Source organism: Duganella margarita, assembly GCF_009857535.1.
Lineage (GTDB): Bacteria > Pseudomonadota > Gammaproteobacteria > Burkholderiales > Burkholderiaceae_D > Rugamonas > Rugamonas margarita.
Window position 1 is genome coordinate 169,746 of sequence record NZ_WWCS01000012.1, and the last position, 40,862, is coordinate 210,607.

At 64.4% G+C, this 40,862-nt stretch carries 36 protein-coding genes (1 of these 36 only partly in view); 27 read left to right on the forward strand and 9 right to left on the reverse strand.

Translation table 11 applies throughout. From position 1 onward, the window contains the following. Positions 1-536, forward strand: partial view of a tyrosine-type recombinase/integrase gene (locus tag GTP55_RS18995; protein ID WP_161046411.1) — the 3' end only. 640 nt of this gene lie to the left of the window's left edge; 536 of the gene's 1,176 nt are visible here — the last part of the coding sequence; its start codon lies off the left edge, out of view; its stop codon occupies positions 534-536. An 87-nt stretch (positions 537-623) separates the two neighbouring features. On the opposite strand, the gene GTP55_RS30085 is transcribed toward GTP55_RS18995, so the two are convergent. From GTP55_RS30085 to GTP55_RS19005, 3 genes are all read right to left on the reverse strand, one after another. Continuing rightward, positions 624-758 carry a response regulator gene (locus GTP55_RS30085; RefSeq protein ID WP_267876862.1) on the reverse strand — a complete coding sequence of 45 codons (135 nt, stop codon included), beginning with the start codon at positions 756-758 and terminating at the stop codon, positions 624-626. Positions 759-773: 15 nt separating this feature from the next. Continuing rightward, positions 774-1,121, reverse strand: coding sequence for a histidine kinase dimerization/phospho-acceptor domain-containing protein (locus tag GTP55_RS19000; RefSeq protein ID WP_161046412.1), 348 nt, complete (start codon positions 1,119-1,121; stop codon positions 774-776). Between the two features lie 83 nt (positions 1,122-1,204). After that, positions 1,205-2,038, reverse strand: coding sequence for an HpcH/HpaI aldolase/citrate lyase family protein (locus tag GTP55_RS19005; protein WP_161046413.1), 834 nt, complete (start codon positions 2,036-2,038; stop codon positions 1,205-1,207). 119 nt (positions 2,039-2,157) lie between these two features. Between GTP55_RS19005 and GTP55_RS19010 the strand changes: the two genes are divergently transcribed. After that, on the forward strand, positions 2,158-2,436 hold the full coding sequence (locus GTP55_RS19010; RefSeq protein WP_161046414.1) for a hypothetical protein: 279 nt from the start codon (positions 2,158-2,160) through the stop codon (positions 2,434-2,436). An 8-nt stretch (positions 2,437-2,444) separates the two neighbouring features. Here GTP55_RS19010 and GTP55_RS19015 read toward each other — a convergent pair whose 3' ends face one another. Next, positions 2,445-3,551 (reverse strand): S-(hydroxymethyl)glutathione dehydrogenase/class III alcohol dehydrogenase, encoded by a 1,107-nt coding sequence (locus GTP55_RS19015; protein WP_161046415.1) that lies wholly within the window; start codon positions 3,549-3,551, stop codon positions 2,445-2,447. A 116-nt stretch (positions 3,552-3,667) separates the two neighbouring features. Here GTP55_RS19015 and GTP55_RS19020 point away from each other — a divergent pair, with 116 nt between their 5' ends. The 3 genes from GTP55_RS19020 (at position 3,668) to GTP55_RS19030 (ending at position 10,169) form a co-directional block, all read left to right on the forward strand. Further along, positions 3,668-4,696, forward strand: a complete 1,029-nt coding sequence (locus tag GTP55_RS19020) for a GlxA family transcriptional regulator (protein WP_161046416.1) — start codon at positions 3,668-3,670, stop codon at positions 4,694-4,696. A 63-nt stretch (positions 4,697-4,759) separates the two neighbouring features. Next, complete coding sequence (locus tag GTP55_RS19025) at positions 4,760-7,126, forward strand: acyl-CoA dehydrogenase (RefSeq protein WP_161046417.1); 2,367 nt, start codon at positions 4,760-4,762, stop codon at positions 7,124-7,126. Between the two features lie 61 nt (positions 7,127-7,187). Further along, the gene (locus GTP55_RS19030) at positions 7,188-10,169 is read left to right on the forward strand and encodes a sensor histidine kinase (protein WP_161046418.1); all 2,982 of its coding nucleotides are present in this window, start codon (positions 7,188-7,190) and stop codon (positions 10,167-10,169) included. On the opposite strand, the gene GTP55_RS19035 is transcribed toward GTP55_RS19030, so the two are convergent. Further along, positions 10,102-10,935: a ferritin-like domain-containing protein gene (locus tag GTP55_RS19035; RefSeq protein WP_161046419.1), complete on the reverse strand. Its 834-nt coding sequence runs from the start codon at positions 10,933-10,935 to the stop codon at positions 10,102-10,104. The two genes, GTP55_RS19030 and GTP55_RS19035, sit on opposite strands and share 68 nt — an antisense overlap. Before the next feature lie 174 nt (positions 10,936-11,109). Here GTP55_RS19035 and GTP55_RS19040 point away from each other — a divergent pair, with 174 nt between their 5' ends. The 11 genes from GTP55_RS19040 to GTP55_RS19090 all read left to right on the forward strand — a co-directional run bounded on the left by GTP55_RS19040 (position 11,110) and on the right by GTP55_RS19090 (position 22,589). Beyond that, entirely contained in the window at positions 11,110-11,643 is a 534-nt protein-coding gene (locus GTP55_RS19040; RefSeq protein WP_161046420.1) for a PRC-barrel domain-containing protein, read from the forward strand. Between the two features lie 104 nt (positions 11,644-11,747). After that, positions 11,748-13,178: a circularly permuted type 2 ATP-grasp protein gene (locus GTP55_RS19045; protein ID WP_161046421.1), complete on the forward strand. Its 1,431-nt coding sequence runs from the start codon at positions 11,748-11,750 to the stop codon at positions 13,176-13,178. A gap of 2 nt (positions 13,179-13,180) precedes the next feature. Then, a complete protein-coding gene (locus GTP55_RS19050) occupies positions 13,181-14,128 on the forward strand; it encodes an alpha-E domain-containing protein (protein ID WP_161046422.1) in 948 nt (315 codons plus the stop codon). Between the two features lie 15 nt (positions 14,129-14,143). Next, the gene (locus tag GTP55_RS19055) at positions 14,144-14,944 is read left to right on the forward strand and encodes a transglutaminase family protein (protein WP_161046423.1); all 801 of its coding nucleotides are present in this window, start codon (positions 14,144-14,146) and stop codon (positions 14,942-14,944) included. A gap of 60 nt (positions 14,945-15,004) precedes the next feature. After that, complete coding sequence (locus GTP55_RS19060; RefSeq protein WP_229258044.1) at positions 15,005-15,862, forward strand: proteasome-type protease; 858 nt, start codon at positions 15,005-15,007, stop codon at positions 15,860-15,862. Between the two features lie 60 nt (positions 15,863-15,922). After that, entirely contained in the window at positions 15,923-16,318 is a 396-nt protein-coding gene (locus GTP55_RS19065) for an Hpt domain-containing protein (RefSeq protein ID WP_161046425.1), read from the forward strand. A gap of 334 nt (positions 16,319-16,652) precedes the next feature. Continuing rightward, positions 16,653-17,078, forward strand: coding sequence for a hypothetical protein (locus GTP55_RS19070; RefSeq protein WP_161046426.1), 426 nt, complete (start codon positions 16,653-16,655; stop codon positions 17,076-17,078). A 70-nt stretch (positions 17,079-17,148) separates the two neighbouring features. Next, the gene (locus tag GTP55_RS19075) at positions 17,149-18,060 is read left to right on the forward strand and encodes a LysR family transcriptional regulator (protein ID WP_161046427.1); all 912 of its coding nucleotides are present in this window, start codon (positions 17,149-17,151) and stop codon (positions 18,058-18,060) included. Positions 18,061-18,143: 83 nt separating this feature from the next. Then, a complete protein-coding gene (locus GTP55_RS19080; protein WP_161046428.1) occupies positions 18,144-20,078 on the forward strand; it encodes a serine protein kinase in 1,935 nt (644 codons plus the stop codon). A gap of 1 nt (position 20,079) precedes the next feature. Continuing rightward, entirely contained in the window at positions 20,080-21,201 is a 1,122-nt protein-coding gene (locus GTP55_RS19085) for a DUF444 family protein (RefSeq protein WP_161046429.1), read from the forward strand. Then, positions 21,198-22,589: a SpoVR family protein gene (locus GTP55_RS19090; protein WP_371868384.1), complete on the forward strand. Its 1,392-nt coding sequence runs from the start codon at positions 21,198-21,200 to the stop codon at positions 22,587-22,589. Before GTP55_RS19085 ends, GTP55_RS19090 begins: the two co-directional genes overlap by 4 nt. Here GTP55_RS19090 and GTP55_RS19095 read toward each other — a convergent pair. Both GTP55_RS19095 and GTP55_RS19100 read right to left on the reverse strand, forming a co-directional pair. After that, positions 22,546-23,607 carry an SDR family oxidoreductase gene (locus GTP55_RS19095; protein ID WP_161046430.1) on the reverse strand — a complete coding sequence of 354 codons (1,062 nt, stop codon included), beginning with the start codon at positions 23,605-23,607 and terminating at the stop codon, positions 22,546-22,548. The two genes, GTP55_RS19090 and GTP55_RS19095, sit on opposite strands and share 44 nt — an antisense overlap. Then, positions 23,607-24,887 (reverse strand): nucleotide sugar dehydrogenase, encoded by a 1,281-nt coding sequence (locus tag GTP55_RS19100; protein WP_161046431.1) that lies wholly within the window; start codon positions 24,885-24,887, stop codon positions 23,607-23,609. Before GTP55_RS19100 ends, GTP55_RS19095 begins: the two co-directional genes overlap by 1 nt. 133 nt (positions 24,888-25,020) lie before the next feature. On the opposite strand from GTP55_RS19100, the gene prsT reads away from it, so the two are divergent. The 3 genes from prsT to GTP55_RS19115 are packed head-to-tail and all read left to right on the forward strand — an operon-like array spanning position 25,021 to position 30,295. Further along, positions 25,021-27,570, forward strand: coding sequence for an XrtA/PEP-CTERM system TPR-repeat protein PrsT (gene prsT / locus GTP55_RS19105; protein WP_161046432.1), 2,550 nt, complete (start codon positions 25,021-25,023; stop codon positions 27,568-27,570). A gap of 5 nt (positions 27,571-27,575) precedes the next feature. Beyond that, on the forward strand, positions 27,576-29,531 hold the full coding sequence (locus GTP55_RS19110) for a hypothetical protein (protein WP_161046433.1): 1,956 nt from the start codon (positions 27,576-27,578) through the stop codon (positions 29,529-29,531). Next, on the forward strand, positions 29,528-30,295 hold the full coding sequence (locus GTP55_RS19115; protein ID WP_161046434.1) for a S1 family peptidase: 768 nt from the start codon (positions 29,528-29,530) through the stop codon (positions 30,293-30,295). The genes GTP55_RS19110 and GTP55_RS19115 overlap by 4 nt, the downstream gene beginning before the upstream one ends. On the opposite strand, the gene GTP55_RS19120 is transcribed toward GTP55_RS19115, so the two are convergent. Beyond that, positions 30,264-30,962, reverse strand: a complete 699-nt coding sequence (locus GTP55_RS19120) for an N-acyl amino acid synthase FeeM domain-containing protein (RefSeq protein ID WP_161046435.1) — start codon at positions 30,960-30,962, stop codon at positions 30,264-30,266. The two genes, GTP55_RS19115 and GTP55_RS19120, sit on opposite strands and share 32 nt — an antisense overlap. Before the next feature lie 135 nt (positions 30,963-31,097). After that, on the reverse strand, positions 31,098-31,724 hold the full coding sequence (locus GTP55_RS19125; RefSeq protein ID WP_161046436.1) for an XrtA/PEP-CTERM system exopolysaccharide export protein: 627 nt from the start codon (positions 31,722-31,724) through the stop codon (positions 31,098-31,100). A gap of 124 nt (positions 31,725-31,848) precedes the next feature. On the opposite strand from GTP55_RS19125, the gene GTP55_RS19130 reads away from it, so the two are divergent. From GTP55_RS19130 to xrtA, 8 genes are all read left to right on the forward strand, one after another. Beyond that, positions 31,849-33,372, forward strand: coding sequence for an XrtA system polysaccharide chain length determinant (locus tag GTP55_RS19130; protein WP_161046437.1), 1,524 nt, complete (start codon positions 31,849-31,851; stop codon positions 33,370-33,372). 10 nt (positions 33,373-33,382) lie between these two features. Further along, positions 33,383-34,117 carry an XrtA-associated tyrosine autokinase gene (locus GTP55_RS19135; protein WP_229258045.1) on the forward strand — a complete coding sequence of 245 codons (735 nt, stop codon included), beginning with the start codon at positions 33,383-33,385 and terminating at the stop codon, positions 34,115-34,117. Continuing rightward, positions 34,101-35,627, forward strand: coding sequence for a TIGR03016 family PEP-CTERM system-associated outer membrane protein (locus tag GTP55_RS19140; RefSeq protein ID WP_161046438.1), 1,527 nt, complete (start codon positions 34,101-34,103; stop codon positions 35,625-35,627). Before GTP55_RS19135 ends, GTP55_RS19140 begins: the two co-directional genes overlap by 17 nt. A 12-nt stretch (positions 35,628-35,639) precedes the next feature. Beyond that, on the forward strand, positions 35,640-36,785 hold the full coding sequence (gene wecB / locus GTP55_RS19145; protein WP_161046439.1) for a non-hydrolyzing UDP-N-acetylglucosamine 2-epimerase: 1,146 nt from the start codon (positions 35,640-35,642) through the stop codon (positions 36,783-36,785). Then, positions 36,782-37,612, forward strand: coding sequence for an XrtA system polysaccharide deacetylase (locus GTP55_RS19150; protein ID WP_161046440.1), 831 nt, complete (start codon positions 36,782-36,784; stop codon positions 37,610-37,612). The genes wecB and GTP55_RS19150 overlap by 4 nt, the downstream gene beginning before the upstream one ends. Then, positions 37,609-38,646 (forward strand): FemAB family XrtA/PEP-CTERM system-associated protein, encoded by a 1,038-nt coding sequence (locus GTP55_RS19155; protein WP_202423785.1) that lies wholly within the window; start codon positions 37,609-37,611, stop codon positions 38,644-38,646. Before GTP55_RS19150 ends, GTP55_RS19155 begins: the two co-directional genes overlap by 4 nt. 5 nt (positions 38,647-38,651) lie before the next feature. Further along, positions 38,652-39,893, forward strand: a complete 1,242-nt coding sequence (locus tag GTP55_RS19160; protein ID WP_161046441.1) for a TIGR03087 family PEP-CTERM/XrtA system glycosyltransferase — start codon at positions 38,652-38,654, stop codon at positions 39,891-39,893. After that, a partial coding sequence (xrtA, locus tag GTP55_RS19165) for an exosortase A (RefSeq protein ID WP_161046442.1) occupies positions 39,890-40,862 on the forward strand: 973 nt, incomplete at its 3' end. The genes GTP55_RS19160 and xrtA, both read left to right, overlap by 4 nt.

The following is a 40,862-nucleotide window of genomic DNA, read 5'->3' on the forward strand; positions in this document are numbered from 1 at the left end:
ACACCGGCGCGCGGCTGAGCGAAATCGTTGGCGCCAACATGGGCGCGTTCTACACCGAAGGCAACGGCCGCTGGTGGCTGGACGTGCTCGGCAAAGGCAACAAACCGCGCCGCTTGCCGGTACCGCCGGAAATGTTGGCCGCATTCCGCCAATACCGCGCCGCATTCGACTTGCTGCCGCAAACTGCGCGCAGCGACGCCACGCCGCTGGTATTGTCGAGCCGTGGACAATTACTGGTGCGCATCACGGACGAAGCCGCATCCGATGCGTTGAAGTCCATCTTTGCCGCCTCAGCGGCTGCAGCCGATCGATTGGGCGACGCCGACATGGCCGCGACATTTCGGCAAGCAACCGCGCACTGGCTGCGGCACAGCATGCTAACCAACCACGCCAATAACGGCGTGCAGCTGAAAACGTTGCAGGAGACTGCCGGCCACGCCAGCATCGCCACCACGGCAGCGTATCTTCACAAGACCGACAACGAGCGGCATGATGAGATTCTTGCTTCCGCCGGCATTGGTAAGGAATCCGCATAACTTCGCATAATTTATATTATGTAAAATTATCTATTGAAAACAGCCGGTGGACCAGTGCCGCCAGCGCACTGGCTGGCGGACGGCGACCTACCCGGCCAACTCCTTTTGCAGAGCCTTGGCGATATCGGTGATCGAAACCGGCTTGGTCAAGTGATAATCGAAGCCAGCCTCTTTGGATAGCGACCGGTCCGCCGCCGTTCCACAGCCGGTGATCGCGACCATCACGGTGTTCATCGGTCAGGCGATGCGCATCAAATCCAGCGCGGTCCGGATCGTGGCCAGCGGATTTCTGAGTTCATGCGCCAACGTCGCCAGGAACTCGCTTTGACGGCGGCGCGCGGCCTGCAGGTCTTTGGCCAGCCGGGCACGCTCGTCCTCATTTTTTCGAGGCTCGGCGATGTCGACGGCCAACCCGGCAAAGCGTTTGGCGCCGCCTTCCTCGTCGTCGAATAATCGCCCCTTGGCGTGACCTAGATGTCTCCCCGAAAGCTGCGGTATCCGATAGTCCGCCTCGTACAGCTCGCCCGCGGCGATGGAGGTGCTAATGGCTTCGAGCACGCGCGCGCGGTCATCCGAGGGGATCATATGTCTCCGGGTACCACGACCAGGTGCCGATATTGCCCGAGGCATCGAGCAACAGCTGCAACCGGTCTTCGCTCTGGCGCAGTTCAGCGCGCAATCCTGCGCCGGGCGTCCTCGATGATACGTTGCGCTGTGAGCACCATGGGCCGGTCGATCAGGCGACCATCCAGCGCTACTGCCCCGCCCCGCGCGCGCTCGGCGGCTTCCAGCACCCGGTTCGCCCAGCGTAGTTCGTTTTCGGAGGGCACGAAGGTGCGATTGACGATCGGCACCTGGTTGGGGTGAATACAGAGTTTGCCGCCGAAGCCGAGGCGCTTGGTGTAGGCCGCATCGCGCGCAATCTTGTCCAGGTCGTCAATCTCGGTGGTGACGCCATCCACCGGACTCAGCAATCCAGCGATCCGGGAGGCCAGCACGACTTGCGAGCGGAAAAACAGCAGCTCATCCTCATCGCCGTCGATGCCCATGTCGTGCTTGAAGTCGATCGCGCCAAATAGCAGCCGTTGCACCCTGGGCGCCCTGGCCAGTTCGGCGATGCGTGAGAAACCAAGTGCCGTCTCGACCAGCGGATACACCGGCGCGCCAGCCGAGGCGCTGGCGATATCGTCGGCGCGCTCGGCCTTCGGCAGCACGATGCCGGCGATGTCGGGGCGGCGGCACACCCGCAAGTCCTCGCCAAAACAGCCCGAATTAACGCAGTTGACCTTGACCAGGATGGGCACCTGGTTGGCGTGCGCCTCGGCGCTGTCGAGCCAGTTGGTCAGGCTGTTGCGGCCGGCGGTCTTGTCGCCGGCTCCTACTGCATCTTCGAGGTCGATGATGACAGCGTTGGCGCCGGAGGCCACTGCCTTGGAAAATCGCTCCGGGCGATTGGCGGGAACAAACAGGTAGGAATGAACGAACGGCGAGGCGGTAGTCATGGAACGCTCCCAGGGTGGAATGTATCCATACCTTACCTCAAAGTTAAAAACGATGCGTTCAAGCAGTAAGAGGGTTAGAATTCCCGTTACGCGTTACTTTATTTGACCGATCAACTCAGATGACAGAAAACAAAAAACGTGGCCGCCCGGTGACCGGCCATGCGATGAGCAGCGCCGAGCGGCAGAAGGCCTACCGCGACCGCAAGCGCGCAGAAAAAACCGCCATCGCCAATTCCCGTAACGCGTTACAGGAATCGCCAGACGACGGCTCGCCGCGCCGCCTGCTGGCGGAACTGGACCGGGCCCGGCGCACCGTCGAACGGCTCACCGGGGAAAACCAGGATTTGCAGGAGCAGCTCAGGCTGGCCCAAGCCCGGACCAAAAAACGTAACGCGTAACGAAAATGCTAGTACAGCACCACGGAACGGATCGACTCGCCGCTTTTCATCAGATCGAAGCCTTCGTTGATGCGGTCCAGCGGCAGGCGGTGGGTGATCAGGTCGTCGATGTTGAGCTTGCCTTCCATATACCAGTCGACAATCTTCGGCACGTCGGTACGACCACGGGCGCCGCCGAAGGCTGAGCCTTTCCATTCGCGACCGGTAACCAGCTGGAACGGACGGGTTGATATCTCCTGCCCCGCCGCCGCCACGCCGATGATGAACGACTGGCCCCAGCCCTTGTGCGTGCACTCCAGCGCCTGGCGCATCAGCGTGGTGTTGCCGACGCACTCGAAGCTGTAGTCGGCGCCGCCGTCGGTCAGCTGAACGATCTGGTCGACCACGTTCTCGGCCTCGTTCGGATTGATGAAATGGGTCATGCCGAACTTGCGCGCCATTTCCTGGCGGGCCGGATTGATATCGACGCCGATGATCTTGTCCGCGCCCACCATCTTGGCCGCCTGGATCACGTTCAACCCAATGCCGCCCAGGCCGAACACCACCACATTGGCGCCCGCCTCGACCTTGGCCGAGAACAGCACGGCGCCCACGCCGGTGGTGACGCCGCAACCGATGTAGCAGACTTTATCGAACGGCGCATCCGAGCGGATCTTGGCCAGCGCAATCTCCGGCACCACGATGTAGTTGGAAAAGGTGGACGTGCCCATGTAGTGGAACAGCGGCTTGCCGTCCAGCGAGAAGCGGCTGGTGGCGTCAGGCATCAGGCCGCGGCCCTGGGTCGAGCGGATCGCCTGGCACAGGTTGGTCTTGCGCGACAGGCAGAATTTGCACTGGCGGCATTCCGGCGTGTACAGCGGAATGACGTGGTCGTCTTTCTTCAGCGTGGTCACGCCGGCACCGACGTCAACTACCACACCGGCGCCTTCGTGCCCGAGGATGGCCGGGAACAGGCCTTCCGGATCGGCGCCGGACAGGGTGTAGTAATCGGTATGGCAAATGCCGGTGGCTTTCAGCTCGACCAGCACCTCGCCCGCGCGCGGGCCAGCCAGGTCAACTTCTTCGATGGTCAGCGGCGCGCCGGCGCGCCATGCAACTGCTGCTTTGGTTTTCATGCGGGCTCCCGTTAAAAGATGGCAGCATTGTGCAGGCGGTCACGCCGCCCGTGGTCGCCCACGCATCAGAATGGCAGGAATTGGTACAATAATGACCGGATTTTTCTCACTGCCCTATGAATTCATCTTCATCCCAGCCGCCGATCACGGTCGATATCGTGGTCTACCCGGGCTTTAAAGCGATGGAGGCCATCGGCCCGATGTCGGTCTTTGAATACGCCAACCTGCATTTGCAACGGCGCGGCAAAGCGCCCGGCTATGATGTCCGCATTGCCTCCGCCAAAACCGGCATGGTGCGCTCCGATACCCTGATGGCGCTGGAAGCAACCAAGGCATTGAGTCCGCTGGCGCTGCCGGACAACGCCATCATCGTCGGCGCGCGCCATATTCAACAGGCGCTGGTCGACAGCGCCGCCATCACCGAATGGGTGGCAGCGGTCGCGGCGCGCATTCCGCGCCTGGCTTCCTTGTGCTCGGGCGCCTTCTTCCTGGCGGCGGCCGGCGTGTTGGACGGCAAGCGCGCCACCACCCACTGGAGCGTGGCCGAGCGCCTGAAGGCGGCTTATCCGGCGATTGAGGTCGACGCCGACGCCATTTTCATTCGCGCGGACAATGTGTGGACCTCGGCCGGCGTCACCGCCGGCATCGATCTCGCGCTGGCGCTGGTGGAAGAAGACTACGGCCGCGACCTGGCGCTGGAAGTGGCGACCGAAATGGTGGTCTACCTGAAGCGGCCGGGTGGCCAGTCACAATTCAGCTCCCATCTGCTGAGCGAGCGCACCACCCGCCCCAACATCCGCGCATTGCAAAACTGGATACTGGACAACCTGCACGAACGCCTGTCGGTCGCGCAGCTGGCGCAAAAAGCCATGATGAGCGAGCGCCACTTTGCCCGTGTGTTCCAGCAGGAGGTCGGCCTGAGCACGCAGGAGTTCATCGAGATGTGCCGTTTCGAACGCGCCACCCAGCTGCTGGCCGACCTCGATCTGGCCTTGAAAGCCGTGGCGGCGCGCGCCTGCTTCAGCGACGAGGCGCATATGCGCCGGGTTTTCATCAAAAAGCTGGGCATTACGCCGAAAGTCTATCGCGAACGGTTCGCCACCACCGGCATCGGGCGGGCGTCCGCCGCCCCCGACGAATTATGAGCGCAACCGTACAGTAAGGCGCTGGTCGCTGGGTTATCTTCCGCCTAACTAGAGGAGATCACCATGATGCTATGGATACTTGCGGCCGTCGTCGTCGCCATTACTGTACTGCTTGCTTACGCCCCGCTGCGGCGCAGCCTGATCACGCCGCGGATCTATGCGCTGTTCAAGCGTATCCTGCCGCCGATGTCCGATACCGAGCGCGACGCGCTGGAAGCCGGCACCACCTGGTGGGACGCCGACCTGTTCTCCGGCCGGCCGGACTGGAACAAGTTCATGGCGCTCAAGCGCCCCACCCTCACCGCCGAGGAACAGGCGTTCCTGGACAATGAAGTGCGCCAGCTGTGCGAGATGGTGGATGACTGGGAAGCCACCCAGGTCTGGCAAGGCCTGCCGGCGCCGGCCTGGCAATTTGCCCGCGACAAGGGCTTCCTCGGCATGATCATTCCCAAGCACTACGGCGGCAAGGCCTTCTCGGCCTATATGCATTCGCAAGTGGTGATGATGCTGTCGACGCGCTGCTCGGCGCTGGCGGTGCAGGTGATGGTGCCCAATTCGCTGGGGCCGGCCGAACTGTTGCTGCATTACGGCACCGACCAGCAAAAGGATTACTACCTGCCGCGCCTGGCCAAAGGCGAGGAAATCCCCTGCTTCGCGCTGACCAGCCCGTACGCCGGCTCGGACGCCGCCGCCATTCCGGACACCGGCGTGGTCTGCATGGGCGAGCATGAAGGCCGCGAGGTGCTGGGCTTGCGCATCACGTGGAACAAGCGCTACATCACGCTGGGACCGATTGCCACGCTGCTCGGCCTGGCCTTCCGGGTTACCGATCCGGACCAGCTGTTGCCGGCCGACGCCAAACCCGGCATCACCTGCGCGCTGATCCCGACCACCCATCCGGGCGTCGTGATCGGCCGCCGCCACTGGCCGCTGAACGCCGTGTTCCAGAACGGTCCGACCAGCGGCAAGGATGTCTTCATTCCGATGGAGTGGATCATCGGCGGTCCGCAGCAAATCGGCAAAGGCTGGCGCATGCTGATGGAATGCCTGGCCGCCGGCCGCGCCATTTCGCTGCCCTCGGCCAGCGTCGGCACGGCCAAGCTGGCGGTGCGCGGCACCAGCGCGTATTGCGCGATCCGCCGTCAGTTCAACACCGCGATCGGTAAATTTGAAGGCGTGCAGGAAGCGCTGGCGCGCATGGGCGCCAATCTGTACATGATGGATGCGGCGCGCAAGCTGTCGGCGCTGGCCGTTGATCTCGGGGAAAAGCCGGCTGTCATCTCGGCCATCGCCAAATACCATGTGACCGAGCGCGGCCGCGCGGTGGTCAACGACGGTATGGATATCCTGGGCGGCAAAGGCATCTGCATGGGGCCGTCCAACTTCCTGGCGCGCGCGTATCAGCAGATTCCGATCGCCATCACGGTGGAAGGCGCCAATATTCTCACGCGTTGCCTGATCATCTTCGGCCAGGGCGCGATTCGCTCCCATCCTTACGTGCTGAAGGAAATGCGCTCCACCGCCGACGCCGATCAACGCCAGGGCCTGATCGATTTCGACGCCGCCTTCTTCGGCCACATGCGCTTCACGTTTGGCAATGCCTTCCGTTCGCTGTGGTACAGCCTGACCGGCGCCATGACCGCACCGGTGCCGCAACGCGCGTCGCGCGAGATGGCCAGCTATTACCGTGCGGTGGGCCGTCTGTCGACCGCCTTCGCGCTGATGACTGATTTGTCGATGTTCACGCTGGGTGGCGACCTGAAACGGCGCGAACGCATCTCGTCGCGCCTGGGCGACGTGCTGTCGATGCTGTACCTGATCAGCGCCACGCTGAAACGCTATGAGGATGACGGCCATCAGGAAGCCGATGCGCCGTATGCCCACTGGTCGATCCAGGATGCGCTCGACAAGGCGCAGATCGCGCTGGTCGGCGTGCTGGACAACTTCCCCAGCCGCCCGGCGGCCTGGCTGGCGCGGCTGCTGGTGTTCCCGTTCGGCCTGCCGTATGCGGCGCCGTCCGACCGCATCGGCGCGCAAGTGGCGACGGCGATGCAAACCCACGGCGATTCCCGCGAACGGCTGCTGGCCGACACCTTCCTGGCCGACGACCTGCGCGATCCGGTCGCCTGCGGCGAACTGGCGTTCGGTTTGCTGAGCATGGTGGATGGCATCGAGCACCGTCTGAAACCCGCCATCAAATCCGGCCAGCTGCCGCCGATACCGCAAAGCCTGCCGGAGATGGAACACTGGATCACCAACGCCGCCTCCCAAGGACTGATGACGCCGGAAGAACGGCGCGCGATGTCGGACTTTGCCCGCTACACCGACCTGTCGGTGCATGTGGACGACTTCCCGCCCGACCTCAACGCGGCGGCCGACGCCGAACAGCGCCGCCGCATGGCGCCGCAAGCGCAAGCAGAGACGGCCTGAGTTGCTTTAGAATAAGCCCCTTTGCGGCAGCATTGCTGCGACTGCTTACGCATAGGGCCTTATGTTTTTCCGATCCGCGCTGTTTGGTTTCCTCGTTTTCCTGTTCTCTACTGTCGCCGCCGCGCCCCAGCGGCCGTATTGGCATACCAGCATGGTGCATGCCGCCTGGACCAAGCGCGACGGCGCACCCGCGGCCGTGTTCGACATGGCGCAGGACCAGCGCGGCATGCTGTGGTTCACCGCCACCGACGGCATCTACCGTTTTGACGGCGTGCGCTTCGAGCGCACCACGGCGATTGACGGTAACCCGCTGCGCTCGTCCAATACCAGCGGCATGCTGGCGGTCGGCACGGCGCTGTGGATCGGCTATAACTTCGGCGGTGTCAGCGTCTTCGACCAGGGCAAGGTGCGCCACTATGGGGCGGCGGAAGGGCTGCCGGAACGCAGCGTGTATCGCATCGAGCGCAACGGCAATGGCGTGATGTGGATCGCCAGCAGCGCCGGCCTGTATTGGCTGGACGGCGCGCGCTGGCGCCATGTGGAACCGGAGGATGGCCTGCCATCCGGCGATTTCCATTACTTCACGGCGCTGCCGGACGGCAGCATCCTGGCCTACCACCCGCAAGGCCTGTATCGCAGCAGTGCCAATGGCCATCAATTCCATCTGGTGTCGAAGGACAAGCAGATCGAAATCGGCCACCTGCTGCCGAACGGCGATGTGCTGGCGGTCAGTGTCGATCATCGGCTGTACCGCTACACGCCGCGCGACGACAAGTTCCAGGCCGTGAATTTGCCGGGTGGCGAGCAGCCGTTCGGGGTGTTTGTCGACCATCGCGGCGGCATCTGGATCAATACCGATGACGGCGTCAAGCTGCTGGGCCGGGATTTGCGCGTCCAACGCACCTTCCTGGCGCCGCAAAACCTCAGTGGCAAGCTGATCTACAGCATGCTGGAAGACCGTGAAGGCAATGTCTGGCTGACCACCGAAAACGGCGTCGACCGTATCCGCGAGTCGCGCCTGACCGCCATTTCCCTGCCGCCGCGCATGTTCAGCGGTTTGAGCGTGCGCGCCGACCGCAACGGCACCGTCTGGATCGGCAATTACCAGACCACCGGCAATTACGAATTGCACAGCTTTGGCCTGCATGCCGACGGTAGCCGCGAGGCCACGCCGCTGACCAACATCACCGCCACGGCGCGCGCGCCGGATGGCAGCGTCTGGTTCGGCAACGCCGAGCAGATCTGGCACCGGGAAGACGGCCGCTGGCGTAGTTGGCCCTTGCCGCCTGGGTTGCGCGGTCATGAGGTGCAGGCGTTGGCGATGGACCGCGCCGGCCGCCTGTGGGTATCGGTGCTGCGCAAGGGCGTGCATGTGCTGCATGAAGGCCAGTGGCAGGCCGGCGGCGGACATGCCGAGCTGGCGCCGCGCACCGCCGTGTCACTGTATGCGGATCCGCAAGGCGCGGTCTGGATCGGCTATCCCGGCAATCACCTGGCGCTGGTGCAAGGCGATGCGGTGCGCCAGTTTGGTCCCGAGGATGGGCTGGCGGTGGGCAACGTCACGGTCATGGACAGTGGCGCCGGCCATCTATGGGTCGGCGGCGACCAGGGCGTGGCCGTGCTCGCCGGTGGCCGTTTCACCGCCCTGTCGGACGCTGCCGGCGCGCGCATGAACGGCGTCTCCGGGCTGGTCGCGTCCAGCGACGGCGGCCTGTGGCTGCATGGCGCCGACGGCCTGATCCGTATCACCGCGCCGGCGCTGAAGGCTGCGCTGGCCGGGGGCGGCCAGCGGCTGCGGGCCGAGCACTTTGATTACCTGGATGGCCACGAAGGCAAACCGGCGCAGTTGCGGCCGCTGTCGGCGTTGACGGAGGCGCCCGACGGCCGGCTGTGGTACGCCACCACCGGCAGCGTCGGCTGGATCGATCCGGCCCGCATCGACAGCAATCCGCTGCCGCCGGCGCCGCAGATTACCGCCTTGCGCACCGACCTCCAGGGCTATTTCCCGCAATCGGGCCTGGTGCTGCCACAGCGCACCACCAACCTGGAACTGGATTTTACGGCGGCGGCACTGTCGATCCCGGAGCGGGTGCGGTTCCGCTACCGTCTGGTGGGACTGGAATCGGGGTGGCGTGACGCCGGCGCCCGCCGCACCGCGTTCTACACCAATCTGAGCCCGGGCCAGTACCGGTTTGAAGTCAGCGCCATGAATGAAGATGGGGTCTGGAGTACCACGCCGGGCGTCCTCGCCTTCAGCATCACGCCGGCATTCACGCAAACCCTGTGGTTCAAGGCGATGTGCGGGCTGGTGGTGTTGGGGGCGCTGTATCTGCTGTACTGCTGGCGGTTGGCGCTGGCGACGCGGCGGATGGCGGAACGCATGGGGGAACGCCGCCGCGAGCGCGAACGCATCGCCCGCACCCTGCACGATAATTTCCTGCAAAGCGTGCAGACCTTGATGATCTTCTTCTCGCAGGTGAAGAAGGGCTTGTCGCCCACCGATCCGGCGCAAAAGCGCATCGACGCCGCGCTGGACGCGGCCGATCTGGTGCTCAACGAAGGCCGCTCGCAAGTCCACGAACTGCGCAGCAATACCCTGCAGGAAGAACTCGATAGCGCATTGGCCGGCGTCGGCCAGGCGCTGGCTGAGCAGCACGGGGTGCGCTTCGCGCTGGAGGTGACCGGCGCGCCGGCGCCGTTACGCGAGGAAATTGCGGCAGAAGCCTATGCGATTGCCCGCGAGGCCATGCTCAACGCCTTCCGGCATGCCAACAGCGACGACGTCAGGGTCACGCTGGCCTACACGCGCAAGCATCTTGTGCTGACGGTCGCCGACCGGGGCCAGGGGCTGAGCGCCGAGGTGCTGGCCGCCGGCGAACGTCCCGGCCACTGGGGCTTGCCGGGCATGCGCGAGCGTGCCGAGAGCGTTGGCGGCACGCTGGCCGTGCACAGTGCGGCCGGCGCCGGCACCCGGATTATTTTGCGTCTGCCGGGGCGGCGCGCGTACCGGCGCGGACCAGCATCTGCAATTCCGCCTCAGTGAAGCCGGCCTGGCGGCGCGCTTCCAGATTGAACGGGCCGCGTGGCGTCGGCGCCTTGTATTGGGCCGCCAGCGCGGTGTAGGCCGGGATCAGCTCCAGCCCGCGCAGGCGGCACAGGTAGCCGTACCAGCGATTGCCGATCTCGACATGGCCGATCTCGTCGCGCAGGATGATGTCGAGGATGGCGGCGGCTTGCTGGTCCCCTGCCTGGGCCAGCTTGGCGCGCAGCGGCGGGTTGGCGTCGAGCCCGCGCGCTTCGAGCGTGCGCGGCACCAGCGCCATGCGCGCCAGCACGTCGTCGCTGGTCTTGGCCACCATCTCCCACAGGCTGTCGTGGGCCAGGAACTGGCCGTAGCCATAGCCCAGCCGCTGCAAATGTTCTTCCAGCAGCGAAAAATGGTAAGCCTCTTCCCTGGCGACCTGCAGCCAGTCGGTGTAGTAAGCGGCCGGCATGCCGGCAAAGCGCCAGATCGCATCCAGGGCCAGATTGATGGCGTTGAATTCGATGTGCGCCAGTGCGTGGATCAGCATGGCGCGGCCTTCCGGCGTATTCATGGCGCGCCGTCCCACTTGCAGCGGCGGCACCAGCTCAGGCCGCACGGGCCGGCCGGGTATTTCCGACGTTGAGGTCAGCTGCGCCGCCGGATCCGGCAGGCAAACGCCCTGTTCCGATGCGGTCGACAACGCAGACACCGCCGCCACCTTGGCCGCCGGATCGGACTCGGTCAGGCATTGCAGCGCGTGGGCGCGGAGTTCGGCAGCAGTCATACGGATCTTCCAAATTGCGAGGGCGGTAGTGTAGCACTTTGGTTCTTCAAGAACTAATCCCTGTCCTACACCCACACTGCACGCGCACCGATACCTCAACCGTCTGGCAAGCAGCATGATGATGCCTGTCACCGCATTGTTCAGGCGGGACCTTACCAACCTTTGGAGACCATCATGAGCTATCTAGACCGCGACACCTACGGCATTTATCGCAGCGACGACGCAACCGGCCCCGGCCCACGCCTGATGGGCGCCGACACGCTCATCGGTGAGGACGTGTACAACCGCCAGGACGAAGACCTGGGCGACATCAAGGAAATCATGCTGGACATCCGCAGCGGCGACGTGGCGTACGCCGTGCTGTCCTTCGGCGGCTGGCTGGGCATGGGCGACAAGCTGTTCGCTGTGCCATGGCAGGCGCTGCAACTGGACACCGAAAACAAGCGCTTCCTGCTGGACGTGTCCAAGGACCACCTGAAAAACGCGCCCGGCTTTGACCAGGACAACTGGCCCGACATGGCCAGTACCGAGTTCAACACCCAGATGCACACTTTTTACGGCACCCAGCAAAATGTGGCCGGCGGCGTGACCTCCACCGGCAGCGTGATGGGCAGCGGCAGCGCCAGTCTGCAAAGCGATCCCGGCTATGTCGATCCGACCTACCCCAATCGCGGCGGCAGCATGGGCTCCGGCGGCGGCAATATTTGACCGGTGAGGGAAGGCGCCCTCCAGGCGCCTGCACCAAAATCGGGCATTCCCCTTGGCACGTTTCTTGATAGAAGAATAAACGTGCCAAACAGGGAATGTCCGATATGCCAAAATTCTTCAATGAAATGACAGCTGACGGCCTGGCGCACACTGCCAGCGCCGAGGTGCGTGAACACTACCGCGAATTCTGCGGCTGGCTGCAGCGCCAATCCGCCGACACCATCGAACGCAAGCGCGCCGAGGCCGACCTCACCTTCCGCCGGGTCGGCATCACCTTCGCCGTATATGGCGACGATGCCGGCACCGAACGGCTGATTCCGTTCGATACCATCCCCCGCATCATCCCCGCCGCCGAGTGGAAGCAGTTGCAGACCGGTCTGGTCCAGCGCGTCAAGGCGCTGAACATGTTTGTCCATGATATTTACCACGACCAGAACATCATCAAGGCCGGCATTATTCCCGCAGAGCAAATCTACCAGAACGCCCAGTACCGGCCGGAGATGCAAGGCATTAATGTGGCGTCGGACATCTACGCCCACATTGCCGGGGTCGATATCGTGCGCGCCGGCCAGGGCGAATTCTACGTGCTGGAGGACAATCTGCGGGTGCCGTCCGGCGTCTCTTACATGCTGGAAGACCGCAAGATGATGATGCGGCTGTTCCCGGAACTGTTCGCCCGCAACAAGATCGCCCCGGTTGACCATTATCCCGACATGCTGCTGGATAACCTGCGCTCGGTGGCGCCGATGGGCATCAACGACCCGACCGTGGTGGTGATGACCCCGGGCATGTACAACTCGGCCTACTTCGAGCACGCCTTCCTGGCGCAGCAAATGGGCGTGGAACTGGTCGAAGGCAAGGACTTGTTCGTCAGCGATAACACGGTGTTCATGCGCACCACGCGCGGGCCGAAGCGGGTGGACGTGATCTACCGCCGGCTGGACGACGATTTCCTCGATCCGCTGGCGTTCCGGCCGGATTCCTCGCTGGGCGTGCCGGGCCTGCTGTCGGTCTACCGCGCCGGCCGCGTGACGCTGGCCAACGCCATCGGCACCGGCGTGGCCGACGACAAATCGATCTACCCTTACGTGCCGGACATGATCAAGTTCTATCTGTCGGAGCAACCGGTGCTGAACAATGTACCGACCTACCAGTGCCGCAAGAAAGACGATCTGGCCTACACACTGGCCAACCTGCCGCAGCTGGTGGTCAAGGAAGTGCACGGCGCCGGCGGCTACGGCATGCTGGTCGGGCCGGCCTCGACCAAGGCGCAGATCGAAGACTTCCGCCAGCGCCTGATCGCCAAACCCGACGGCTACATTGCCCAGCCGACCCTGGCCCTGTCGGCCTGCCCAACCTATGTGGAAAGCGGTATCGCCCCACGCCACATCGACCTGCGGCCGTTTGTGCTGTCCGGCAAAACCATTTCGATGGTGCCCGGCGGCCTGACGCGCGTGGCCTTGCAGGAAGGCTCGCTGGTGGTGAACTCGTCGCAGGGCGGCGGCACCAAGGACACCTGGATTTTGGAGAAATAAGCATGCTGAGCCGAACCGCTGACCACTTGTTCTGGATGGCCCGCTACACCGAGCGTGCCGAAAACACTGCGCGCATGCTGGACGTCAACGTGCAGACCTCGATGCTGCCGCAGTCCGACGAGGAAAACGCCCAAGGCTGGCGCGCCCTGCTCGGCATCTCCGAACTGCAACACGCATTCCACCAGAAATACCAGTCGCTGGAAGGCCGCGAGGTGATCGACTTCATGGTGCGCGATCCCGACAACACCTCTTCGATCGTGGCCTGCCTGACGCAGGTGCGCGAAAACGCCCGCGCCGTGCGCGGCACGCTGACCACCGAGGTGTGGGAAATCCAGAACCAGACCTGGCTGGACATGCAGCGCCGCCTGCAGAGCGATTTGCTGGAAACTGATCCCAGCAAGTTCTTTGAATGGGTCAAATACCGCTCCCACCTGTCGCGCGGCGTCACGCTGGGCACCATGCTGCGCGACGAGGCGGTCAACTTCATCCGTCTCGGCACCTTTTTGGAACGGGCCGACAACACCGCCCGCATCCTCGACGTCAAGTACCACGGCGGCGCCACCGACAGCGCGGAGAGCATGAGCCAGCGCGATTTCTACTACTGGGGCGCGATGCTGCGTTCGGTCTCCGGCTTCGAGATCTACCGCAAGGTGTATCGCGATGTGATCACCCCGGCACGCATCGCCGAGCTGCTGATCCTGCGCGGCGACATGCCGCGCTCGCTGCTGGCCTGCATGGACGAAGTGGTGCAGAACCTGCACGAGGTGCGCAACGACGTCTCGGCCGATACCGAACGCTTCGCCGGCCGCCTGCGCGCCGAGCTGCAGTTCGGCAAAATCGACGATATCCTGGCGGACGGCCTGCATGACACGCTGACCCGCTTCCTGGCCAACATCTACGAACTCGGCAATCGCGTCAGCCGCGATTTCCTGGTGCCGCTTGCGGCGTAAGCGAAAGGCCATTCCATGCAATTGTCGATCCGGCACGAAACGCGCTACACCTACACCCTGCCGCTGGCCTACACCATCCAGCAACTGCACCTGACGCCGCGCGCGGAGCCGCAGCAGCACGTGCTGTCGTGGAACCTTGCGGCGCCTGGCCATATGCACCGCTACACCGACGCCTACGGCAACCTGTCGCACATGATGACGATGGACGCGCCGCATCAGGCGCTGTCCATCGTCGCCAGCGGGGTGGTGGAAACCACGGCGCCGGACCGCGGCCGCATCGTTGCCGACGCCCTGTCGCCGCTGATTTTTACCGTGCCGACGCGGCTGACGGCCGCCACGCCCGGCATCCTCGAACTGGCCGCCTCGTGCTTGCCCGATGGCAAGGCCATGACGCGCGACCTGATGTGTCTGGCTGAGCACATCTTTGGTGCGGTCCGGTATCAAAGCGGTGCGACCGCCGTCTCCACCACCGCCAGCGACGCCCTCGCCCTCGGCCAAGGCGTGTGCCAGGACCATGCGCACCTGTTCCTGGCCTGCTGCCACGCGCACGGCATCCCGGCGCGCTATGTATCCGGCTACATTGATCCCGGCAATACCGGCCACGCGGCCAGCCACGCCTGGGTCGACGCCTGGGCCGACGACAAGGATCACAGCGGCTGGGTCAGCATCGACGTCACGCACGCGCGGCTGATGACGGACGCCTATTGCCGCCTGGCCACCGGCCGCGACTACGACAGCGCGGCGCCGGTGCGCGGCATGCGGCGCGGCGGCGGCACCGAGTCTTTGAGCGTCGACGTACAGATTGTGCCGCAATGAGCGGTGTAAAATAACGATACTTCAAATCAATACTTTGCAACGATGACTTATTGTGTGGGCATGCGCCTGAATGCCGGGCTGGTGTTTTTATCGGATTCACGCACCAATGCGGGCGTGGACCAGGTCGGCACGTTCCGTAAGCTGAGCGTGTTCGAAATTCCCGGCGACCGCATGCTGGTGATGATGACCGCCGGTAATCTGTCGATATCGCAATCGATCCGCCAGCTGGTGTCGACGCTGATCGACGATGCCGGCCATACCATCTGGACCGCGCCCAGCGTGTATGACGCCGCGCGCATCCTCGGCCAGGCGGTGCGCCAGGTGCATGAGCGCGACGCCAGGACACTGGCGGACTTTGGCATTGAGTTCAATGTCAGCATCATTTTCGGCGGCCAGGTCAAGGGCGAGCGCTGCCGCCTGTTCCAGATTTACTCGGCCGGCAACTTCATCGAAGCGCACGACGAGAACACGTATTTCCAGATCGGCGAAGCCAAATACGGCAAGCCCATCATCGACCGCGTGGTGACCCCGGCCACCTCGCTGGACGATGCCGCCAAGTGCGCACTGATTTCGATGGACTCCACGCTGCGCTCCAACGTCTCGGTCGGCCTGCCGCTGGACTTGCTGGTGTACGAGAACGACCAGCTGGCAGTGACCCATTTTGTAACAATTGATGAACGCAACGAATATTTCCAGATGATTCGCGGTACCTGGGGCGACCAGTTGAAGCACGTGTTCGAGGGCCTGGAAGCGCCGGTGTGGAACGCGGCGCCGGAAACACAAGGCACAGTGTTGCATTCCAGCAACGCCGGCAGCAAGCCAGTGCGGGTGGCGCCGCCCTCCGGCTTGGCGGCGCCGCAGGTACCCAGCGCGCCGTTGCAAACCTTGTCACAGCAATTTCACGACGGACAACAGTAATGCGACAGGTGTGGCACACGGCGTATGATAGGATAAAAGCAACCCATTCTGGAGCAATGCATGACTGACGCCACGCCACCGCAGCCCGAGCTGAGCATTTTCACGGTCGATACATTGTTGAAGTACATGGGCAATGACGACAAAGCGCTGGCCATCGTCTCCAAGATCGTCCACGACGCCTGTCTGCCGCGCATGACGCCGTTTGACGAGGCTGGCGCCGCGCTGCGCGAGGATCGTCTGGCGGAGGCCGGCAAAATCTTCCACGGTCTGCGCGGCTCGATTGGCGCGCTGGGCGCCAAGCGCCTGGTGGCGGCCTCGCTCAAGCTGGAGCAAGCCATCGCCGAGCGCCAAACCGGCCAGATCCCGTCCCTGTTCGCGGCACTGCAATCCGAGTACCAACTGGTGCTGCGCGAAGCCGATGATTGGCTGAAACGCCATGCGCCACCCGCCATCTGACCGGCATTAACATTCACGATTTGTAAATCCCGGGTAATGCTGCACCGCACAGCAGGATGCTACCCGCACGTAGCTTTTATGCCATTAACGAATGGTTACAATTGTTACCCCCGTTTGTTATGTGCATCCAAGTTGCAGAAATTCTTCATGTTAATATCGCCATCACTTACCGAGCGTGCGCCGTAACTTACAACAACTTTGTAGAATTCGGGTGCAATCATTTCATTTCGCAAGTTATTGCGTAATCGACAATTTGCTCAAACGCAAGTATAATGGTGCAACGCATCGATTTTTCGAAGCGGTGTGCGATAGCTTTACTACAAGGGTCTAATGTATGGAATTATTCAACAAGTCTGGCGTATTGGTCTCTGCGGTGCTGGTCATCGTCGGCGCTTTGATAGCGTGCCAGGCTCAAGAGGATGCAATTCCATCGTCGACGGTGATTGAAGCGGCCGCCATGCAACTTAGCCCTTCCGGCCAGCCCGCTGCCGAACGCCGTTTGCAGGAATGGGCTGACCAGGGTTCGCCGGTGGCCCAGCGGGAGCTGGCGCTGCGCTATCTGGCGCAACCCGACAAGCGCCGCGAAGCGATGCAGCTGTTCGAGCGCGCCGCCAGCGCTGGCGACGCCCAGGCCGCGGTCGGCCTGGTCGGCATGTCGCACGGGGCCGGCAACGCCGCGAGCGTCGGCAGCGCCGGTGCGGCGCTCAACGCCAGCCGCGTGATCAAGGAAGCCACCACCGCCAACTACGTCGCGCACTAAGCCCGTCGCGCCGTCAATGACCGAGCCGCCCACCCTCCGGTGTTGCGGCTTTTTTCTTTTGAGGTGAGGCATGGACCGTCTGCGCGCGCTGGAAGTATTTGTGGAAGTCGTCAAACGCGAGGGCTTTGCCCGCGCGGCCGAAGCGCTGGACACCTCGCCGGCCAATGTCACCCGCTACATCGGTGACCTGGAAGCGCATTTGCAAACCCGGCTGCTGAACCGCAGTTCGCGCAAGATGTCGCTGACCGCCAGCGGCGAGGCGCTGTTTGAGCGCGCCAAATCGATTCTGGACGATGTCGCCGAGGCGGAAGCGATCGTCTCGTCGGTCACCCTGCAGCCGCATGGCGTATTGCGCATCAACGCCCCGCTGAGCTTTGGCGTGCTGCACCTGGCGCCGCTGTGGGCCAAGTTCATGCGGCTGTATCCCGCGGTGCGGCTGGACGTGTCGCTGATCGACCGTGTGGTTGATATTGTCGAGGAAGGCTACGACATGGCGGTGCGCATCTCGCGCGCGGGTTCCACCGCCAACGTCGCCCGCAAGCTGGCCACCTCGCAGAATGTGCTGTGCGCGTCGCCGGACTACCTGCGGCAGCGCGGCATGCCGCAGACGCCGGCCGACCTGTTGCAGCACGATGGTATCGGCTACAGCTATGCCGCCAACGCCGATGACTGGCCGATGCTGGACGCCAGCGGCCAGACGCAGACGGTCAAGATGCCGTGCGTGATGCACACCAACAACGGCGACACCGCCCGCGCCGCCGCGCTGGGCGGGCTTGGCGTCATCTGGCAGCCCACCTTCCTGGTTGGCGCCGACCTGCGCGCGGGCCGTCTGCAACGCGTGCTGCCGGAGTACCGCATGCCGGATATGGATGTGCTGGCGATCTACCCCAGCCGCCGTCACCTGAGCGCCAAGGTGCGGGTAATGATTGATTTCCTGGTGCAGGAACTGGCCGGCACGCCACCATGGGACCGCACCGCGTAAAAGTTCCCCTTTTTCATTTGAGGCAGATCATCTGAGTCACCGCCCGAGCGCCGATACTCCCACATTGCGGAGGACAGGCGACGATGGAACAGACACAATCCCAGGAGGCATTTCGCGACCAGTTGCGCGCCTTCACGCAGCAGCACCGCGCCGGCCACTGGCGCGGCAGTTTTGCCGAGTTCGTGGAGCAGGTGCTGCCGCGGGCCCCGGTCCAGTTGGCCCGCTCGTCGCATCAATACATCTGGGACATGCTGCGCTGGAGCGGCAAGGAGGGCGACGACGGCAAGCTGCGCTGTTCGCTATTTGCCGACGAGCTGTTCGGCATCGATGACGCCCTCGCCCGCGTGGCTGATTATTTCAAGGCGGCGGCGGCCGGGTCTGAGGTGGGCCGGCGCCTGTTGCTGTTGCTGGGACCGCCATCGGGCGGCAAATCCACGCTGGTGATCCGTCTCAAGCGCGGGCTGGAGGAATACAGTTATACCGACGCCGGCGCCCTGTACGGCATCGCCGGCTGTCCGGTGCGTGAGTCGCCGCTGCACCTGGTGCCGCACACCTTGCGCGCCGGCTTTCGCGACAGTTATGGCGTGGATGTGGTCGGCGAGCTGTGCCCCTATTGCCGCATGCGGCTGGAGCATGAGCTGGGCGGCGACTTCCTGCGGATGCCGGTCGAGCGCATCTTCATCTCCGAGGCTGGCCGCAGCGCCATCGGCACCTATGCGCCGCATGATCCGAATACGGCCGATGTGGCCGACCTGGTCGGCTCGGTCGACCTGTCGCGCGTGGCCGAGTATGGCGACGAAGGCGATCCGCGCGCGTGGTCGTGGTCCGGCACCGTGTACGCGGCCAGCCGGGGCCTGCTGGAAATGATCGAGATCCTCAAAGTGAAGCGCGAATTCCTCTACCTGTTGCTGACGCTGACGCAGGAAAAGAACGTCAAGGTCGCGCGCTTTCCGCTGATTTATCTGGACGAAACCATCCTGGCCCACACCAACCTGGCAGAATTTCGCAAGTTTCTGCAGGAAAGCGAAAACGAGGGACTGCTGGACCGCATGGTCATCGTGCAAGTGCCCTACACCCTCAGCTACCGCGAGGAGGCGCGCATTTATCGCAAGCTGATCCTGTCGGCGCCGGCCTTCCGCGACGTCCATCTCGATCCGCATGTGCTGCATGCGGCGGCCGTGTTTGCCGTACTGAGCCGCCTGCACGAAGGCGAGGAGCGCGACACCGACCTGGCCCGGCGCGTGCGCATCCACGCCGGCGAGGACGTCGACGGCATGCACCACAACGAGGCGCTGCGCGTGCGCAACAAGGAGCGTTCGCCGGACGAAGGCTTGTCCGGCGTGTCGCCGCGGTTCGTCATCAACGGCTTGTCGCACGCCATTATCCAGTCTGCGGGCAAGAGCATCAGCACCATGGATTTGCTACTGGCGCTGAAGGACGCCATCGACAGCGACGCCCGCATCGAATCGTCGCGCAAGCGGCGCTGGATTGATTACCTGGTGTTGACACGCAAGGAGTTCTACAACCGCTGGGTCAAGGAAGACGTCCACAAGGCCTTGTTCGTCTCGTTTGAGCAGGAAGTGTCCGACCTGCTGGACAAATACCTGGACGAAGTCGAAGCCATGCTCGACAACCGCCAGGTCAAGGATCCGATCACCAGCGAGGAGCGGCGGCCGGACGAGCGTTTTCTGCGCGCGGTGGAAGAAAAAATCCACATTTCCGATTCCGGCAAGCAGTCGTTCCGGCAGGAGGTGGTGCGCAAGGCCATGAGCGCCTACAAGCGCGGCGAGCGCTTCGGGCTCGGCAGTCATGCGCAGTTGCGCGACGCCCTGCAACAGTATCTGTTCGAGCAGCGGCGCGATGTGCTAAGGCTGGTCAGCTCGTCCAAGCGGCCGGACGACGAGGTGCGCGCCAAGATTTCCGCTGTCGAGCAGCGGCTGGTGGACGAATACGGCTACGACGGCCATTGTGCGCGCGAAGCGCTGAGCTACGTCACCACGCTGCTGGCACAGGAGTGATATGCGCAACGACTGGTATGACCTGTTCTCACGCGGCTCGCGCGACTGGCTGCGCCACAACGACAAGGTGCGCGAAGCCGTCCGCCAGCACCTGCCGGAGGCGCTGTCCGGCCCGGACCTGATGAGCGGCATCGGCGAGCACCGCGTGCAGGTGCCGCTCAAGCTGCTGGAGCACGCCCGGTTTCGGCTGTCGGACGAACATAGCACGACCGGTGCTGGCCAGGGATCGGGCCAGCCGGGCGACATCCTGCGCTCGCCCTACTTCGATGAGGACGACAACGGCGCCGGCAACGACGGCGGCGCCGTCACGCTGCTGCTGGAATTTTCCATGGATGACATCATGGAATGGCTATGGGAAGACCTGCACCTGCCGCAACTGGCGCCACGCGGCAAGGCTTCGCTCGACGATCCCGACGTGGTGCGCGCCGGATGGGACAAGCGCGGCGCGGCGTCGCGCCTGGACCGTCGCCGCACCATCAAGGAAGCCATCAAGCGCCGCGCGGTGCAGACACGGCCGACGCCCTTCACCAATGACGACCTGCGCTTCCGGCAACTGGTACGGCAGCCCAAGCCCAGCAGCAGCGCGGTGGTGTTTTTTATGCTGGATGTGTCCAGCAGCATGACGGTCAACGAGCGCCGGCTGGCCAAGACCTTTTTCTTCCTGGCCCTGCAAGGCTTGCGCCGTCAATACCACAAGATCGAAACCCGCTTCCTGGCGCATGCCGCCGAAGCCTGGGAGTTCAACGAAGGCGATTTCTTCGAGACCAGCGGCATGGGCGGCACCCTCGCATCCACCGGCTTCCAGCTGGCGTTGGAATTGCTCCAGCGTCACTATGACCGATCCAACTGGAATAGCTACCTGTTCTACGCCTCCGACGGCGATAACTTCTCCGAGGACCGCGCCGCCGCCAGCGTCCTGCTGAAATCGCTGGCCACGCAGCTCAATTATCTGGCCTACGTCGAAACCCTGCCCGGCATGCCGCGCACCCAGGAGACGGAAATGGGCCGCCTGTGGAAGGAGCGCGAGCGCCAGGGTTTGCCCATGTCCAGCGCCGTGCTGGCCGATGGCGATGATGTGTTTACGGCGATACGCCAGTTTTTGATGCAGCAGGTGGCATCGTGAATCTGGACGACTACACCGCCAAGCTGCATCCCTTGGCCGCCGCACTGGGTCTGGATTATTATCCGGTGGACTTTGCGCTGGTACCGCAGAATTTCATGCTGGAAATCGCCGTCTACGGCATGCCGGTGCGCATGCATCACTGGTCGTTCGGCCTGCGCTACATCCACCAGCTGCTGCACCAGCACATGGGCCATTCGCGCATCTTTGAAGTGATGTTCCCCGGCGACCCCTGCCGTGCCTACATGATGGACCGCAACTCCCTGGCCGAAAACGCGCTGGTGACGGCGCACGTGATCGGCCACGCCGACTTCGTCAAGCGCAACGCGCTGTTTGCGCGCTTTATGCGCATGGCGGGCGGCCATATCCTCGAACAAAGCGCCGCCCGCGCCCATCATCTGGACGATGCGCTGCTGCGCCATGGCCAGCAAGCGGTCGAATCCGTGCTGGATGCGGCGCTGGCGCTGGAACCGCACATCGACATTCATCAACCGCTGTATCGCCCGCCCTATCCGGAGCAGAGCGCCGAGACGGCCGCACCGCCCGCCAGCGACGAGTTTCGCCGTCGATACCACGGTTTGCCAGGCGAGTCCGCCCCTGCCCCGCAGAAACCGGCGCGGCGCCAGCTTCCACCGTATCCGGAGCAGGATCTGCTGTGGTTCGTGGCCCGCTACGCGCCGGAGCTGAAGGACTGGGAGCGCGATATCTTCCTGGCGGTACGCGAAGAGGCGTTCTATTTCTTCCCCGTCCACGCCTGCCAGATCATGAATGAAGGCTGGGCTTCCTACTGGCACGCGCGCTTGCTGCGCGAGGCGGATTTCCTGCCGCAGGAGCTGTATCTGCAAGCCCTGCGCGTGCATTCCGACGTGGTGCGGCCCTATGGCAACGAGCAGCAACTGGCGCTGGCCATCAACCCTTACCACCTTGGTTTTACGATCTGGGAAGACATCATCGAGCGGGAAGGTCTGGACGCCGCCCGGCGCATCTGCGCCGAGGAAGACGATTTCGGTTTCATCCGCAACCACCTGACCGCCCAACTGGCGGAGAAACTGGACCTGTTCAGCTACCAGGCCCACAGCGACGGTGAAACCCGCGTGCTCAGCCGCGATATCCACGACGTACACGAAGCCATACTCGGCCCCAAGTACAACTACGGCGCGCCATGCATCTTTGCCGAGCGCATCGATGACGATTTCAGCCTGGTGCTGCGCCACGACCACGCCCGCGACGGTCGTGGCCTGGAGCTGGCGCAAGCCGAGCAAGTCATGCATTACGTGGCGGCCGTCTGGCGCCGCCCGGTCACGCTGCACACGGTGGATTTTCGCGGCACGCCGCGCACGCTGCAGGTCACTTCGCCAGATTCTGCTCGTACCAGCGCAAGGCCTGCTTGAGCCCGCGCCGTAAATCATGCGTCGGTGCATAGCCGAGCAGACTGACGGCCTTGCTGATGTCGGCCTGGGAATGGCGCACGTCACCGGCGCGGAACGGCGCATAGTGCGGCTGGTAATCGCGCAGATGCGTGTGGCGTTCGACCAGCAGCTCCTGCAACAGCAGATACAGCTCGTTGAGGCTGGTCCGCGAATTCAGCGCCACGTTGTAGACCTGGTTGACGGCGGCCCGCTTGTCGGTGAGCGCCGCCAGCAGGTTGGCCTGCACCGCATTGGCGACATAGCAAAAGTCGCGGCTGCTTTCGCCATCGCCGTTGATGACCAGCGGGCGCTGGTCGATCATGGCTGCGATCCACTGCGGAATCACGGCGGCATAGGCGCCGTTGGCGTCCTGGCGCGGACCGAAGACATTGAAATAGCGCAGGCCGATGGCGTCCAGGTTGTAGCAGCGCGCATACACGCCGGCATACAGTTCGTTGATGTGCTTGGTCAGCGCATACGGCGACAGTGCGCACCCGATGTGCTGTTCGACCTTGGGCAGGCCGGGATGGTCGCCGTAGCTGGCGCTGGAGGCGGCATACACCATGCGCCGCACGCCGGCATGCCGGGAGGCGTCGAGCATCTGGAGCTGGCCGGTGACGTTGATGTCGTTGCACAGCAAGGGATCGGCCAGCGAGCGGCCAACCGAACCCAGCGCTGCCTGATGCAACACGTAATCGGCGCGATCGCAAGCCTGGCGGCAGACCGCGCTGTCGCGGACATCGCCCTCGATCAGGTCGAAGCAGCGCCAGGCGAGCGGACCGACCAGTTCCCGCACCTGATCCAGATTGTGGCGGTAGCCGGTGAGGAAATTGTCGACGCCGACCACGCGCTGCCCCAGTTCCAGCAACGATTGCAACAGGTTGGAGCCGATGAAGCCGGCCACGCCGGTGATCACCCAGCGGTATTGCTCGCCTTGCAGCCGTTCGCGCGCCAGCTGGTAGGCACTGGTGGCGGGGGTGCCGTTGTCGTAGTCGCTCATCACAGCCTCCACACGCTGCGGCCGCTGCTGCGCAGCGGCGCCGGGTCAAATTGCGATTTCAGGTCGATGAAGCAGCCGCTGGGGGCGATCTTGTCCAGCATCTGGCGCAGCGGCCGCGCCGCCAGTTCGCGATGGGCGACCGCGCTGATCACCGCTTCGGCGGCCGGCAAGTCGTCCCACGCCTCCAGCCGTACGCCGTATTCGTGCAGGGCCTCGTCGGCGTCGGCCACCGGATCGTGCACGTGCACCTGCAAACCGTAGGATTCCAGTTCACGGATCAGGTCGCCCACCTTGGAGTTGCGCAAATCCGGGCAGTTTTCCTTGAACGTCAGGCCCAGCACGTTGACGTGGCACCCCTTCAGCTTGAAGCCGGCGCGCACCATTTCCTTGACCGTCTTCTCGGCAACAAACTTGGCCATGCTGTCGTTGATGCGGCGCCCGGCCAGGATCACGTCCGGGTGGTAGCCCAGCATCACGGCTTTGTGGGTCAAATAATACGGGTCGACGCCGATGCAGTGCCCGCCCACCAGGCCGGGCCGGAACGGCAGGAAATTCCATTTGGTGCCGGCCGCTTGCAGCACTTCCAATGTGTCGATGTCGAGCCGGTCGAAGATGATCGCCAACTCGTTCATCAGCGCGATATTCAGGTCGCGCTGGGTGTTTTCGATGACTTTGGCGGCCTCGGCCACTTTGATACTGGAGGCGCGGTGGACGCCCGCCGCCACCACTTCTTCGTACAACGCGGCAACCCGCGCCAGCGTGTCGGCGTCGTCGCCTGACACGATCTTGCGGATGGTCGACAGCCGGTGTTCCTGATCACCCGGATTGATGCGTTCCGGCGAAAAGCCGACGTGGAAGTCGCGTTGCCAGCGCAGGCCCGAGCATTGCTCCAGAAGCGGGATGCAAATCTCTTCGGTGGCGCCGGGGTACACGGTGGACTCGTAGACAATCACCGCGCCGGCCTTCATATGCTGACCCACTGCGCGGCTGGCGGCCGTCAACGCGCTGAAATCCGGATTGTGCGCCTCGTCCACCGGCGTCGGCACCGCCACGATGATGTAGTCGGCCTCGGCCAGCGCCACCGGATCGCAGCCCATTTCCAGCCAGCGGGCGGCGGCGAATTGCGCCGCGCTGACTTCGCCGGCCGGATCGAGCCCGCGCCGGTAACTCGCCACCTTGCGCGCCGACAGGTCCAGGCCGATGGTGCGGCGGCGCATGCCAAACGCCACCGCCAGCGACAAGCCCACATATCCCAGTCCGACCACAGCAACCACTTCCATTTCGGCACCTCGCTCAAGAGTGTTCATTACCTGCGTCCAGCGATTCTACGAGCGCCTTTTGCTCGGCCGTTTGAGGTCGATCAACGAGTGCCGCGCCGATCGTTCCTACTCTAGGGTTTTCGAGGAGATGGTCATGGCGTTGCTGCGGGTATGGTGGATGGTGCTGTTGCTTGCCGCTTGCAGCCGCACGCACAGCGACAATGAGCTGATGGCGGAAGCCAATAAGTACATTGCGCGCGGCGAGTCCAAGGCGGCGGTGATCCAGTTGAAGAACGCGTTGCAGCAAGCGCCGTCCAACGGCCATGCGCGCCTGCTGCTGGGCCAGCTCTATCTGGATACCGGCGACGTGCAGTCTGCCGAGAAGGAACTGCGCCGCGCGCTGGAACTGGGCGTCAATCCCGGTGCGGTACGGCCGCTGCTGGGCAAGGCGCTGCTGCAACTCGGGCAATATCAAAAATTGCTGGACGACCTGCCCGCCGACGAGCAGCAACCGCAATCGCAGGCCTTGCGCGGTCATGCGCTGCTCGGCTTGAACCGGCTGGAGGAAGGACGGGCGGCATTCGCGCAAATCATGCTGCGCCATCCGGATAGTCCGCCAGCGCTGCTGGGCCTGGCAAGGCTGGCACTGTTGGAAGGCAATCAGGAAGATGCGCTGGCGCAGGTGCAGAGAGTGCTGGCCCAGCAACCCGACAACCTCGACGGACTACGGCTCAAAGGCGATATCCTGCGCATGTTGAACAAAAACGACGAGGCGCTGCTGGCCTACCAGCGCATCTTGCAGTTGCGGCCGGTGCAGTTGCAGCCACATGTCGACATCGCCAATCTCTACATTCAATCAGGCAAGCTGGCCGAGGCGCGCAAGGAACTCAGCATCGCCCGTCAGGCGCAGCCCAACAGCCTGATGCTGATCTACACGCTGGCCTTGCTGGAATTTCGTGAAAACAAAATGACGGCGGCGCAAGATCATCTGGCGATGGTGCTGCGTGCGGCGCCGGAACATCTGCCCAGCAATCTGCTGATGGGAGCAGTATTGCGCAGCAAGGGTTCTTACACGCAGGCGGAACAGTATCTGCGTAAATTTCTGGAAGCAAATCCAGGCCATCCTTACGCCAGCAAGCTGTTGGCGTCCACGCTGCTCAACAGCGGCGCGCCGCAACAGGCGCTGGCGATTGTCGAGCCGATGTTTGACAGCCAGCAGCAGGACCCGGAAATGATGTCGCTGGCCGGCGAGTTATACATGCGTTTGCGGCAGTACGGCAAGTCCGCAGAGTATTTTGAACGCGCCAGCAAGTTGTCGCCGCAGGCGCCGATGGTGTACGCGGCGCTGGCCATGAGTCATATGGGGCTGGGTGACAACGACCGCGCCGTGGCGGAACTGGAACACGCAGCCGGACTGGACAGTAAATCATCGCGCGTCGCCACCTTGCTGGTGCTGAGCCAGGTACGTAGCCGGCAATTCGACAAGGCGCTGGCCACAGTTAAGCGGCTGGAGGCGCAATCGCCGCAGAATCCCATGGTGCAAAACCTCAAAGGCGGCGTGCTGCTGATGACCAGGGATCTCCCTGCCGCGCGCGCCAGCTTTGAGCGCGCACTGGCGATCGATCCACTGTTTATTCCCGCGCTGGACAACCTGAGCAATATGGATTTGAAGGAGAAAAAGCCCGAGGCCGCCCGCAAGCGCATGGAAGCCTTGCTGGCCAGGCATCCGAACAATGTCGATCTGCTGACCGCGCTGGGCGATTTCGCCATCAGCCAGGGACAGCTGAAGCAGGCGCAGGCGTGGCTGGAGCGGGCTGCGCAGGTGCAGCCGGATGCGCTCGACCCGTCGATGAAACTGGCACAGTTTTACGCCCGCAACAACGAGGTGCAAAAGGCGCTGCTGCTGGGACAGAAGTTGTTGGCCACCAATCCCAACCAGCCACAAGTCGTGACGCTGGTCGCGGCCTTGCAGTCGCGCGTCGGGCAAAGCGACGCCGCGCTGGACAACTGGAGCAAGCTGGCCGCGCTGCAACCGAACTCGGCGCTGATACAACACCAATTGGCCGGCGCGCGTGCCGAAGTCAACGACAAGGAAGGCGCGGCGCAGGCACTGAACAAGGCGCTGAAGCTGTACCAGGAAGCTTACGACAAGCAACCCAGCGGCCCGTCCCTGCTGGCACTGTACGGCGCGCTGATTCAAGCCGGCAAGACCGACCAGGCCCGCTCCCGCGTGCAGCAGTGGCTGGCCAGCCACCCCAACGACGTCACCACACGGGTGTATTTTGCCAGCAGCCTGTTGGCGCAGAAAGACTATCCGGCGGCCGCCGCGCAATTCGAACAGGTGCTGGCGCAGGTGCCGATGCAACCGGTGGCACTGAATAATCTGGCGTGGCTGTACCAGCAAAGACGCGACCCGCGCGCGCTGGATTTGGCGGAAAGGGCGCACAAGATCGCGCCCAACAGCGCCACCGTCTCCGATACGCTGGCCTGGATTCTGGTCGAGCAAGGCCAGCTGGAACGGGCGCTGCCGTTGTTGAAGCAAGCCACGGCGCAGGTGCCGGACAGTACCGAGATACGCTACCACTATGGTGTGGCCCTGTCCAGATCCGGCGACAAGCGCGGCGCGCGCGAACAGCTCGAGCCATTGCTGGCAGCCAAGGGCTTCGAGCGGCGCGACGCCGTCATCAGCTTGCTGGCGCAGTAAAGCCTATGTCGCTAAGCGTCGCTTACGCCAGGACCGCGGCGCTCGCCTTCTTAGCCGGCCTCGGCTGCTCGCTGGCCGTCTATCCGCTGGCCGGACACTGGCTGCTGGCCGTCCTCGCCGCCTATGGGGCGCTGCTTTGGTGGCGGCCAGCGCTGTGGCTGTTTGCCCTGCCCGCGCTGCTGCCGGTACTCGATCTGGCGCCGCTGACCGGCTGGTTCTTTTTGGAAGAAATCGATCTGCTGCTGATGCTGACTGCCGCCATCACCTACTGGCGCTGGTCAGTCGATCGCGCCGACCTGCCACACTGGCCGCTGCTGTTCCGTTTGGGGCTATGCTTCTTAGCGATGGCCTGCGCGATCGGCTTATGGCGCGGCCTGCGGCCACTGTCATCAGTGGACGTCAACACCTTCAACAACTACCTGAGTCCCGCCAACGCCTTGCGTGTCGCCAAAGGCTGGCTGTGGGCGCTGCTGCTGCTGCCGCCGCTGCGCCAGGCCGCCGGCGCCCAATGTCAGGGAATCCGCCAATATCTGCTGCCCGGCATGATGCTGGGCCTGTTGCTGGTGACGGCTGCGGCCATCCGCGAACGGGTCCAGTTTCCGGGACTGCTGAACTTTTCCAGCGACTACCGCATCAGCGCGCCGTTTTCCGCCATGCATACCGGCGGCGCCGCGCTGGACGGCTATCTGGCACTGAGCGCGCCGTTGCTGGCAGTCTGGCTGGCAGAACGCCACGCCCCGCTGCGTAGCATCGCCGCTCTGACGCTGTTGCCGCTGGCCCTGTACGCCGGACTGGCGACATTTTCGCGCGGACTCTACCTGGCGCTGGCCGTCGCCGTCATCATGCTGGCGACCGGCCCTGTGCTGCGCCGGCCGCGCATTTTGGTCGCCGGCGCTGCGATATTGCTGCCGCTGGACGCCGCCTTCCGCCTTGCCGGCTACCGCGCCTACGCGCTGCTCCTGTGCTTGACCGGCCTGATCGTGGTGGCGGCCAACCGGCGCCATCCCACGATGGTGCTGGCCGGCCTGCTGGTACTGAGTCCGGTTGTACCGATCTATCACGGCTACTACGTCAACCAGCGCTTCAGCACGGTCACCAGCGACTGGTCCGCCCGCTTGCGCCACTGGCAACAAACGCTGGCGATGATGGATCAGGATACCGCCACACAATGGCTGGGCATGGGCCTCGGTACTTTTCCGGTGACGTATTTCTGGCGCAATCCCCAGCGCGAGGTCCCGCCCAGCTATCAGTTTGTGGATCAAGGACCCAACCGCCATCTGCGGCTGGCGGCGGGCGAATACGCAGCCGGCTACGGAGAGCTGCTGCGCCTGCTGCAAGCGGTGCAGATCAGGCCCGGCCAGCAATACACGCTGGGCGTGGATGTCTGGAACAATGGGCCGCCCGGCTTTTTGCAAGTGAACCTGTGCCAGCGGCAGCTGCTGTATCCGCAACGCTGCGTGGCCCTGCCCCTGCGCCAGATTCCCCCCGGGCTGGGCTGGCAGCGTTACGTCTTTCCCGTGCATGCCGGCATGCTCGGCAGCGGCAGCCTCCCCGTCAAGCTGGAAATCGCCGCAGAAGGCCAGCGCGCAGTGCTCGATATCGACAACATCAGCCTGCGTAGCGTTCCTGACGGCCACCAACTGCTGCGCAACGGCAGTTTTTCCGACGCCAACAACTACTGGTTTTTCAGCAGCGACCGCCACCACCTGCCGTGGCACATCAAGAATCTCGGCCTCAACCTGTACTTCGAAATGGGCTGGCTAGGCGTACTCAGCTGCACACTCCTACTGCTCAGTGCGGGTGCCGCACTGTTGCGGCGTGGCGATACCGCCTGGCTGGCCGCGCTGGTCGCCTTCCTCATTGTCGGGCTGTTCGACAGCCTGATCGATGTACCCCGAATCACCCTGCTGGCGACGCTATTGCTGTGCGCGGCAGCTTTGCAAGCAAGGACCCCGACATGACGATCGTGCACCGCCTGTTACTGTTGTTCAGTCTGCTCACCGCCACGACTGCCCACGCCGACGACCTGATCCAGATCATTGAAGCAGTCAAACCGTCGGTGGTGGGCATCGGCAGCCTGCAACAAACCCGCGGCCCGGCCGTCAGCTTCATTGGCACCGGTTTCGTCATCGGCGACGGCTTCACCGTGGTCACCGCGGCGCACGTCGTCAACGATCTGGTCAACAAAGGCCAGACCGCGACGCTGGGCGTGCTGGTGCGCAGCGGCGAGACCGCGCACTTCCGTGCCGCCGAACTGATCGGCATGGACAAGGACCATGATCTGGCGCGCTTGCGCATCACCAAAGGCAACGCGTTGCCGGCACTGCGCGTCGGCGATTCCAGCAAGGTACGCGAAGGCAAGGCGCTGGCCTTCATGGGCTTCCCGCTGGGCATGGTGCTGGGCCTCAACCATGTGACGCACCGCTGCATCGTCTCCGCCATCACGCCGCTGGCCACGCCGGCGATTACCGCCCGCCAACTCGACGGCAAGACCGCCCAGCTGCTGCAAAAGCCCGTCTATGCCGTGTTCCAGCTGGACGGCACGGCCTACCCCGGCAGCAGCGGCAGCCCGCTGTTCGATCCGGCCACCGGCGAGGTGGTCGGCGTGGTCAACATGGTGTTCGTCAAGGGCGTGAAGGAATCGGCGATCACCGCCCCCAGCGGCATTACCTACGCCATTCCGGCCAACTATCTCAGGTTGCCCCCGACAACAGACGGCCAGTGATACCCGGTTCATCCCAGATCGGGAAGAAATACGGATAGAACGAACGCTCGTTGCCGTGCTGCTCCATCAGACCGCCGAATTTGCGGATCTGCTCGCCCATATGCTCCAGCTCCAGCCGCAGCAGCACGGCTGGCGCGCCCACCCGCGTACAGTCCCGGGTACCGCCAAAGTCGCGGAAGCCCAGCATGCGCTTGTAGAACATTACGTGGCGCGGATTCACTTCAATCACGTAGTCGGTATAACCATGGATGTTGCGGGCGTAAATATAGGAAATATGAATCAGCGCGGCAAACACGCGCTTGGACACGCCTTTGTCGATGGCCAGCCGGGATGGTTCGCACAGGCGACGACGCTGCCCGCGCAGGTCATCGAGCTTGTCGCGGAAATTGTCATCGGCCGGCAGGCCGATCTCGCCATTGTCCAGACATAACGACATGGTGCCGACCACCTCGCCGCCGGTTTCGGCGAACAGCGTGATCTTGTTGGGCGCATGAATCGCGCTGGGATCGACTGAATAGCCCCGCCAGCCATACATCTTTTTCAGCAGCAGGCTGGCTGCTTCGCGTCGCCCCTGGGAATTGGCCATGCGGATGTGAAAGATTTGCTGGTCCAATGGGTGGTCTAACGCGGCCTCGGCCTTACCTTCGCCGACAACGAGGTCGCGCATTTCGCTCTCGACCTCGAAAGAAACAATAGCATCGTCATAGTGCACGGTTGGCTTCCTATCAGGTGGATGTATTCATGAGACACCACGCTGAGTTGAAGAGTTCCCGCAATTTGAAAATAATTTTTTTGACCTCTGCTAGAACCACCCTTCCGGTATCACCAGGATATCGCCCGGAAGTATCGCCACATTGGCCGAAATATCGCCGTCACGCAACAGATCCTGCAGGCGCACCGGCACGCTCAGGCGTTGCCCGTCCACCGTGCGGATGATGTTGGCCTTGTTGCCTGCCGCAAAGTCCGTAATGCCGCCGACCGCGATCAGCACATCCATCAGCGACATGCCCTGGCGGTAGGCCAGCGCCTGCGGCCGCGCCGCCTGGCCGATGACCCGGATCTGCTGCGTGTACGGGCCGACAAAGCTGGTCACGATCACCGTCACCATCGGCTGCTGGATGTATTTGCCGAGCGCCTTTTCGATATCGCGCGCCAGTTCGGTGGCGGTCTTGCCGGCCGCCTGCAAGTCTTCCACCAGCGGCGTGGTGATCTTGCCGTCCGGCCGCACCGGCACGCTCAACGACACCTCCGGATTGCGCCAGACGTTGATATTCACCGTGTCGCCGGCGCCGATCTGGTAATCGCCCTGCAGCGGCGCCGGCGGCGGCGCATCGAGCGCGCCGCCGCGATGAGCACAACCCGCCAGCAACATGAGCAGCAAGCAGCAACTAAACGAACCAAACGAACCAAACGAACCAAGCGCGCGCATGATATTTCCTCCTCATTGCCATGATTCAGAAATCTGGCCGTCCTCTGCTTGATCTGCCTCAACGACTGTCCAGTTGAGAAAAATATACTTTGAGTCCTGCCGTCCGTTACTGGAGAGTTGCAATATGGAGGAGCTCATCAGCCAGTTGGTATCCGCCCTCAAAGGGATCTGGAAATATCGCTGGTACGCCGTTTCCGCCGCCTGGCTGGTGGCTGTGCTGGGCTGGACCAAGGTGGCCATGCTGCCGGACGACTACCAGACCACCGCGCGCGTGTTTGTCGACACGCAAAGCATCCTCAAACCTCTGCTGGCGGGCATGACCAGCATGCCCAACATCGAACAGCAGGTGTCCATCATGAGCCGTACCTTACTGAGCCGTCCCAATGTCGAGCGCGTCATGCGCATGGTCGACCTCGACCTCGGCGCCCGCACGCCGCGCGAACAGCAGCAGCAACTCGATGAACTGATGAACAAGATCCGCATCAACGGCACGGGCAACCTCGACATTTACACCATCACCTACAACCACCGCAATCCGCGCATCGTGCGCGACGTCGTGCAATCGCTGCTGACCATCTTTGTCGAAGGCAGTTTCAAGGGCAAGAGCGGCGATACCCGCAAGGCGGTGCAATTCATCGACGACCAGATCAAGCTGTACGAAGACAAGCTGTCGGCGGCGGAAAACAGCGTCAAGGAATTCCGCCTGAAAAACAATGGCCTGCTGCCGCGCCAGGGCACCGACTACAGCAGCCAGCTGATGCAATCGTCCGACGCGCTGAGCGCCGCCCGGCTGGAACTGGCCGAAGCCGAACAGGCCCGCAACGCCATCAGCAACCAGATCACCGGAGACGAGCCCATCCTTGGCGCCGACCTCAATCCGGCCGCCATCGACAACCCGGATCTGGACGGCCGCATTTCCGCCCTCAACAAAAACCTGGACGCGCTGCGCATGCAATACACCGAGCTGCATCCGGACATCGTGGCCGCCAAGCGCCTGGTGGCGCAGCTGGAGGCGCGCAAGGTCGAAGAAAGCAAGCGCAAGCAAAACAGCGATCCAGGCAAGAATTACAGCCCCATGTTGCAGCAGCTGAAGGTGGCGCAGACCGAGGCCGAAGCGCGCGTCGCCGCCATCAGCGCGCGCGTGCAGGAATACACGCTGCGCCACCAGCGTCTGCTGAGCCAGGCCAACGCCGTGCCGGAAATCGAGACCGAACTGGCCCAGCTCAACCGCGACTACCAGATCAACAAGGAAAACTACGAAAAACTGATCGGCCGGCGCGAGGCCGCCAAGCTGTCCGGCGACCTCAGTTCCACTACCGAGATGGTGTCGTTCAAGATCATCGATCCGCCCACCGTGCCGCTGACGCCGATCGGCCCCAACCGGGTACTGCTGTATAGCATCACGCTGGGGGCCGCGCTGCTGACCGGCGTGGCGGTGGCACTGCTGATCAGCCAGGTACGGCCGACCTTCCTCAGTCCGCAGGAGTTGCGCGACCGCAGCGGCCTGCCGGTGCTGGGCACCATCGCCATGAACTGGACCCCGGCCGAACGCGCCAAGCGGCAACGGGGTAACTACGTGTTTGGCGCCACCCTGAGCTGCCTGTTTGTCGCCTATGGCGGCGTGCTGGCGTCGGCCATGCTGCGCTGAGGAGACCGCCATGTCCACCCCGCCGCGCCACGTCGAGATCAACCTCGCCCGTCTGCACCAGCTTGGCATGGTGACGCAGGACGGCGGCCGCACTGCGGTAGCGGAAGACTTCCGCACGATCAAGCGGCCGCTGCTGCGCAACGCGCGCGGCGGCGACGCCGCACCCGCCCTGCGCCACGGCAATCTGATCGTCGTCACCAGCGCCATGCCGGGCGAGGGCAAGACCTATTGCGCGGTCAACCTGGCCATGAGCATCGCCATGGAAATGGACATCACCGTGCTGCTGGTGGACGCCGACGTCGCCCGGCCGTCGGTGCTGAAAGTGCTGGGCCTGCCGCCGGAACCGGGCCTGATGGACATCCTGCTGCGCGACCAGACCGGCCTGGCCGACGTGATTCTGAAAACCAATGTACCGACCTTGAGCATCCTGCCGGCCGGCCGCGCCAACAAGCATGCCACGGAGCTGCTGGCCAGTCGCAGCATGAGCCGGCTGCTGACCGAAATCGCCGAACGCTACGCCGATCGCATCGTCATTTTCGACTCGCCGCCGCTGCTGATGACCACTGAAGCCAGCGTGCTGGCCGCGCAAATGGGCCAGGTGCTGCTGGTGGTGGAATCCGAGCGCACCACCCAGCACGCCGTCAAGGAAGCGCTGCGCCACCTCGAACCGTGCGCCAGCGTCAACCTGGTCTACAACAAGAGCAGCGCCTTTCCAGGCAGCGAATATTATGGTTATTATGATTAAGCTGTGCCGGCGCGGCGCCCCCGGCCTGACCATGCTCGTCGTGCTGAGCATGCCCGGCGTGGCCACCGGCGCCGCCTGGGACATCACCCCCACGCTGCGGCTGCGGGAAAGCTACACCGACAATATGAACCTGGCCCCGCCGGACCAGGCGCGCGGCCAGTTCATCACCGAAGTCGCGCCGGGCGTGCTGGTCAGCACCGACGGCCCGCGCCTGCAGCTGACGCTGGCATACACGCTGCAACAGGTGGCCTACACCCGCCGCCCCGACCGCCGCAACCAGCAACTGGACGCCAACGGCCACGCCGCGTTGCTGGCCGACTGGCTGTTTCTCGACGCCCGCGCCGGCATCAGCCAGCAGAACGTCTCCGCGTTCGGTCCACAACTGATCGATCCGGCCCTGAGCAACCGCAACTCCAGCACCGTCCGCACCCAGTCGATCAGCCCGTATCTGCGCCACTACTTCCGCGGCCTGGCCACCGCCGTGCTGCGCTACGACTACCAGCACGCTGCCAGCGGCGGCCTGCTGGATGTGCGCAGCCGCGCTGCCAGCCTGCAACTGACCGGCGACAACGGCGGGCGCGGCGCGAACTGGGACCTGAGCCTGCAGCGCACCCAGATGGACGACGCCGCGCTGGCGCCGGTCACCCTGAGCAATGCCGCGCTGACGCTCAGCTATCCGCTCAACAGCAGCGTGGCGCTGTTCGCCACCGCCGGCTATGAAAAGCAGGACTACCACTCGGCCAGCGCCCAGCCGCAAGGCCGCTTCGGCACGCTGGGCGGCGTGTGGACGCCGTCGCCGCGCACCCGCGTGTCGGCCAGCATCGGCCACCGCTTCTTCGGTCAGACCTACGCGCTGGACGCCAGCTACCGCCTGCGCAGCATGTTCTGGACGCTCAGCTACAACGAGGACATCACCACCACCCACGGCGAATTCTTCAGTGTCCGCCCGGACGCGCTGAGCGACTTCCTGTGGGATTTGTGGGCCACCCGCATCCCCGACCCGCAACTGCGCCTGAAGACCATCCAGGTGTTCCTGGCGATCTCGCAGATGCTGGGCAAGGACGGCAACGTCAACTTCTTCAGCCACCGCTATTATCTGCAGAAGCAGGGACAATTGTCCGGCGTCTACAGCACCGCGCGCAGTGCGCTGGCGGTGCACCTGTCCCGCACCGACCGCAGCGGCCAGACCACCAACGCCATCGACAGCGTGCTGCTCGGTCCCGACCAGCTGAGCCTGACTGACCATACCCGCCAGACCAGCCTGCAGATCGGTTGGAACTGGCGCATGTCGGCGCGCGGCGGCCTGAACGTCGGCGCCAGCCACGCGCGCGCCCGGTCGCTGACCACCGGCCGCGAGGACCGCAACAGCGCGCTGACCCTGAGCCTGACGCGGCAATTGTCCAGCCGCGTCAGCGCCAGCGCCGACCTGCGCCACGTGCGCCACACCAGCAGCGCCGGCGGCGCCTACCGTGAAAACGGCGTCGGCGCCTCGCTGATCGTCTCGTTCTAACCGGAGCCTGTCATGTCCCGTCCATACCGTATCGCCTGCGTGGTCGCCGCCCGCCCCAACTTGATGAAGATGGCGCCGCTGTTGCGCGCCTTCGCGGCGCCCGAAACCCAGGTCGAAACCGTGCTGATCCACACCGGCCAGCACTACGATGCCGATATGGACGGCCAGTTCTTCGGCGCGCTGGAACTGGCGGCGCCGGATTTCCGGCTGGAGGTCGGCTCCGCCAGCCATGCGGTGCAGACGGCCGAAGTGATGCGCCGCTTCGAACCGGTGCTGGCCCAGACCGCGCCGCACGCGGTGCTGGTGGTGGGCGACGTCAATTCCACGCTGGCCTGCGCGCTGACGGCCGCCAAGCGCAATATTCCGGTGCTGCATGTCGAGGCCGGACTGCGCAGCTTCGACCGCGCCATGCCGGAGGAAATCAACCGCGTGCTGACCGACCACCTGTCCGACCTGCTGTTCACCAGCGAGGCCAGCGCCACCAGCAATCTGCTGCGCGAAGGCCTGCCGGCGCAGCGCATCCATTTCGTCGGCAATGTCATGATCGATACGTTGCTGCGCCAGCTCCCGGCAGCCCCCAGCGCGGCCGAGGTGCTGCGCCACGCCCACCTCGCCGGTTTCGTGCCGGACGGCGGCCCCTACGCGCTGCTGACCTTGCACCGGCCGTCGAATGTCGACGATCCGCGGCGCCTGCGCGCGCTGATGGCCACCATGGTCAAGCTCAGCGACGACTTGCCGGTGCTGTTCCCGCTGCACCCGCGCACCCGCGCCATGTTGCACCAGCACGAGCTGGCCGGCATGCTGGACGTGCCGCGCCTGGCGTGTCTGCCGCCGCTGTCCTACCTGAACATGCTGGGCCTGATGAAACACGCCTGCGTGGTGCTGACCGATTCCGGCGGCGTGCAGGAAGAAACCACCGTGCTGCGCGTGCCCTGCCTGACCCTGCGCGACAACACCGAGCGCCCGGTCACCGTCACCGAAGGCAGCAACGCCATCGCCGGCCGCGATCCGTCGGTGATCCTGGCGCTGTGCCGCGACATCCTGCGCTTCGGCGGCAAATCGGGCCGCATCCCGCCGTACTGGGACGGCCAGGCCGCCGGGCGCGTCGCCGCCGCCACCACCAACTGGCTGCAAAGCCGGCGGGAGCGGCGCCCATGAACGCGCTGACCGTCGATGTCGAAGACTACTTCCAGGTCTCGGCCTTCGCTGCGCGCATCGCGCCGGCGGACTGGCCCGCCATGCCGTGCAGGGTCGAGCGCAATGTCGACCTCATCCTTGGCATGCTGGCGGCCCACGGCGTCCATGCGACGTTCTTCACGCTGGGCTGGATCGCCGAACGCTACCCGGCGCTGGTGCGGCGCATCGTCAGCGCCGGCCACGAACTGGCCAGCCATGGCTACGCGCACCAGCGCGCCAGCCAGCAGACGCCGCAACAATTCGCGCACGACATCACCCGCAGCAAACACCTGCTGGAACAACTGAGCGGCCAGCCGGTGCTAGGCTACCGCGCCCCCAGCTTTTCCATCGGCCAGCGCAACCTGTGGGCGCTGGACAGCCTGCTGCAGGCCGGCTACCGCTACAGTTCCAGCATCTACCCGATCCGCCATGACCACTACGGCATGCCGGACGCCCCGCGTTTCGCCTGGCGTCCGCGTGGCGAGCACGGCTTGCTGGAACTCCCCGTCAGCACCGTGCGCCTGCTGGGACGCAACCTGCCGGCCGGCGGCGGCGGCTACTTCCGGCTGCTGCCCTACGCCGCGTCGCGCTGGGCTTTGCGCCGGATCAATTCGCACGACGGACAAGCTGGCATATTTTACTTTCACCCTTGGGAACTCGATCCCGGCCAGCCCGTGCTGTCCGGCATCAGCCTGAAGACCCGGCTGCGCCACTACCTCAATCTGCGTCGGATGGAAGCGCGCATCGACCGGCTGCTGGGCGACTTTCGCTGGGGACGCATCGACCATATTTTTCTGGAACACGCATGATGCCGCACTACACCGTCGGACTGATGGGATCGCAGGACCGCGCGCGCTGGGACGCTTTCGTTCTGCGCTGCCCGGACGCCACCTTCTTCCACCGGGCCGGCTGGCAGCAGATCATGGAAGACAGTTTCGGTCATGCCACGTGGTTCATGTATGCGGCGACGCCACAGGGTGACATTCACGCCGTGCTGCCGCTGGCGCAGATCAACAGCCGCTGGTTCGGCAACACCTTGTGCTCGCTGCCATTTTGCGTCTACGGCGGCATTGCCGCCGACAATCGGGCCGCCGCCGACGCAGTCGACCAGGCCGCGCAACAGCTGGCCACGCGCCTGAGCGTCGATCACCTCGAATACCGCCACCGCCGGCCCTACCACGCCGACTGGCTGCACCGCGACACCTACGCCACGTTCCGCAAGCGCCTGCACGCCGACGCCGAACACAACCTGCTGGCGATTCCGCGCAAGCAACGCGCGATGGTGCGCAAGGGCATGGCGGCCGGCCTGTCAAGCGTCGTGGAAACCAATACCCGCCGCTTTTTCGACTGCTACGCGCGCAGCATGCATCATCTCGGCACGCCGATGTTCAGCCGCCGCCATTTCCAGCTGCTGCAGCAGGTGTTTGGCGACGACTGCGAGGTGCTGTGCATCGAACACGCCGACCGTCCGGTGTGCGCCGTGCTCAGCTTCCGCTTTCGCGACCAGATCCTGCCTTACTACGGCGGCGGCGGCGAACCGGCGCGGCGCCTCGCCGGCAACGACTTCATGTATTGGGAAGTCATGCGCCGCGCCTGCGCCACCGGCTGCACGCTGTTCGATTTCGGCCGCAGCAAATACGGTACCGGCGCCTTCGCCTTCAAAAAAAACTGGGGCTTCGCGCCGGAGCCATTGCACTACGACTATCAACTGCACCGCGCCGGGCAACTGAAGGAAGTCCAGCCGCTCAACCCGCGCTACCAGATGCTGATCAAAGCCTGGCGCTTGCTGCCGCTGTCGGTGGCCAACCTGATTGGACCGCATATCGTGCGGCAACTGGGATAGCCACCATGCGGGACTTGCTCTTTCTCTGTCACCGCCTGCCGTATCCGCCCAACAAGGGCGAAAAGATCCGTGCCTATCACGCGCTGCAATATTTGCGGCAGCATTTCCGTGTCCACCTCGGCACCTTCCTCGAACACGACGACGACGGCGGCTACGCCGATCACCTGGCGGCGCAATGCGCCAGCAGCTGTTTCGCGCGCATGCCGCCGCACTGGGCGCGCCTGTCCGGCCTGTCGGCCCTGTTGCGCGACGAGGCCCTCAGCTTGCCTTATTTTCGCAACGCCGTGCTGCAACGCTGGGTCAACAAGACGCTGGCCGACCGCCCGATCGCCGCCTGCCTTGCGTATTCCGGGCCGATGGCGCAGTACGTCCCCGTCAGCACGCCGCACGGCCCGTTGTGGCGGGTGCTGGACCTGGTCGACGTCGATTCGGAAAAATGGCATGGCTACGCCGACAACAAACCCTGGCCGCTCTCGGGCCTATACCGGCGCGAAGGGCGGCTGTTGCTGGAGTTTGAACGCCAGGCGGCGGCCGAATTCGACCGCGTGCTGCTGGTCTCGCCCGCCGAAGCGGACCTGTTCAAGCGCCGCGCGCCGGAATCGGCCGCCAAAGTCGATTATTACTGTAACGGTGTGGACAGCGCCTATTTCATGCCGCAGCCGCTGCACCCATCGCCGTTCGGCGCCGCCCGCGCCATCGTCTTCACCGGCGCCATGGACTACGAACCCAACATCGACGCCGTCGGCTGGTTCGCCGAGCGCGTGATGCCGGCGCTGCGCTCGCAGCACGCCGAGCTGGAATTCCACATCGTCGGCTCGCGGCCGGCGGCGGCGGTGCGCGAGCTGCTGCGGCTGCCCGGCGTGCGGGTCAGCGGCACCGTGCCCGATGTGCGGCCCTACCTGCAGCATGCGGCGCTGGTGGTGGCGCCGTTGCGCGTCGCCCGGGGCGTGCAGAACAAGGTGCTGGAAGCGATGGCCATGCAGAAAACCGTGATCGCCTCGCCGCAGGCGCTCGAGGGCCTCAGCGTCGCGCGCGGGACGGAAGTGATCTGCGCCAACGGGGGCGCCGAATTCATCAGCGCCGCCTGCCGCCAGCTGCACGCGCCAGACGACCAGATCGGCCGAGCCGCGCGCCTGCGCATCCTGGCCGATTACCGCTGGAGCGTCAACCTGCAAAGGCTGGGCCAGGTGCTGGGAGTGCAGGACGGGCAATTCGCCGCCCCGCCGGAAATGGAGCGCACCCCATGACTGCCGGCCGCGCCGCCCTGTTGTCCGCGCCCTGGCCGGCCGCCGCGCCGCGCCCACGGCCGCCGCGGCGCTGGCAACACGGCTGGCTGGCGCTGGCCCTGCTCGCCATTCTCGGCATGCATCTGCCGACCGCGGCAGCGATGGTGGCGCTGTGGTGGCGCTCGGCGACCTTCAACCATGGCTTTCTGATCCTGCCGGTGGCTGGCTGGCTGGTCTGGCGCCAGCGCGCCGCGTTGCAGGGCGTCGCGCACCGCCCCTGGCCCGCCGGCCTGCTGCTGCTGACCTTGCTGGGTGCGGTGTGGCTGCTGGCCGAAGTCGCCAACGTCCAGGTGCTGCAGCAATATTGTCTGGTACTGATGGGCATCGTCACCGTCGCCACCGTGCTGGGCCGGGCACTGGCGACGGCGATCGCCTTTCCGCTGGCCTACACGCTGCTGGCGGTGCCGTTTGGCGAAGTGCTGATCCCGGCGCTGATCGATTTTACCGCCCGTTTCACGGTCGCGCTGCTGCGGCTGGCCGGCATACCCGTGTTCCACGAAAACAACTTTATCGCACTGCCCAGCGGCAACTGGGCAGTGGCCGACGCCTGCAGCGGCCTGCGCTACCTGATCGCCTCGGTCGCGCTCGGCATGCTGTACGCCGGGGTCAACTATCGCAGCCTGCGCAAGCGGCTGATTTTCATCGGCATCTCCGTGGCCTTGCCGATCGTCGCCAACGGTTTGCGCGCCTGCATGGTGGTGCTGATCGGACACTGGAGCGACATGAAGCTGGCGGCCGGCATTGATCATCTGATCTACGGCTGGCTGTTCTTCGGCGTGGTGATGGCCTTGCTGTTCTGGTGCGGCGTCTACTGGCGCGACGCGCCGTTGCCGCCGGCCCCGGCGCCGGCCGCTGCGGCGGTGGCGCCGGCGCCGCCAGCGCAATTCGCCTGGATCGCGATCGCCGCCGTGGCGCTGTGCGCCGTCTGGC

Bases quoted from the DNA above. Each gene is read 5' to 3' on its own strand.
- GTP55_RS19120 (WP_161046435.1), bottom strand. From the start codon at position 30,962: ATGCGCGACCTCGTTGTCGGCGAAGGTAAGGCCGAGGCCGCGTTAGAC.
- GTP55_RS19020 (WP_161046416.1), top strand. From the start codon at position 3,668: ATGAATTCATCTTCATCCCAGCCGCCGATCACGGTCGATATCGTGGTC.
- GTP55_RS19100 (WP_161046431.1), bottom strand. From the start codon at position 24,887: ATGGAAGTGGTTGCTGTGGTCGGACTGGGATATGTGGGCTTGTCGCTG.
- GTP55_RS19035 (WP_161046419.1), bottom strand. From the start codon at position 10,935: ATGACTGCTGCCGAACTCCGCGCCCACGCGCTGCAATGCCTGACCGAG.
- GTP55_RS19075 (WP_161046427.1), top strand. From the start codon at position 17,149: ATGGACCGTCTGCGCGCGCTGGAAGTATTTGTGGAAGTCGTCAAACGC.
- GTP55_RS19160 (WP_161046441.1), top strand. From the start codon at position 38,652: ATGCGGGACTTGCTCTTTCTCTGTCACCGCCTGCCGTATCCGCCCAAC.
- GTP55_RS19055 (WP_161046423.1), top strand. From the start codon at position 14,144: ATGCAATTGTCGATCCGGCACGAAACGCGCTACACCTACACCCTGCCG.
- GTP55_RS19085 (WP_161046429.1), top strand. From the start codon at position 20,080: ATGCGCAACGACTGGTATGACCTGTTCTCACGCGGCTCGCGCGACTGG.
- GTP55_RS19140 (WP_161046438.1), top strand. From the start codon at position 34,101: ATGGTTATTATGATTAAGCTGTGCCGGCGCGGCGCCCCCGGCCTGACC.
- GTP55_RS19065 (WP_161046425.1), top strand. From the start codon at position 15,923: ATGACTGACGCCACGCCACCGCAGCCCGAGCTGAGCATTTTCACGGTC.
- GTP55_RS19155 (WP_202423785.1), top strand. From the start codon at position 37,609: ATGATGCCGCACTACACCGTCGGACTGATGGGATCGCAGGACCGCGCG.
- GTP55_RS19050 (WP_161046422.1), top strand. From the start codon at position 13,181: ATGCTGAGCCGAACCGCTGACCACTTGTTCTGGATGGCCCGCTACACC.
- GTP55_RS19000 (WP_161046412.1), bottom strand. From the start codon at position 1,121: ATGATCCCCTCGGATGACCGCGCGCGCGTGCTCGAAGCCATTAGCACC.
- GTP55_RS30085 (WP_267876862.1), bottom strand. From the start codon at position 758: ATGGTCGCGATCACCGGCTGTGGAACGGCGGCGGACCGGTCGCTATCC.
- GTP55_RS19030 (WP_161046418.1), top strand. From the start codon at position 7,188: ATGTTTTTCCGATCCGCGCTGTTTGGTTTCCTCGTTTTCCTGTTCTCT.
- GTP55_RS19010 (WP_161046414.1), top strand. From the start codon at position 2,158: ATGACAGAAAACAAAAAACGTGGCCGCCCGGTGACCGGCCATGCGATG.
- GTP55_RS19080 (WP_161046428.1), top strand. From the start codon at position 18,144: ATGGAACAGACACAATCCCAGGAGGCATTTCGCGACCAGTTGCGCGCC.
- GTP55_RS19115 (WP_161046434.1), top strand. From the start codon at position 29,528: ATGACGATCGTGCACCGCCTGTTACTGTTGTTCAGTCTGCTCACCGCC.
- GTP55_RS19095 (WP_161046430.1), bottom strand. From the start codon at position 23,607: ATGAGCGACTACGACAACGGCACCCCCGCCACCAGTGCCTACCAGCTG.
- GTP55_RS19125 (WP_161046436.1), bottom strand. From the start codon at position 31,724: ATGCGCGCGCTTGGTTCGTTTGGTTCGTTTGGTTCGTTTAGTTGCTGC.
- GTP55_RS19040 (WP_161046420.1), top strand. From the start codon at position 11,110: ATGAGCTATCTAGACCGCGACACCTACGGCATTTATCGCAGCGACGAC.
- GTP55_RS19130 (WP_161046437.1), top strand. From the start codon at position 31,849: ATGGAGGAGCTCATCAGCCAGTTGGTATCCGCCCTCAAAGGGATCTGG.
- GTP55_RS19150 (WP_161046440.1), top strand. From the start codon at position 36,782: ATGAACGCGCTGACCGTCGATGTCGAAGACTACTTCCAGGTCTCGGCC.
- prsT (WP_161046432.1), top strand. From the start codon at position 25,021: ATGGCGTTGCTGCGGGTATGGTGGATGGTGCTGTTGCTTGCCGCTTGC.
- GTP55_RS19135 (WP_229258045.1), top strand. From the start codon at position 33,383: ATGTCCACCCCGCCGCGCCACGTCGAGATCAACCTCGCCCGTCTGCAC.
- GTP55_RS19025 (WP_161046417.1), top strand. From the start codon at position 4,760: ATGATGCTATGGATACTTGCGGCCGTCGTCGTCGCCATTACTGTACTG.
- GTP55_RS19060 (WP_229258044.1), top strand. From the start codon at position 15,005: ATGCGCCTGAATGCCGGGCTGGTGTTTTTATCGGATTCACGCACCAAT.
- GTP55_RS19070 (WP_161046426.1), top strand. From the start codon at position 16,653: ATGGAATTATTCAACAAGTCTGGCGTATTGGTCTCTGCGGTGCTGGTC.
- GTP55_RS19045 (WP_161046421.1), top strand. From the start codon at position 11,748: ATGCCAAAATTCTTCAATGAAATGACAGCTGACGGCCTGGCGCACACT.
- wecB (WP_161046439.1), top strand. From the start codon at position 35,640: ATGTCCCGTCCATACCGTATCGCCTGCGTGGTCGCCGCCCGCCCCAAC.
- GTP55_RS19110 (WP_161046433.1), top strand. From the start codon at position 27,576: ATGTCGCTAAGCGTCGCTTACGCCAGGACCGCGGCGCTCGCCTTCTTA.
- GTP55_RS19005 (WP_161046413.1), bottom strand. From the start codon at position 2,038: ATGACTACCGCCTCGCCGTTCGTTCATTCCTACCTGTTTGTTCCCGCC.
- GTP55_RS19015 (WP_161046415.1), bottom strand. From the start codon at position 3,551: ATGAAAACCAAAGCAGCAGTTGCATGGCGCGCCGGCGCGCCGCTGACC.